General features: G+C 36.0%; 61 protein-coding genes. 16 read left to right on the top strand and 45 right to left on the bottom strand.

The genetic code is table 11. From position 1 onward, the window contains the following. The first annotated feature begins 40 nt into the window (after positions 1–40). Complete coding sequence (locus FS802_RS24775) at positions 41–1,573, top strand: BA3702 family sensor histidine kinase (protein ID WP_098708115.1); 1,533 nt, start codon at positions 41–43, stop codon at positions 1,571–1,573. Positions 1,574–1,620: 47 nt separating this feature from the next. Here the strand turns inward: FS802_RS24775 and FS802_RS24770 are convergent, their stop codons facing one another. From FS802_RS24770 to hutP, 10 genes are all read right to left on the bottom strand, one after another. Next, complete coding sequence (locus FS802_RS24770) at positions 1,621–2,232, bottom strand: alpha/beta hydrolase (RefSeq protein ID WP_000975462.1); 612 nt, start codon at positions 2,230–2,232, stop codon at positions 1,621–1,623. A gap of 24 nt (positions 2,233–2,256) precedes the next feature. Next, the gene (locus FS802_RS24765; protein WP_000412720.1) at positions 2,257–3,195 is read right to left on the bottom strand and encodes a ring-cleaving dioxygenase; all 939 of its coding nucleotides are present in this window, start codon (positions 3,193–3,195) and stop codon (positions 2,257–2,259) included. Between the two features lie 382 nt (positions 3,196–3,577). Next, positions 3,578–5,146, bottom strand: a complete 1,569-nt coding sequence (locus FS802_RS24760; RefSeq protein WP_144525542.1) for an FMN-binding glutamate synthase family protein — start codon at positions 5,144–5,146, stop codon at positions 3,578–3,580. A gap of 67 nt (positions 5,147–5,213) precedes the next feature. Continuing rightward, complete coding sequence (locus tag FS802_RS24755) at positions 5,214–6,341, bottom strand: alkene reductase (protein WP_098708148.1); 1,128 nt, start codon at positions 6,339–6,341, stop codon at positions 5,214–5,216. A gap of 918 nt (positions 6,342–7,259) precedes the next feature. Next, the gene (locus FS802_RS24750) at positions 7,260–7,721 is read right to left on the bottom strand and encodes a CarD family transcriptional regulator (RefSeq protein ID WP_170771247.1); all 462 of its coding nucleotides are present in this window, start codon (positions 7,719–7,721) and stop codon (positions 7,260–7,262) included. 281 nt (positions 7,722–8,002) lie between these two features. Further along, entirely contained in the window at positions 8,003–8,974 is a 972-nt protein-coding gene (gene hutG / locus FS802_RS24745) for a formimidoylglutamase (protein ID WP_098654614.1), read from the bottom strand. Further along, on the bottom strand, positions 8,953–10,224 hold the full coding sequence (gene hutI, locus FS802_RS24740) for an imidazolonepropionase (protein ID WP_000887534.1): 1,272 nt from the start codon (positions 10,222–10,224) through the stop codon (positions 8,953–8,955). Before hutI ends, hutG begins: the two co-directional genes overlap by 22 nt. Positions 10,225–10,236: 12 nt before the next feature. Next, entirely contained in the window at positions 10,237–11,895 is a 1,659-nt protein-coding gene (gene hutU, locus FS802_RS24735; protein WP_000416701.1) for a urocanate hydratase, read from the bottom strand. Between the two features lie 23 nt (positions 11,896–11,918). Continuing rightward, positions 11,919–13,436, bottom strand: a complete 1,518-nt coding sequence (gene hutH / locus FS802_RS24730) for a histidine ammonia-lyase (protein WP_000631836.1) — start codon at positions 13,434–13,436, stop codon at positions 11,919–11,921. A 103-nt stretch (positions 13,437–13,539) separates the two neighbouring features. After that, entirely contained in the window at positions 13,540–13,980 is a 441-nt protein-coding gene (gene hutP, locus FS802_RS24725; protein WP_000926520.1) for a histidine utilization transcription antiterminator HutP, read from the bottom strand. Positions 13,981–14,174: 194 nt separating this feature from the next. On the opposite strand from hutP, the gene FS802_RS24720 reads away from it, so the two are divergent. Beyond that, a complete protein-coding gene (locus FS802_RS24720) occupies positions 14,175–15,119 on the top strand; it encodes a class I SAM-dependent methyltransferase (protein WP_142336899.1) in 945 nt (314 codons plus the stop codon). Positions 15,120–15,132: 13 nt separating this feature from the next. On the opposite strand, the gene FS802_RS24715 is transcribed toward FS802_RS24720, so the two are convergent. Together FS802_RS24715 and FS802_RS24710 are read right to left on the bottom strand one after the other, a co-directional pair. After that, a complete protein-coding gene (locus FS802_RS24715; protein WP_088122896.1) occupies positions 15,133–15,705 on the bottom strand; it encodes a DJ-1/PfpI family protein in 573 nt (190 codons plus the stop codon). After that, positions 15,702–16,289 carry an AAA family ATPase gene (locus FS802_RS24710; RefSeq protein ID WP_098654612.1) on the bottom strand — a complete coding sequence of 196 codons (588 nt, stop codon included), beginning with the start codon at positions 16,287–16,289 and terminating at the stop codon, positions 15,702–15,704. Before FS802_RS24710 ends, FS802_RS24715 begins: the two co-directional genes overlap by 4 nt. Before the next feature lie 244 nt (positions 16,290–16,533). Between FS802_RS24710 and FS802_RS24700 the strand changes: the two genes are divergently transcribed. Continuing rightward, entirely contained in the window at positions 16,534–16,830 is a 297-nt protein-coding gene (locus tag FS802_RS24700) for a hypothetical protein (protein WP_000262403.1), read from the top strand. A gap of 103 nt (positions 16,831–16,933) precedes the next feature. After that, a complete protein-coding gene (locus tag FS802_RS24695) occupies positions 16,934–17,365 on the top strand; it encodes a DUF2621 domain-containing protein (protein ID WP_000889390.1) in 432 nt (143 codons plus the stop codon). A gap of 71 nt (positions 17,366–17,436) precedes the next feature. On the opposite strand, the gene FS802_RS24690 is transcribed toward FS802_RS24695, so the two are convergent. The 3 genes from FS802_RS24690 to FS802_RS32100 all read right to left on the bottom strand — a co-directional run bounded on the left by FS802_RS24690 (position 17,437) and on the right by FS802_RS32100 (position 18,901). Further along, positions 17,437–17,943, bottom strand: coding sequence for a CcdC family protein (locus FS802_RS24690; RefSeq protein ID WP_001028637.1), 507 nt, complete (start codon positions 17,941–17,943; stop codon positions 17,437–17,439). A gap of 90 nt (positions 17,944–18,033) precedes the next feature. Further along, positions 18,034–18,741 (bottom strand): cytochrome c-type biogenesis protein CcdA, encoded by a 708-nt coding sequence (gene ccdA / locus FS802_RS24685; protein ID WP_001152684.1) that lies wholly within the window; start codon positions 18,739–18,741, stop codon positions 18,034–18,036. 16 nt (positions 18,742–18,757) lie between these two features. Continuing rightward, on the bottom strand, positions 18,758–18,901 hold the full coding sequence (locus FS802_RS32100) for a peptidase T (RefSeq protein ID WP_087944407.1): 144 nt from the start codon (positions 18,899–18,901) through the stop codon (positions 18,758–18,760). A 325-nt stretch (positions 18,902–19,226) separates the two neighbouring features. Between FS802_RS32100 and FS802_RS24675 the strand changes: the two genes are divergently transcribed. Continuing rightward, positions 19,227–20,135 carry an EamA family transporter gene (locus tag FS802_RS24675; RefSeq protein ID WP_000947017.1) on the top strand — a complete coding sequence of 303 codons (909 nt, stop codon included), beginning with the start codon at positions 19,227–19,229 and terminating at the stop codon, positions 20,133–20,135. A gap of 88 nt (positions 20,136–20,223) precedes the next feature. Continuing rightward, on the top strand, positions 20,224–21,369 hold the full coding sequence (locus FS802_RS24670) for a M20 peptidase aminoacylase family protein (RefSeq protein WP_098654611.1): 1,146 nt from the start codon (positions 20,224–20,226) through the stop codon (positions 21,367–21,369). 37 nt (positions 21,370–21,406) lie between these two features. Here the strand turns inward: FS802_RS24670 and FS802_RS24665 are convergent, their stop codons facing one another. The 3 genes from FS802_RS24665 to FS802_RS24655 form a co-directional block, all read right to left on the bottom strand. After that, the gene (locus tag FS802_RS24665; protein WP_098720295.1) at positions 21,407–22,351 is read right to left on the bottom strand and encodes an ABC transporter permease; all 945 of its coding nucleotides are present in this window, start codon (positions 22,349–22,351) and stop codon (positions 21,407–21,409) included. After that, positions 22,344–23,255, bottom strand: a complete 912-nt coding sequence (locus FS802_RS24660; protein WP_000180644.1) for an ABC transporter ATP-binding protein — start codon at positions 23,253–23,255, stop codon at positions 22,344–22,346. Before FS802_RS24660 ends, FS802_RS24665 begins: the two co-directional genes overlap by 8 nt. A gap of 108 nt (positions 23,256–23,363) precedes the next feature. Beyond that, entirely contained in the window at positions 23,364–23,921 is a 558-nt protein-coding gene (locus FS802_RS24655) for an FtsX-like permease family protein (protein ID WP_000050588.1), read from the bottom strand. A 174-nt stretch (positions 23,922–24,095) separates the two neighbouring features. Between FS802_RS24655 and FS802_RS24650 the strand changes: the two genes are divergently transcribed. Then, complete coding sequence (locus tag FS802_RS24650) at positions 24,096–24,695, top strand: hypothetical protein (protein WP_001220595.1); 600 nt, start codon at positions 24,096–24,098, stop codon at positions 24,693–24,695. Between the two features lie 63 nt (positions 24,696–24,758). Here the strand turns inward: FS802_RS24650 and alsR are convergent, their stop codons facing one another. Beyond that, a complete protein-coding gene (gene alsR, locus FS802_RS24645; RefSeq protein WP_000423222.1) occupies positions 24,759–25,664 on the bottom strand; it encodes an acetoin biosynthesis transcriptional regulator AlsR in 906 nt (301 codons plus the stop codon). Between the two features lie 152 nt (positions 25,665–25,816). On the opposite strand from alsR, the gene FS802_RS24640 reads away from it, so the two are divergent. Together FS802_RS24640 and FS802_RS24635 are read left to right on the top strand one after the other, a co-directional pair. Beyond that, a complete protein-coding gene (locus FS802_RS24640; protein WP_098654609.1) occupies positions 25,817–26,182 on the top strand; it encodes a CidA/LrgA family holin-like protein in 366 nt (121 codons plus the stop codon). Then, positions 26,179–26,856 carry an LrgB family protein gene (locus FS802_RS24635; RefSeq protein WP_000578956.1) on the top strand — a complete coding sequence of 226 codons (678 nt, stop codon included), beginning with the start codon at positions 26,179–26,181 and terminating at the stop codon, positions 26,854–26,856. Before FS802_RS24640 ends, FS802_RS24635 begins: the two co-directional genes overlap by 4 nt. A 12-nt stretch (positions 26,857–26,868) precedes the next feature. On the opposite strand, the gene FS802_RS24630 is transcribed toward FS802_RS24635, so the two are convergent. After that, positions 26,869–27,282, bottom strand: coding sequence for an NUDIX hydrolase (locus tag FS802_RS24630; protein ID WP_000442961.1), 414 nt, complete (start codon positions 27,280–27,282; stop codon positions 26,869–26,871). A gap of 141 nt (positions 27,283–27,423) precedes the next feature. Between FS802_RS24630 and FS802_RS24625 the strand changes: the two genes are divergently transcribed. Beyond that, positions 27,424–27,630, top strand: a complete 207-nt coding sequence (locus FS802_RS24625; protein WP_000624204.1) for a DUF3903 domain-containing protein — start codon at positions 27,424–27,426, stop codon at positions 27,628–27,630. Between the two features lie 309 nt (positions 27,631–27,939). Here FS802_RS24625 and FS802_RS24620 read toward each other — a convergent pair whose 3' ends face one another. From FS802_RS24620 to FS802_RS24550, 15 genes are all read right to left on the bottom strand, one after another. Further along, positions 27,940–28,695: a sulfite exporter TauE/SafE family protein gene (locus FS802_RS24620; protein WP_098654608.1), complete on the bottom strand. Its 756-nt coding sequence runs from the start codon at positions 28,693–28,695 to the stop codon at positions 27,940–27,942. Positions 28,696–28,793: 98 nt separating this feature from the next. Continuing rightward, complete coding sequence (locus FS802_RS24615) at positions 28,794–28,940, bottom strand: BC1881 family protein (protein ID WP_000644411.1); 147 nt, start codon at positions 28,938–28,940, stop codon at positions 28,794–28,796. A gap of 206 nt (positions 28,941–29,146) precedes the next feature. Next, positions 29,147–29,713: a hypothetical protein gene (locus FS802_RS24610; protein ID WP_078183007.1), complete on the bottom strand. Its 567-nt coding sequence runs from the start codon at positions 29,711–29,713 to the stop codon at positions 29,147–29,149. 6 nt (positions 29,714–29,719) lie between these two features. After that, positions 29,720–30,739, bottom strand: a complete 1,020-nt coding sequence (locus FS802_RS24605; RefSeq protein WP_098654607.1) for a nuclease-related domain-containing protein — start codon at positions 30,737–30,739, stop codon at positions 29,720–29,722. Positions 30,740–30,948: 209 nt separating this feature from the next. Next, a complete protein-coding gene (locus tag FS802_RS24600; protein WP_098708146.1) occupies positions 30,949–31,998 on the bottom strand; it encodes a GH25 family lysozyme in 1,050 nt (349 codons plus the stop codon). 132 nt (positions 31,999–32,130) lie between these two features. Continuing rightward, entirely contained in the window at positions 32,131–33,894 is a 1,764-nt protein-coding gene (locus tag FS802_RS24595; RefSeq protein WP_144525540.1) for an ABC transporter ATP-binding protein, read from the bottom strand. After that, entirely contained in the window at positions 33,894–35,645 is a 1,752-nt protein-coding gene (locus tag FS802_RS24590; protein WP_000862361.1) for an ABC transporter ATP-binding protein, read from the bottom strand. Before FS802_RS24590 ends, FS802_RS24595 begins: the two co-directional genes overlap by 1 nt. Positions 35,646–35,770: 125 nt before the next feature. Beyond that, positions 35,771–35,992, bottom strand: coding sequence for a YneF family protein (locus FS802_RS24585; protein ID WP_001123316.1), 222 nt, complete (start codon positions 35,990–35,992; stop codon positions 35,771–35,773). Positions 35,993–36,070: 78 nt separating this feature from the next. Next, on the bottom strand, positions 36,071–36,511 hold the full coding sequence (gene sirA / locus FS802_RS24580) for a sporulation inhibitor of replication protein SirA (RefSeq protein ID WP_000860651.1): 441 nt from the start codon (positions 36,509–36,511) through the stop codon (positions 36,071–36,073). A gap of 156 nt (positions 36,512–36,667) precedes the next feature. Beyond that, positions 36,668–38,668, bottom strand: coding sequence for a transketolase (gene tkt / locus FS802_RS24575; RefSeq protein WP_144525538.1), 2,001 nt, complete (start codon positions 38,666–38,668; stop codon positions 36,668–36,670). A gap of 223 nt (positions 38,669–38,891) precedes the next feature. Continuing rightward, positions 38,892–39,374, bottom strand: coding sequence for a coproporphyrinogen III oxidase (locus tag FS802_RS24570; protein ID WP_098720835.1), 483 nt, complete (start codon positions 39,372–39,374; stop codon positions 38,892–38,894). A gap of 74 nt (positions 39,375–39,448) precedes the next feature. Then, the gene (gene phnE / locus FS802_RS24565; RefSeq protein WP_144525536.1) at positions 39,449–40,252 is read right to left on the bottom strand and encodes a phosphonate ABC transporter, permease protein PhnE; all 804 of its coding nucleotides are present in this window, start codon (positions 40,250–40,252) and stop codon (positions 39,449–39,451) included. Further along, entirely contained in the window at positions 40,252–41,046 is a 795-nt protein-coding gene (gene phnE / locus FS802_RS24560) for a phosphonate ABC transporter, permease protein PhnE (protein WP_144525534.1), read from the bottom strand. The genes phnE (FS802_RS24565) and phnE (FS802_RS24560) overlap by 1 nt, the downstream gene beginning before the upstream one ends. Continuing rightward, positions 41,043–41,816: a phosphonate ABC transporter ATP-binding protein gene (gene phnC / locus FS802_RS24555; RefSeq protein WP_070169034.1), complete on the bottom strand. Its 774-nt coding sequence runs from the start codon at positions 41,814–41,816 to the stop codon at positions 41,043–41,045. The genes phnE (FS802_RS24560) and phnC overlap by 4 nt, the downstream gene beginning before the upstream one ends. Before the next feature lie 84 nt (positions 41,817–41,900). Beyond that, positions 41,901–42,839: a phosphate/phosphite/phosphonate ABC transporter substrate-binding protein gene (locus FS802_RS24550; protein WP_076539480.1), complete on the bottom strand. Its 939-nt coding sequence runs from the start codon at positions 42,837–42,839 to the stop codon at positions 41,901–41,903. 184 nt (positions 42,840–43,023) lie between these two features. Here FS802_RS24550 and FS802_RS24545 point away from each other — a divergent pair, with 184 nt between their 5' ends. Beyond that, complete coding sequence (locus FS802_RS24545; protein WP_098720834.1) at positions 43,024–44,607, top strand: bifunctional metallophosphatase/5'-nucleotidase; 1,584 nt, start codon at positions 43,024–43,026, stop codon at positions 44,605–44,607. A gap of 39 nt (positions 44,608–44,646) precedes the next feature. On the opposite strand, the gene FS802_RS24540 is transcribed toward FS802_RS24545, so the two are convergent. Together FS802_RS24540 and FS802_RS24535 are read right to left on the bottom strand one after the other, a co-directional pair. Further along, positions 44,647–44,886, bottom strand: a complete 240-nt coding sequence (locus FS802_RS24540) for a DUF896 domain-containing protein (protein ID WP_001190582.1) — start codon at positions 44,884–44,886, stop codon at positions 44,647–44,649. A gap of 45 nt (positions 44,887–44,931) precedes the next feature. Continuing rightward, entirely contained in the window at positions 44,932–45,588 is a 657-nt protein-coding gene (locus FS802_RS24535) for a YneB family resolvase-like protein (RefSeq protein ID WP_046956545.1), read from the bottom strand. A gap of 141 nt (positions 45,589–45,729) precedes the next feature. Here FS802_RS24535 and lexA point away from each other — a divergent pair, with 141 nt between their 5' ends. Then, entirely contained in the window at positions 45,730–46,350 is a 621-nt protein-coding gene (gene lexA / locus FS802_RS24530; RefSeq protein WP_000413737.1) for a transcriptional repressor LexA, read from the top strand. Between the two features lie 88 nt (positions 46,351–46,438). Here lexA and FS802_RS24525 read toward each other — a convergent pair whose 3' ends face one another. The 7 genes from FS802_RS24525 to hflX all read right to left on the bottom strand — a co-directional run bounded on the left by FS802_RS24525 (position 46,439) and on the right by hflX (position 52,896). Beyond that, positions 46,439–47,245 carry a DUF4097 family beta strand repeat-containing protein gene (locus FS802_RS24525; RefSeq protein WP_000976124.1) on the bottom strand — a complete coding sequence of 269 codons (807 nt, stop codon included), beginning with the start codon at positions 47,243–47,245 and terminating at the stop codon, positions 46,439–46,441. Continuing rightward, positions 47,246–47,788 (bottom strand): DUF1700 domain-containing protein, encoded by a 543-nt coding sequence (locus tag FS802_RS24520; RefSeq protein WP_000032403.1) that lies wholly within the window; start codon positions 47,786–47,788, stop codon positions 47,246–47,248. Beyond that, complete coding sequence (locus FS802_RS24515) at positions 47,781–48,104, bottom strand: PadR family transcriptional regulator (protein ID WP_001102620.1); 324 nt, start codon at positions 48,102–48,104, stop codon at positions 47,781–47,783. Before FS802_RS24515 ends, FS802_RS24520 begins: the two co-directional genes overlap by 8 nt. A gap of 304 nt (positions 48,105–48,408) precedes the next feature. Then, a complete protein-coding gene (gene glnA, locus FS802_RS24510) occupies positions 48,409–49,743 on the bottom strand; it encodes a type I glutamate--ammonia ligase (RefSeq protein WP_098720833.1) in 1,335 nt (444 codons plus the stop codon). A 48-nt stretch (positions 49,744–49,791) separates the two neighbouring features. After that, positions 49,792–50,181, bottom strand: a complete 390-nt coding sequence (gene glnR, locus FS802_RS24505) for a transcriptional repressor GlnR (protein ID WP_000656785.1) — start codon at positions 50,179–50,181, stop codon at positions 49,792–49,794. A 176-nt stretch (positions 50,182–50,357) separates the two neighbouring features. Next, positions 50,358–51,629, bottom strand: coding sequence for a methionine gamma-lyase family protein (locus FS802_RS24500; RefSeq protein ID WP_000460307.1), 1,272 nt, complete (start codon positions 51,627–51,629; stop codon positions 50,358–50,360). Further along, positions 51,622–52,896 carry a GTPase HflX gene (gene hflX / locus FS802_RS24495; protein WP_142336948.1) on the bottom strand — a complete coding sequence of 425 codons (1,275 nt, stop codon included), beginning with the start codon at positions 52,894–52,896 and terminating at the stop codon, positions 51,622–51,624. Before hflX ends, FS802_RS24500 begins: the two co-directional genes overlap by 8 nt. 92 nt (positions 52,897–52,988) lie before the next feature. Here hflX and FS802_RS24490 point away from each other — a divergent pair, with 92 nt between their 5' ends. Next, a complete protein-coding gene (locus FS802_RS24490) occupies positions 52,989–53,612 on the top strand; it encodes a trimeric intracellular cation channel family protein (RefSeq protein ID WP_000312270.1) in 624 nt (207 codons plus the stop codon). A gap of 99 nt (positions 53,613–53,711) precedes the next feature. Further along, positions 53,712–53,849 carry a hypothetical protein gene (locus FS802_RS31260; protein ID WP_000181494.1) on the top strand — a complete coding sequence of 46 codons (138 nt, stop codon included), beginning with the start codon at positions 53,712–53,714 and terminating at the stop codon, positions 53,847–53,849. Between the two features lie 30 nt (positions 53,850–53,879). Here FS802_RS31260 and spoVK read toward each other — a convergent pair whose 3' ends face one another. Continuing rightward, positions 53,880–54,836, bottom strand: a complete 957-nt coding sequence (gene spoVK / locus FS802_RS24485; RefSeq protein WP_000438183.1) for a stage V sporulation protein K — start codon at positions 54,834–54,836, stop codon at positions 53,880–53,882. 113 nt (positions 54,837–54,949) lie between these two features. On the opposite strand from spoVK, the gene FS802_RS24480 reads away from it, so the two are divergent. Further along, the gene (locus tag FS802_RS24480; protein ID WP_000450155.1) at positions 54,950–55,915 is read left to right on the top strand and encodes a tyrosine-type recombinase/integrase; all 966 of its coding nucleotides are present in this window, start codon (positions 54,950–54,952) and stop codon (positions 55,913–55,915) included. Positions 55,916–56,028: 113 nt separating this feature from the next. Further along, the coding region (locus FS802_RS24475; RefSeq protein WP_144525532.1) for a collagen-like repeat preface domain-containing protein at positions 56,029–57,671 on the top strand (1,643 nt) is incomplete at its 3' end.

The raw sequence follows: 57,671 nt of genomic DNA, 5'->3' as shown, positions 1-57,671 counted from the left end.
GACAAATCTTTTTAGATGCTATTTGTACGGAGGAACTATTATGAGTCGTAAAAAATATTCATCAACTCAAAGAAAACGTCATCCGAACATTTCTAGACGTTTGCGAAACCATATACAAGATCGTTCATTAACAGAAATGTACGCATCTCTGTTCGAACACAATCCTGATAGTATTATTTCATTAAATTTAGAGGGAGTTATACTACATATAAATCCTTCTGCCGAAAGAATATTAGGTTACAATTCTTTAGAATTAGAACAGAAAAATATTACCTCTATTTTAGAAGCTCATATTTCTGAGCAAGTATTACAAAATATAAAGAATACTGAAGCAGATAATCAACAAGAGTATATCTTATCTATTTATCATAAAAGTGGATTCTTATTAGACGTCGTGACAAAACTAGTTCCTATTTTTGTCCAAAATCGTCTAACTGGCGTATATACTATTATGAAGCCTCTTGAAAAATCAGAAAGAATTGAGAATATGCTAAAAGAAAGTGAGAAGAGGTTACGTACATTAGTGAACTCCATGCCTGCGTTTGTTATATTTAAAGATCATGAGGGGCGCTGGCTTGAGGCAAATGACTACGCACTTTCTTGTTTCAATTTCCATCATGTACCTTACCATGGGAAAAAAGATAGTGAACTCATTCAATATAACGAAGCGTACCGAGAGGCTTTTTTACATTGTGAAGAAGTCGACGAACTAGCATGGCAACAAAGACAAATTCTTCATGGCGAGGAATTTATTATTCATAGAGATGATTTCGATCTAATCTTAAGTATATCGAAAGTTCCACTTTATCATCCTGACGGCTCCCGTAAAGGTCTTATCGTAATGGGAAGAGATGTTACCGAGCTAAAAGAAACGGAAAAGTTATTACGAAAATCAGAAAAGCTCGCAGTAGTCGGACAACTGACAGCTGGAATTGCCCATGAAATTCGAAATCCACTCACTTCTCTAAAAGGTTTTCTAACATTGCTACTCCCTGAAATAAATGAGGAGCAGAAATGGTATATCGATGTTATGTTAAGTGAGATTTCACAAATGGAATCTATCACGAGTCAATTTATGGCGATGTCTAAACCACAAGTATTATCTATCCAAACTTGTAACATACAAGCTTTAATTGAAGAGGTAGTTACATTTATTTTACCAACAGCTATTATGCATAGTGTTCATATCATTATGGATCATTTTGATTACAAACATGATATTCAATGTGATGGTAATCAATTAAAACAAGTTTTTATAAATATATTAAAAAATGCGATAGAAGCAATGCCAAATGGCGGAAATATTTACATCCAAACAAAACCATTAGATGATACCTTTATTTTAATAAGGATTATCGATGAAGGTTGTGGTATCCCAGAAGATCGTATCTCTCGTCTAGGCGAACCATTTTATAGTTTAAAAGAAAAGGGAACAGGACTAGGATTAATGATGTGTTACAAAATAATTGAAGAACATCATGGTAAATTACACATTTCAAGCGAGTTAGATAAAGGTACGATCGTTGATATTCAACTTCCGCTTTCTTCATCTCATCTTGCAATTCAGTCGTAAAAAAAGAAGCATCTGCTAATTGTTAGCAGATGCTTCTTTTTTTACTTTTATAATACTGTATTGACATACCATTCTTTTGCTTTTTCTACTTCACCCATCGTTAATTGATGTCCTCTATTTTCCCAATGCATTGTAACAGTAGCGTTTGCATTCTCTAATAGTACCTTCAATTCCTCTGACTCCGCTGATGAACAAATCGGGTCATTTGTCCCAGCAGCGATAAATACGGATTTCCCTGCTAAATTAGGCAATTGTGTTCCTCTTCTAGGTACCATTGGGTGATGAAGGACAGCACCTTTTAATGCATTTTCGTAATGGAATAATAAGCTTGCAGCAATGTTTGCTCCATTTGAATAACCGATAGCTACAATATTATTTCTATCAAATTCATATGTTTTTGCAGCTTCATCTAAAAACTCATTTAATTCCTTCGTGCGGAAAATCAAATCCTCTTCATCAAAAATGCCTTCTGCTAATCGGCGGAAAAAACGTGGCATGCCTTGTTCTAGTACATTTCCCCTAACACTTAATACAGATGCTTCTGGATCAATTATTTCTGCAAGTGGTAATAAATCTAATTCATTACCTCCTGTACCATGAAGTAATAACAACACTGGTTTTGACGTATCTTTTCCTTTTTGAAAAACATGTTTCATCATAATCCTTTTCCCCTTTCAATCACTTTAATCTAAATTTCTCACTTCAAATGGTAAAAGTGTTTGTTCAATTTGTTTTCTATGTGGTTCATATTGCTCTGGTAACTTTAATTCCTCACCCATCGTCTCTAACGATTCGTCATGAGCGAAACCAGGAGGGTCTGTTGCAATTTCAAATAAAATTTCCCCGTGTTCTCTAAAATAAATTGCGTTAAAATAATTGCGATCTTGTACAGGAGTTACGTGGTATCCAAAACGAGACACATGTTCTTTCCAGTCGAGTTGATCATCATCGTTAGTCGCTCTCCAAGCAATATGGTGGACTGTACCAACACCCATTTGGCCACGCCCGATTGTCGATAGCCTCAAGTCGATAATATTCCCAATATCAGCAGAAGAACGGAATCGAACGAATTCACCTTCTTCTCCAATTTTCTCAAGACCCATAACATGCTCTAACAATTCAGCTGTTTTTTGAGGTTGTGCAGATAAAAGAACAGCACCGCCAAATCCTTTAATTGCTACTTCTGGCGTAACTTCTCCAAAAGTCCAATTATTTAATTCGCCTTCTTCTCTTTCTACTAATTCTATATGCAAACCATGTGGATCATCAAATTCTAAATACTGCTCTCCAAATCGAGTCATTTTTGTATACGAAATATCGAATTTTTCTAATCTATTTTCCCAAAACTCCATTGCGCCCTTTGGTACGACATAAGACGTAATGCCTACTTGACCGTCACCAATAATTCCTTCCCGAGCACCTGCCCATGGGAAAAACGTAATAATTGTTCCAGGCTTTCCTCCTTCGTTACCAAAATAAAGATGGTACGTGCCTGGATCATCAAAATTCACTGTTTGTTTCACTAAACGTAAACCTAACACACCAGCATAAAAATCTACATTTTCTTGTGGGTGTCCTACGATTGCTGTAATGTGATGAATTCCCATTGTTTTCTTTTCCATTTTCTCCGCCCCTTTTTATTTCATTTTAAAAACTTTTATACATTAAAATTCATTATTCATTTTGTCCATGCTGCAAAGTAAAATCCATCGTTATGATTTTATCTTCAATTCGAGATATAAGTTGTGAAATTACGCATTATCTTCTATATCACTAAATTTATCTCGAATTCGAGATAAATTCCAAAAAATATTTACTCCATCTGAAATCTTTATTCGGAAATAAATTATCTTGAATTCAATATTTATTATAAGTTACTTACTTTTAGTTGTCAATAAGCACTTATTTTCATTTTAAATCAAAAGAGAGTAAATGCTAGTTAGCATTTACTCTCTTCGCTAATTATTTCGTATGACTTTTAATCTACTAAACGTAGCTTATCTTCTATTTACTACTAGGAAACAATTCTGAAAGAGGAACTACCCGCCCCACCTCATCTTTAAACACAATATGCTCTCTCGTTAAATGACGCGGGCTCTTTACTCCCGCTGCTGCCGCAAGTGAGAACAAACTATATCTCATACTAACAACATAATTCATTACTCGCCATTTCTTCTCATACGGATCTAGCGCTTTTTGATAGTGCGGATTCGTCGTGGCAACTCCAGATGGACATTGTCCGGAATTACATTGAAGTGCCATTATACAGCCACTTGCCATCATAAATCCGCGTGCTGAATTTACAGCATCTGCACCAATAGCTAAAGCAATTGCCACTTTATCTGGTGTAATTAATTTCCCTGAGGCAAACACTTTGAATTTGTCCCGAACACCGTAATGATTCGCTGTATCAATACATGTCAGTAATGCTGGAATAAGCGGTATTCCCATACTATCTGCCATTGATTTATACGTAGCACCTGATCCACCTTCTGAACCATCAATTGTAATGAAATCTGGATAAATATTTAACTCTTTCATCGTTTTGAATAAATCGTCCAACGGTTCCTGCTGTCCAATTACAATCTTCATCCCAACTGGTTTACCGCCGTTTTCTTGCAAACGTTGAATAAAATAAAGTGTATCTACTGCATTCTTTAAAAATGGAAATCGATTCGGTGAATTAATCGTTTCTCCTTCTCGCACATTCCGAACAGAAGCAATTTTCTCATTTACTTTTTGTCCTTCTAGATGGCCACCACGTATTTTCGCACCTTGCCCAAATTTCAATTCGAATGCTTTAATATTACTTTCTTTTGCTTTCTCCATAAATTTCTCCATTGAAAAATTACCATCCTCATCACGATATCCAAATAACCCTGGACCAATTTGCGCAACGATATTCGCACCTGTATGTAAATGTTCTGGAATAACGCCACCTTCGCCAGTATTAATCCACGATCCGCCAGCCATCTTCGCACCAAACCCGCTCGCTAAAATATAATTTTCGCCAATCGCACCGTAAGAAGTCGCAGATGCCCCAAACATGCCATGTAGCTTCCACGGATATTTGCGGTTTTCACCGACGATAATTGCATCGTCTTCTTCATATAACCAAAGATTCGTTGTATCCGCTGTCAATTTTTCTCTTCGTGAAAATAACCCTTCTTTATGAATCACATACTTTTTCCCTTCACGTTCTTGCGTTACATTCACACTTAATTCATCTGTTAATTTCGGAAATAATGTATTAGCGATATAATATCCAGATGCATCAAAATCTCGTTTTGATCCAAAACCGAGTATTTCTGAACGGTATTTTGCTAGAAACATTACACTTTGAAAATCATAACGTGAAAAGGGCTTTCCATCCGTATCATGATCAAACCAATATTGCCTAAATTCCGGTCCTATCTTTTCAAGTAAATAACGCATCCTTCCTAAGTATGGATGTAACTTTAATATAGAATGATGCGTCCGTTTTTTAATAAAAAATGTAATAATAAAAAAAATGATTAATAGTAACATCAATAAGAGCAATATACTAATAATAACGAGTAGCGTTTCACTCATCCCGCTTCCTCCTATGAAAATCCATAATAAAAGGAGAACACCTGATGTGTTCTCCTTTTATCTTTATTCAAATTAATGTAGCAAGATGCTCTTTCGCATCATATTCAACTAAACTTTCAGCATTTTTAATTCGATGAACAAAATCTGGATTAGCTATTAAAGGTCTTCCGAATGCCACTACATCAATTGTTCCTTCTTGCAATGCTTCTTCAGCCTCTTTCGGATTTAAATTCCCTACTCCTACAATCGTACCCTCCCAATATTTTCTTACTAATTGATGAAAATTCTTTCCGTCAGCAATAACTGCCGTATAATTCATCGTTGAAGGGTGAATCATCGTTAATCCAACTTCGTTGAACATATTTACAAACATTTCAATTGCAAGTTCAGGGTTTTCCCACATATAAGTTGGATTATCACCTTTGAAAGCAGAGAAACGAAGAAGTGTTTTATCAGCCCCAACAGCTTCTATTACAGCCTCCGTTACTTCTTTCATAAACGTTAGCCTTTGCTTTAAATCTCCGCCGTATTTATCAGTACGCTTATTTGCGAACTCATAAGTAAATTGATCGATTAAATATCCGTGTGCCCCATGAATTTCTACTCCATCAAATCCAGCTTCGATCGCGTTTTTCGCAGCTTGTGAGTATTGACCAATCACCTCTTGTATTTCTTCTAACGTCATTGCTTCTGGCGTGTCGAACGGTTTACGAAAACGCGGAACATTTCCCTCTGCAGCGATAGCAGACGGTGCTTGTGGCATTTGCCCACCAATTATCTCGTGATGACTCATACGGCCAACATGCCATATTTGAGCAATAATCGTTCCGCCTTCTTTATGTACTGCCTCTGTAACAGGCTTCCACGAATCGATTTGTTCTTGCGTATAAATTCCTGGCACTCCCGGATTCCCTTTTGCTCTTGGGCTAATGACGATTCCCTCTGTAATAATTAATCCAACTTCATCAGCTGCACGCTTTCTATAGTACTCGACTACATCAGTACCAACGACTCCCGTTTCATGATTCGCGAAACATCTCGTCATCGGTGCCATTGCTATGCGATTACGAAGAGACCAAGATCCAATTTGAATCGAGTCAAATAACTTCGTTTCTTCAATATTTTCAAAAGATCCCCAAGCGTTTATATTTGTTCCTTCATAAATACTTGCTGCTTTATTATTTGAACTTGTCATTTTTCTTCCCCCTAAAAAATTCTTACTATAATCGCATCATACTTACTTTTAGATAGTAACGTCAATTTATACGCTCTTATGTAGAAATATTCGCATAATAAAACTAACTGTTTTTTAACTTTAAGGGTTCTGGTATTCAAGACTCTTACTGTCTATTTTTATATTCAGTAAGTGGATGAGAAAAATACTTGTTAAGTGGATGTTTTCTTTTCTTCTAGTTTTATTACTATAGAATATATTGGTAATTGTTTTTCAAACTATTTACTAAAAAAAACGATTTCCACTGTACTATATTCAAACTTACAGTTACGAGGTTTCAATCATTCATTTGTTTTTTATTATACAAACAAAAATTTTAGGAACGAATAAAAGACTCCTACATAGTTGAAAGTATTTTTTCTATTTATCCGTTCCTAATCCCCATGAAAAAAGGAGCTGTCATATAGTCGATAATTCGACTATATGACACTCCTTTTTAGTTGACCGTATATGGCTAACAATTCATTTATCTCTTTAATATAAAGAATATAAACAATTATTATCTCTTCACATATAAAAAATTCCTTAGCAGTAGAAGTGAGAGTGGTTCAGTATTCTTCTAAAAATAATAACTTATAAACCTAAAACAATGAAAGCCCTACCTCTCTTTCATCCTTACGGCTCCTCGTCCGTGCCAGTGTGAATCAGGATTGCAAAAATCAAGTAACTATTCTATCGAAGTGTTTAATTAAACTTCGAATATTCGTAAAGAATTTAAAAAATAAAAATGGATTTGATTGTAGTAATAACAAAAGAGGTTAATGCTCTAAAAGTGGTTTGAAAGAATTGAATGTCTTTGAAATGATTAATTCTCTATAATTATGTTCCCAAAAAATTCAAAACCTTTTTTGGGATCTAATACATTATTTGTAATGAATCTTAACAAAAGCTTTTTATTTGACTTTCCGTGATACCTTCAATTAATCCCAGTTCACTAATCAAAAATTCGTGTGCGTTATCTAACATTTTCTTTTCGCTTGCATTAAGTGCTTTTTCTTTCTGCATACGTAATAAATCACGTACAACTTCAGCACCTTCTTGTATTTTACCCGTCTTTATTTTATCAGTGTTCAATTTATACCTTTGTTTCCACGTAAGTAATCTATCAGATTCTCCATGTTGAAAAATATCCAATATGTGTGCTATTGCCGTTATATCCGTGACTGGTCGTATATTTGAGCTCAATATTCTCCCTGCCGGAATCATTACTTCCATATTACTACCCGACATTTTTATAACATAATATTGTTGTTTTTCTCCTGTGATTTCCTTCTCTTCTATGGCTTTAATTATACCTGCTCCCTGCATTGGATAAACAATGTTATCGCCAATTTGAAACAAATAATCCACCTCCATATATGGTAACCTTCTCAATCTTAACACACAATCATTTTTTTAGCAAAATTTTTATTTTATCATAAAATTATTTTTAATGTCAATCCTTTCGAACTAAGAAAATAATTTCGTAAAATATCATTAAAAACCCGCAATCTTATTAACTTTTCCACACATATATACATTCTAATTTCACCTTCTCTTTTTACATAAAAACACATTACTACATATAAGTAGTAATGTGTTTTTCATACTGAATCGTTAAACATTCCCTATTAATTTCACGCCTATATACTAACCTGCTTACGGACTGTCTCTCTCGCTAAAAGAAAACTCATAATCACTTGCGCAGCTACTCGACTCGTCATATCTCTGAAATCAAGGGTTGGATCAATTTCTACTATATCCATCCCTTGAACGAGCGGTTCTTTACCAAGAAATTCAATCGCATCAAGTAAAGTCGTACTATCCATACCGCCAGGACCAATTGCTGGACAACCTGGTGCAAATGCTTGATCTAGTACATCCATATCAAGAGAAATGTAAATAGAAGTCACGCCTTGCTTTCTTAATACTTCAATACTTTCTGTGATAATATCTTTGATTTGTCGCTCTCGTACATCTTTCATTGTATACACTGTCACGCCATGTTCTTTTGCATATTCATGGTACGCTCGTGCATTTGAAAAATTACGAATTCCGATTTGAACGAGTTGTTTTCCTTTAATGACATCATTTTCTAGCAAACTACGGAACGGTGTACCATTTGATGGGCCACCATCATCTAAATTACGTAAATCATGATGGGCATCAAATTGAATAACACCGACCTTCCCTTTACTATTTGCAAACCCTGTTATACTTGGAAAACTAATCGAATGGTCACCACCAAGAACGATTGGTATCATGTTCGGATTTACTTTCGTTACATGACCAACTGTTTTCGCAATGCGCTTATGACTTTCTTTTATATCAGTCACATGCATCGTAATATCGCCGCAATCATATAAGACACTTTCTTTCATATCATGTTCTTCTGTAATTGCGTACGTGCTATATGCATCTAACATTGCACGAATTGTTTTTGGCGCAAAACTTGCTCCTGAATGACTAATAGATGGTTTAGAAAGGGGTGCTCCAATTAAGGCAGCACCGAATATTTCCAAGCCTTCCTCCCAATCTTTAATCATCTCACTCCATTTCGTCACTTCACGATCGATAAACTTTGCATTTTTCTTTAAATAGTGGCCGTGCTCCACGATTGTTCACCTCTTGTATATGCGATATTACCATTCTTCCATACTGTATTTACATGACTCACGCCGTAATGATACGGTACGTAAGCATAATTGTAAGCATCCCATAAAACTAAATCTGCCTTACGACCAACTCTAATCTTTCCAGCTACATCACCTCGATTAATTGCGTAAGAAGAATTAACTGTTACGGCATTCCAAACTTCTTCTGGTGTCATTTTCAGCTTGAGCATTGCAATGCTCATAATAAGCTGAATGTTCTCAGTTGGACAACTACCTGGGTTAAAGTCTGTAGCCAAAGCAACTGCAACACCTTCATCGATCATTTTACGTCCACGAGCAAAGCTTTCTTTATTTAAATAGAAAGTTGTTCCTGGTAATAAAGTAGCTACTGTATTAGAGTTTGCAAGCATTTCAATTCCTTTATCAGAAGCGCCCACTAAATGGTCCGCTGATGCTGCACCAATTTCAGCCGCTGCTTCTGCACCACCAAGAGGGTCAATTTCATCTGCATGAATTTTCACATCAAAGCCAAGCTCTTTCGCTTTTAATAAAAACTCTTTTGATTCTTCGACAGAGAACACACCTGTTTCGCAGAAAATATCAACGAATTCAGCTAATTGCTTCTCTTTCATTTCTGGTAGTAGGTCTAACATCCATTGTAAAAATTCTTTCGATCTACCTTTATACTCTTTCGGAACTGCATGAGCACCTAAAAATGTGGAAACTAAATCGATTGGATGCTCTTTTTGTAATTGTGCAGTTGCCTCTAATTGTTTCCATTCCGTCTCATCATCTAATCCATAACCACTCTTCGCTTCTACAGTTGTAACTCCGAAAGATAACATACGGTCTAAATGGAATTTCGCTTTTTGAACAAGTTCTTCTCTCGACGCCTGTTTCGTTGCATTTACAGTTGAAAGAATACCTCCGCCTTGTTCTAAAATTTCTAAGTACGGAACTCCTTGTAATTTTAGTGCGATTTCATTTTCACGAGATCCACCAAATACAAGGTGAGTATGCGGATCAACAAGACCAGGAGAAACCATTTTCCCTCCGCAATCAATAACTTCTTTCGCTTGTAATCCTTTCGCTTCTTCCGCTGTTCCAACGAAAGTAATTACGCCATTTTCAATTCCAACCGCACCGTTTTCGATAACAGGAAGCGTGTTCATCGCTTCCCGTCTTAACAAGCCATCTTCTTGATCCATTGTTAGTAATTGACCGATATTTATTAGTAAAGTGTCCAGCATGTTTTCTCCTCCTTATTTCATCATCGGAATGTTAACGCCTTTTTCTTTCGCAGTTTCCACAGCTAAGTCATATCCTGCATCAACGTGACGAACAACACCCATACCAGGATCAGAAGTTAATACGCGCTCAATACGTTTTGCTGCTGCTTCTGTTCCATCTGCAACGATAACCATTCCAGCATGAAGTGAATAACCCATACCAACGCCACCACCGTGGTGAACAGACACCCAGCTCGCACCGTTTACACTGTTAATTAATGCATTTAAAATTGGCCAATCGGCTACTGCATCACTACCGTCTTTCATCGCTTCTGTTTCACGGTTTGGAGATGCTACTGATCCGCAATCTAAATGATCACGACCGATAACGATTGGTGCTGATAATTCACCATTTGCCACCATTTCATTAATAATGCGACCAAATTTCGCGCGCTCACCGTAACCTAACCAACAAATACGAGATGGAAGACCTTGGAACTCAACTTGCTGACGAGCCATACGAATCCAGTTACATAAATGCTCATTATCCGCAAACTCACGTAATATTACTTCGTCTGTTTTATAAATATCTTCTGGATCACCAGAAAGTGCTACCCAGCGGAATGGTCCTTTACCTTCGCAGAATAATGGACGGATAAATGCTGGAACGAATCCTGGGAAATCGAATGCATTTTTCAAACCTTCATCGAAAGCAACTTGGCGAATGTTATTTCCGTAATCAAATGTAATTGCGCCTTTTTCTTGCATAGCAAGCATTGCTTCTACATGTTTTGTCATACTTTCTTTTGATAATTGTACGTAACGTTCTGGATCTTCTTCACGAAGTTTCGCTGCTTCTTCTAATGTGTAACCTACTGGAATATAACCGTTTAATGGATCATGAGCAGATGTTTGATCCGTAACTAAATCTGGCGTAATATTGCGCTTCACTAGTTCTGGTAAAATCTCTGCCGCATTTCCTAATAAACCAATTGAAATTGGTTCTTTCTTCTCTTTATACTCGTTCGCAACCGTTAATGCTTCTTCTAATGATTCTGTATACATATCACAGTATCTCTTTTCAATACGACGATCGATGCTGCGCTTATCAACATCAATAGCAATGACAACACCGCCGTTCATCGTTACAGCAAGAGGTTGTGCACCACCCATACCTCCTAAGCCAGCAGTAAGTGTTAATGTACCTTTTAATGAACCATCGAAATGTTGACGTGCCGCTTCGCCAAACGTTTCATATGTTCCTTGTAAAATACCTTGTGTTCCAATGTAAATCCAGCTACCTGCTGTCATTTGTCCGTACATCATAAGACCTTTTTTCTCTAGTTCACGGAAGTGATCCCAGTTCGCCCATTTTGGTACTAAGTTTGAGTTCGCTAAAAGTACGCGAGGTGCATCTTCATGCGATTTAAAGATTGCAACTGGTTTTCCTGATTGAACAAGTAATGTTTCATCGCTTTCTAACGTTTTTAATGAATCTACAATCGCATGGTAGCTTTCCCAGTTACGAGCTGCACGGCCAATTCCGCCATATACAACTAATTCTTCTGGTTTTTCAGCAACTTCAGGATCTAAATTGTTCATTAACATACGAAGTGCAGCTTCTTGAACCCACCCTTTCGTTTGTAATTCAGTACCTCTTGGCGCGCGAATTGTTTGTTTAACTTTTTCCATTTCAATCTCTCCCTTTTCTCATTTTATAGTGCTGCGTTTACATCTAATCTTTCTTTTATCGAATAATTCGTTTTTAACCAGTGCGTAATATTTTCAATATCCGTTGAGAATATGCGATCATTTGTAATAGAAGGTACTTGTTGACGGCCTTGATGGTAGAAGCTCTTCGTCACTGTACTCATGTTTTCAATACCGCGATATTCTGCTGCTTGCATCGCACAAATCATCTCAATTGAAAGAACACGTCTTACATTTTGAATAATTTGATGTGCATGGCGTGAAGCGATTGTTCCCATACTTACGTGATCTTCTTGGTTAGCTGATGACGGGATTGAATCAACACTCGCTGGATGTGCTAACGTTTTATTTTCAGAAACAAGTGACGCTGCAGCGTATTGCATAATCATTGCACCAGACTGAAGTCCTGGTTCTGGACTTAAAAATGGAGGTAAATCATTTAATTGCGGATTTACTAAACGCTCGATACGACGCTCTGAAATATTTGCAAGTTCCGCCATTCCTACTTTTAAGAAGTCCATCGCAAACGCAATCGGTTGACCATGGAAATTACCACCCGAAATTACTTTTTCCCCACCATCAAAGATTAGTGGATTGTCCGTTGCTGCATTCATTTCAATTTCTAATTTTTCTTTCACATAATTTAAAACTTGCCAAGAAGCACCGTGTACTTGCGGGATACAACGAAGTGAATATGCATCCTGTACTCGTAGTTCTCCTTGTTTTGTTGTTAATTTACTATCATGAAGGATGTTACGAATTCTGCTCGCTACTTCCACTTGCTCTTTATAACCACGCGCTTTATGAACATTTTCATCAAATGCATCAATAATGCCTTGTAATCCTTCAATTGTCATCGAAGCAATGAATTCAGCTTGATACGCCATTGCTTCTGCTTCTATATAAGAAAGAACTCCTTGCGCTGTCATCGCCTGCGTACCATTAATTAATGCAAGCCCTTCTTTCGCTTCAAGTTCAATCGGTTCAAGCCCTTCTTCTGTAAGAGCAACCATCGCATGAACGCGTTTCCCCTTATAGAACACTTCACCTTCGCCTAATAATACAAGCGCAAGATGAGATAAAGGTGCTAAATCGCCACTCGCACCAAGTGACCCTTGTTGCGGAACGACTGGGTGAATTTTACGATTTACAAACTCAAGAAGCATATTTACAACAAGTGGTCTAACACCAGATACTCCTTTAAGCATCGTGTTCGCTCGTAAAATTAACATACCGCGTGATACCTCTTCAGGGAATGGATCACCTATACCGCATGCATGTGACTGAATTAAATTGTGTTGAAGTGCCTTTACATCATCTTTTTGAATAAGCACATCACTGAACTTTCCAAATCCAGTTGTAATACCGTAAACGACTTTTCCGTCCTCTACAATTTTCTCAACAACTTCGCGGCACTCCGCCACCTTTTGCATACTATTTGGACAAGCTGTTACACCTTCCCCTTCAAGTAACAACCTCTTCATTTCTTCAATTGTCAATGTGTGTCCTGTTAACGTAATCATTCTTTTTCCTCCTTAAAAAGGCAAAAGGGGACCTTATCTTTTTAAGACAGACTTCTGTCCTAAAAAAGTAAGGCCCCCTTCTAACTAATAGACTATGGGCAAATCATATGTGATTAATTCCTAAACCAATCGCCTCATGCTCAGATCCTTTTACAGGTGCACCAATCGTTCCATATAATGCAACAGCAACCCATTCGCCTTCTTTTTTTCCGTCGTATGGTCTACCGCGCACAATCGCAAAGCGAAGTCCTACTGTACGAAGAACGTCTGCTAACTGAATTTGACCTCTCGTCACTCCGTACAAAGCTTCCATAATTGCATGATAAAGTGCATGTGTTTCTCTGTAAACATCTGTTTCAATAACTTGGGTGCTCTTAGCCGCTGTTTCCATTGCTGCTACAACTTTTTGCGAATTCATCGAACCCACTTTCCCCGTACAATACTTCCAACCTTTTGGAATAGATAATACAGGGCTTTCATTCTCATCCGCAAGTGCCAACAACATGGCCATACGACCAATTCGATGTGTTCCTTGAAGAAGCATGTGACTCTCTCATTTCTTTTAATTATTTGAATATTTCTTAATTTAAGAATATATGAAAACAGTTAAATCGTCAATAGTTTAAACTCACATTCGAACAATTTTTTCATCCCCTCCATTTGTGTACACAAATTATTTACACGAATTTTTCAGGCGTGCTATAGTCTCACTAACAGATGCAAAGGGGCGATATTTCAATGACGAAGCGAAAAGATATTCATTTTCGAATTGAAGAAAAATTACTTGAAAGGTTTGAATCTGCACTCCATTACGAAGGTTTAAAGAAAACCGACGTATTAACACACGCGATTCAGCAATTTTGCACGAAGGTGGAATGTGAAAAAATGAATGATGTAAAACGCCAATATAACGTAAGCAACCATTTACCACGTATCGATACGCATAAACATTACGAAGAAAAACAAGTAAATTTAGATGAACTCGTCATGGAACATTTACAACTTCAAGGAGAAGAAAAAATATTAGAGGTTGGGTGTGCTAATGGAAATTTTCTTTCCCTTTTACAAACTAACGGTCATAAAGGCCAACTAACCGGTTTTGATCAATCAAAAACGATGCTTTCTGAAGCTGCAATAAAGAATAGCATAATTGAATGGAAACTAGGTGATGCTGGTAAACTTCCTTTTGAAGCTAATTGCTATGACTGGGTCATCGCAAGACATATGTTATATCACATGAAAGATGTCGAAAAAACAGTTCAAGGATTCCATAAAGTAATTCGTCCCGGAGGCTCACTTTTAGCTACAACAAATTCTGACGTTACATTACCTCGTATAGTTGAAATGTGTAACCGCATGTTAGACGCATTTGATTTACCGAAAACAACATCATCAGTCACTCCATTTTGTTTAGAAAATGGTAAAGAGATATTACAGTCTTTTTTTCCAACTGTTGAAGAAACAGTTATTCATAATGCTCTCGTTTTTCATCATGCTACTCCGATTGCAAGCTATATTTCTAGCATGTTTCCATCGCTAAATATACCTGATAGTACATATCTTCACGCCGAAATGAAGGAATGGCTAAAAAAAGAAGTAGAAAATGAATTGTCACTTCATAACGGTATATGGCGCGACCCGAAAACGTTAGCCATTTATCGATGTCAAAAAGAAAAAAGCTAGCAAATGCTAGCTTTTATACATTCTCATGTAAAAGTTTGTCCATCATCATATTGCCCTTTCCGCCATAAAAATTTATATTATGTTCGTTAGCTACTCCAAAATAAGAAGCAACTGCTATTCCGAATGGTACGAAAGCATGTCCTTGTGCAGTAATAATATTTGAGTGTTGTACAACTTCTTTATATACAAAATTTTCTACTGGAAAACAATCTAACTTTTGATAATCTATAGTCGCTGTATAAGAAATCCCTTTAAATAAACCTGCTCTTGCTAACGCATACGGTCCAGCACAAATCGCAGCTACTAATTTTTCTTTTTCAGAAAATTGGCGAATGACTGAAAAGAGAATATCTGCGTCTTTCATATGTACTTCGTCTCCCCCTGGAATGATAATCCCCTCATATTCATCTACACGCACTTCACTTAATTCTATATGCGGTTGTACTTGCAAGCCTGTTTCACTTATAATCAACCCTTTTGTTAAGCCCGCAGTAATGATTTCATATTTCTTTTTCAGCAATGCTGTTGCTACTGTAATTTCAAACTCCGCAAATGTTGGGTATACGAATAATAATATTTTTTTCATAGTCCTTTCTCCTTTAACCAGCCCATAAAATATGCTTCTAACTCATCCACTGTTAATGTATTCGTGTCCACATAAGTTACAGGAAATTGTTTATACCATTCTTTTTCAGTTTCTACTAATTTAAATTGTTCTTCGAATGTACTTCGATTTCTTGCCCCGTCATTATTTTTTCTATCATATAAATTTTCTTTCGAAACATCTAAATAAAAAATTGCATCCGAACAGCATTCTCTTAATTTATACAATTCATCTTTTAATTCTGTTTCTATATCCCACTCTTTCCCTATCACTTTCGGATAAAAGAGTGTATAAAATTCAATATCTTCTGGTCCGCGATCAAAAATCACGACTGAATCTTTCACATTTTGAAACTCCTTTATTTTTGCTTCCATAAACATTTTTTGATTTATTATAAATCCTTCTTTTGAATTCATATCCAAATTTAATTGTTTTCGCTTTTCTACAATTGGATGTGGATTTTCATATATAACTGAAAGCCCACATCTCTCTAACCTTTTAGCCAATGTTGTTTTTCCGCCTGCCATCGGTCCTTGAAGCGAAATTACATATGCCATTCCTCTCATTCCCTTGCATTTTAGTATATCTATAATATACAGAATTTTAAAAACCATCAACAGAATATATATCATCTTGTTTCTTATTCTTATCTAACTTATAATAAAAATAGAGATTATGACGGACGCATCAATAATGTAAGCTTGGAAATCCAAGCTTACATTATTTTTTGCTTTCCCTTTTCTAATAAAAAGAGTATACTAGTTTAGAACGTATGTTCTTAATGATTACATACAGTAAGGAGATAGAACAATGGTATACGATACAAAAGCAATTTCTTGGAATGAGTCTTTAAAACAACTTCAACGCCGCTATACAAACAAACAAGTTGATCGAAAAGAATTTGAAGATATTGAACTGATGGAATTCTTCCGCGATAACGACTACATTTCTTTACCTACACATATAAGCGGCCTATCAACAGCACGTTTTACTTCTTACTCTATTTTCACAACTGAAGATAAAGATCGTAAAGTTGGCACATTAATCATTGAATATGTAGAAGATGATAATAATAATTTATGTGTTGAACAACTATACTTTGTTTAAATGATAACGCTTGGTCAAAATGACCAAGCGTTCTTGCTTTCTATGAATCTCACTGTTTATAATATGAATAAAAGAAAACCGCAATCATTAAGGGGGGATAAGCTTGCTCGAAGGATGGTTCAGTTGGTTCATAGTGCTATGGACTGTTATTTTATTAGGACTTATGTCTATCGGTGGATACTTTATGTTCAGAAAATTCCTAAAAAGATTACCTAAAGAAGATGGTATGTCCATTTTAGATTGGGAAGAGCACTATATTAATAAAACTAGACATTTATGGGATGAAGAACAAAAACAATTGTTAGAAGAGCTCGTAAGTCCTGTTCCAGAACTATTTCGCGATGTTGCTAAATCAAAAATTGCTGGCAAAATCGGAGAACTGGCATTACAAGAAAAAGCCTCTCAAATTACACAAGATTTAATTATTAAAGGATATATTATTGCTACACCGAAGCGTGATCATAAATTTTTAGTAAAAAAACTACAAGAAAAAGAGATTGATTATTCTAACTATAAATCTTTACTCGCAAAGTAACTTCACATTATTTTCAATAAAAAGGACAGCGCCTTTGACGCTGTCCTTTTTATTTTATACATATAACGTTTTCAAGTTAGCTTCATATCTTTTTCATTATAAAAACCATCTTCTTTTTCCATTTCCTTCTGTAATTTCGTAAAGGAACGGTACATAGCAATTCTCCATGACACAATCATCGCGAACGCCAGTAAGAAGAACATACCACTAAGTTGTCCTAAATCAAGAGACTGACTTAAGTATGTTTTAAATACAATTCGCACGACAAGTAATCCAATTAATATAAAAACAAAGGCTTTTGAACGCTTCAAATAAATCTCTTGTCCTCTAATTTCAAATTTAGATGTTTTAATAAGGAAAATAGAGAAAAATAAACCGACGCCAATTGCTTCTAACATTTCTGCTGGAGTTAATCGAAATTCAGGAAAAACAAACATCAACGCTCCCGTGCTCATAAAAAATGGGGGAAGTATAATTTTTTTCAATGTTGCAGGTTTCTTAGCTGCTTTTAAACGAATAAACATCGCACCGACAGCCATACAAACAGCAACGATACTTGATAAAACAACTATGTTCATATTTTCTCATCCTTTTTTGTGGCTATATGCAAAATATACTTTCATTATATGCTTTTCCGTTAGTATTTCCAACATTTTCACAGAATAATACTAAAAACCGGTAAAACCACCAAATAAACTTGAGAAATATACGATAATTTTCGTCATCCAGTTGAAATATAGGAAGATACCCATGACAATCATAACGTATCCTCCAATTTTCATGAATTTCATACTATTTCTTTTAATCCAAGACATTTTCGTAATAAAGAATGATAGCACGAAAAATGGGATAGCAAACCCAAGTATGTATGCTATCATATAAATCATTGCTGATTCTGGATTTGTTGCTGCTAATCCAATGACAGACACTAAAATAGGTCCAGTACAAGGCGTCCACCCTGCAGCAAAGGCCAATCCAATTAGAACGGATCCAAAATAGCCACTCGGACGATTTTTAAACGTAAATTTACGGTCTTGCATTAAAAACTTCGGCTTAAACACACCGACAATAATAAGACCGAACACGATGATAAATATACCACCTAACTGTCTAATTAAATCTTTATAATTTGTAAAGATGCCTCCAATAAAACTTGTACCAAACCCAATTGCAATAAATATAATTGAAAATCCAAGTAAGAAAAACGCTGTATGTATCATACTTCTTTTACGAAGCATTGCATTTTCTTCTTTCAACTCAGAAACCGACATACCTGTTATGTACGATAAAAATGCCGGATAAAGCGGTAAGCAACATGGGGAAATAAATGATAAAAATCCAGCGCCAAACGCTAAAAAAATACTAATATCTTGCATGATTCCACTCCTCTCCTTACATATTGTAGCAAAAACACATAAAAATACTATGAACAATTCGTGAACTCACTTTAACAACGTGATAATAAGAAAAACTACCCTTACAAACAGTTTCTAATAAAACGTTTTCATTTCCTTCTATTATATAGAACAATCTCAATTAGACTACGAAACTTCTCTAATTGTTATTAACATAACAAAGGTAACATAGTTTCTCAAATGATTAGCACACTATAATGGACTACCCTTCTATCTCCCTAAAAAATATTTTTTTCAAGTGCTGCCTTTATACAATACGAAGCTGATTTTACAATACTTTTATTATTACTAATTTCAAGATTATGCATAAATATCATACTTTTATTATTATTCTATAAAATGTCACACTTTTCTTTTATTTGACCCTTTATTTTTAATTTTGTATACTTCCCTCTAGTTATATATGTCCGTTAGGAACAATTTCATATAGATGGGAGGAATTTTTCATGCTTCGTTATTCTCTTTTAGTTTTATTAGGAGCGTGTAGTTATGGGATTTTAGCTATTTTCGTTAAACTTGCCTATGCAGACGGATTTTCACTTGGAGAGGTAATTGGCAGCCAATATTTGTTCGGTTGGATTATTTTGCTTGCTATTACTCTTCTATTTTCTAGACATCGTGTTCCATTAAAACAAGCGTTAATTTTATTCGTTGCAGGTACATCTGCAAGTTTTACTGGAATTTTTTATTATGCTTCATTAAAAACTGTACCAGCATCTATTGCAATTATACTTTTATTCCAATTCGTTTGGGTCGGAATTATTATTGAAGCAGTCGTAACAAAAACATTACCTTCAAGAGAAAAGGTTATTTCCGTTATTTTCTTACTTGCAGGTACATTTTTATCAAGTGGTTTACTAGAGAAATCAGCAGGTGATTTCGATATGACTGGAATCATACTAGGTTTATTATCTGCTGTTACATTCGCAACATACATTTTCGTGAGCGGAAAAGTTGCTGTTGAAGTACCTTCATTACCGCGCGGTGTTCTCTTAATGACTGGCGCTTTAACTTTAGTAATGATCGTATTCCCGCCAACATTTATTTTTAGCGGTGCAATTTCTGAAGGACTTTGGAAATACGGTTTAGGATTAGGAACATTTAGTATCGTTATTCCTTCTATCGCCTTTACAATCGGTATTCCAAAGATCGGTTCTGGCTTAGCGACTATTCTTGGTGCAGCAGAACTACCAGTTACAACAATTATGTCTGTATTCGTTTTAAAAGAAGCGGTGCTATCTTCACAATGGATCGGTGTATCACTTATTTTAATCGGTATTGCAATCCCGCAAATTGCCTATGCAATGCGTGGACGTTATCGTAAACATCATACACACAAAAAATTGGCAGCATAAAACGAGAGAGGATTTTCATTTGAGAATCCTCTCTTTTCTTATTGTATACTTAATGTAAATACTTTATTTAAGAAAGAAGGCATTATACGTGGCAGCAAATCTAGAGCAATTAACTGAGATGCTAATTTCTATTCGTCGAAATTTGCATGAGCATCCAGAATTATCATACGAAGAATTTGAAACGACGAAGACTATAAAAAATTGGTTAGAAGAGAAAAACATTACGATTATAAATTCTAATTTAGAAACAGGCGTTATTGCTGAAATTTCAGGGAATAATAGCGGACCAATTATAGCAATCCGTGCTGATATTGATGCCCTTCCTATTCAAGAAGAAACAAATTTACCGTACGCTTCAAAAATTCCCGGTAAAATGCATGCTTGTGGGCATGATTTTCATACAGCTGCTATTATAGGTGCCGCTTATTTATTAAAAGAAAAAGAATCTTCTCTTAGCGGAACTGTACGCTTTATATTCCAACCAGCTGAAGAAAGTAGCAATGGTGCTTGCAAAGTAATTGAAGCCGGGCATTTACATGGCGTGCAAGCTATTTTCGGTATGCATAATAAACCTGATTTACCAGTAGGTACAATCGGTATTAAAGATGGTCCACTGATGGCCGGGGTCGATCGATTTGAAATTGAAATTCACGGAGTTGGTACACATGCAGCTGTACCAGATGCTGGTGTAGACCCTATTGTCGCGTCCTCTCAAATCGTGATGGCACTCCAAACAATTGTAAGCCGAAATATAAGCTCTTCACATAATGCCGTCGTCAGTGTCACAAACATCCATTCAGGAAATACGTGGAACGTAATTCCTGAAAAAGCAACGCTGGAAGGAACTGTACGTACATTCCAAACTGAAACACGTGAAAAGATTCCAGCTCTCATGAAACGTATTATTCAAGGGGTTTCTGATGCATTAGGTGTAAAAACAGAATTTCGTTTTTATGCAGGTCCTCCTGCTGTTCAGAACGATACATCTTTAACAAACTTATCCTCTCAAGTTGCTGAAGAAATGAATTTAAATATCATCTCTCCTACCCCGTCGATGGCCGGAGAAGATTTTTCTTTTTATCAACAAGAAATACCTGGTTCATTCGTTTTTATGGGAACGAGTGGTACACATGAATGGCATCATCCAGCTTTTACAGTAGATGAGCAAGCATTACCTATAAGTGCAGAATACTTCGCTTTGTTAGCTGAAAAAGCACTTAAACAATTTGCATAAAAAAGAGCCGTTAAGAAATACTTAACGGCTCCTTTTTTTAAGTTAAATCGCGTTTTAAAAATACTGTATAGGAAATGCTTAAAAATACAAATAAATATAGTAATAACATACATGAAGCAAATGGGAATGTTACTCCATCAATAAAACTTCCATTCTTTGAAATACTGTATAAATCTGTGTTTGCTGGCAATAAATATTTCGCCCAATCATATCTAGTTGCTGCTAATAATGCAATATTTCCTGATAAAGCAAGAAATAGTGAAATACCAATCGCGCCTCCACTAGATCTTGTTAATACAGAAATCATAAATGCAAACGCTGCGTACACAATGGTCGGCAACCACGATAAAATATAATACTTACTAGCTTCCACAAAAATATTTTGTTTTATAATATTTCCATCTTGGAAAATAAGCTCGCTCCATGCAGGCTGTTGGAATTTATAAATAACAAGTCCACTTAAAGTGGAGAAAATCATATTAAATATAAACAATAACGCTGCAAATATCACAATTGCTAAAAATTTAGCTGTCAAAATTTTAAATCGACTCGCTGGTCGTATCGTTAAAAATTTATATGTTCCCCAGCTATATTCATTCGCAAAAATTGTACTTGCATACACGAGGATAAATGGGAGCAATATTGGAAATACGATAAAACCTGTATCTCTCATGAAAGAAAGCGGAGAACTGCTTGCCGGTGCTGTATCTGTATCTAAATGCTTCATCTTAAGCTGATATTCCTTTACAAGCTCGTCCCCAGATCGTTCCGCTAAAATAGCTTCTTTTTTCATGCCTAGCTTTTTCTCAATTTCTACAGTTCGTTCTGTATAATCGGCTTTCCATCCTTTTGTTTCCGGTTCTAAATACTTTACCGTAACCCATCCTAATCCAATTATTAATACTGCAATAACTGCAAAGGGAATAATCGTTCGCTTTCGCTTAAATATTTTATACAGTTCGTTATACACTAAATTAAACAATATCTTTTCCCCCTGTTAATTCTAAAAATTGCTCTTCTAACGTTTTTCTTTCTTCATATACACGATACACTTGAATATTTTTCTCAAGCAATGTACGAATAACATTTGGGATTTCTTCATCTTTTACAGTAATAAGTAGATCATTACCTTTTATTAAAACATCTTGGTCTAACATTTCTGCTGCTTTATTCGCATCATCTACACGTATACGGATTGTCTCCATCTCTTCGCTTTGATTATGCTGAATATTTTGCGTCGCCACATATTCTCCGTGCTGAATAATGATAACTCTGTCACACATTAATTCAACTTCTGAAAGTAAGTGACTAGATACAAGTACCGCTTTTCCTTGTTCATGTGCAATTTTCTTTATGTACATTCTCATTTCATGTATTCCACTAGGGTCTAATCCATTCGTTGGTTCATCTAATATCAATACATCTGGATCGTGAATAAGCGCTTGAGCAATTCCTAAACGTTGTCTCATGCCGAGTGAATATGCTTTTACTTTACGGTCAATTACTTGTCCCATTCCTAACAATTTCACTACTTCATCGATACGTTCTTCTGTCACATTGCCATTCATCCGTCCAAAATATGTTAAATTTTCATAGCCGCTCAAAAATGGATAAAATTCCGGTGTCTCAATTACTGCTCCAATTTTCGAAGCCGTACTTTCAAATTGCTGTTTTACAGATTGGCCGTCAATCCAAACTTCTCCCTCTGTCATACGAATCATGCCGACCATCATTCTCATTAAAGTCGTTTTTCCAGCACCATTTGGTCCGAGCAAACCAACTACTTCACCCTTTTTAACTTCGAAACTAATATTTTCTACAAGTGTCTTGGAACCGATTCGCTTCGTTAACCGCTCAACCTTTACAATTGATTGTTCATTTGTCATACTATACAACCTTTCCTTCCCATTCTTTGTCAGGTCTTTACACTGTAACATGATTATTTTTATGTGTAAAATAGGAAAAGGCATGATTTCTCATGCCTTTCCCTTGAATTAAAATGAATTTTCATCTTGTAAACTTTGAACAAATCGAAAACATTGCATCATCGATAATAGGACGATAACGATCATAATTATACTAACAACTACTATTGCATATATTGTAATCGGTGCACTATTTATCCCTTGTATTCCTGCTATTTTCATAAAGATAATCGTAAATAATTTCAAAAATAACATCCCATTCACTAATCCAAAAACAAACGCTGCTCCATAAATAAATAATTGCTCCTGACATAATAAACATAGTACGTCATTTCTCTTCCTATTCTCTGCTACATAAGATTTAATTTCCTCTTTCCTCACTTGCAGAAGAGAAAACGTTATTTTATATGTAGTAAAAATACAAATAAAAATGAATACAATAAACAGCATGTAAAAGCTCATTTGAAATAAAAGTGTAGTCTCTAATTTCCCAATAGCTCCTTCATTAAATTGGAGCGATATCATAAAAAATAAAATCATAGTACTCATAGCAACCCACATGAATTGCTTCATCCTTTTGGCAGCAAATGTTCTTATATTTTTTCTCACTAACTGACATAAAGACATATATTCTTCCCCTACCTTACTTCATACCATACTCATTCTATACTACTAGTGTATAAAAATATGACATTTTAAACATCGCACTACAATCTGAATTTTTTCTAAGTCTTTAGTCCTAGAAAACAAAATGGTAAAAAAATCATATTCATAATATAATTGTAAAAAGGAGGGGGTTGCATGCGCATAAAATTGCTATTAATCTTTTCTTTATTATTTCTCACAAGTTGTAGCCCACTTAAAAACAATGCAGATGCCATTGTTGAGCCATATAAATTAACAAAAGAACAAACTTCTATTTTACAAATGACTCCTTTTCAAGAAGGAGACAGCATGTTTTATAACGTTACCCTAAAAAATGAAAAAGATGAAATACATGCTACAATTGATTATTATCAAAATGGTAAAAAAACAAACATAATTGCGAATATAGCTACCTCCCATTTTCAAAAAAAGAAAGTAAAGCTTTCTTTTTTACCACCTCAATCCCAACTCGATAAAGATGTACAAGTGCAAAAACATTGGTATGTTAATATTGAAGGTAGTTCCATGCTCGCTCCTGAAGAAGCACCTCCAATCGTAAATAGCTCTACCTCTACTACTCTTCAATCTGCAATAAACTTAACATACAATCAAAAGACGACTTTAGCGGCTATAATAAAAACGAATAAAGAAACCGTAAGAATTCCAATGCTTGAGGAAAAAACTGCTATTGACCAACTATTACAAGAAAACGAACATGTTTATCTCTTTAGTATAGAACTAAAAAAAGAACACTAAAGCGGAAATGCAATTATATTGCATTTCCGCTTTAGTGTTTAATGAGGTGTACTTTTTAACAAATTAATTAATCTCATCCTCAACTTCTATTCTTTTCTTCTCTCTTGCAATTTTCAAAAACTCTAAAAGTTCTGGATTAGTATTCATTTTTTTGTACGCTACTGACATTTCTGCAACAAAATTCGAATCACATAACTCTTTATATACGACTTCGGTTTTATACAATTTATTCGCCGATACAGGTATTACCGTAATTCCGATTCCTGCCGCTACAAGTCCCATAACTGTTTGATATTCCGTTGCTTCTTGTACAATGTGTGGACTAAATCCTACGTCGCGGCAAAGTGATAAAATTGTATCGTATAACGCTGGCCATACCGGTCTCGTAATAAATACGAACGGTTCGTCTCTTAAATCTTCAATATGTATTTCTTCCTTTTCAGCAAGTGGATGTGCCTTCGGTAAACATAACGTACAAGAAAGCTTTTGAATTGGTTCTAACTCTAGTAATTGCGTTGGAATTGGCGGACGCAAAAAGCCAATATCAATACGGTTATCATGAAGTGCATGCACCTGATCCGGTGTTGACAGTTCATGTAATGCAACAGACACTCTCGGAAATTTCTTTCTATACTCCCTTACGATAGATGGTAAAATATCATATATCGCCGCACCTACAAAACCAATTGAAAGTGAGCCCACTTCTCCCCTTTGGGCACTTTGTGCAACTTCTACTGCTTTATCAATTTGTTCGAACGCTTTTTTTACTTCTTTTAAAAACATTTCTCCAGCTTCTGTTAATTCAACTTTTCTCTTCGTTCTTGAAAATAACATAACTCCCATTTCTTTTTCTAATTGCTGAATTTGTTGACTAAGCGGTGGTTGTGTCATTTGTAAACGAGCAGCTGCTCGTCCAAAGTGTAACTCCTCTGCCACTACAACAAAATATTGCAAATGCCGTAATTCCATTTTGGACACCCTTTTCACTTTCAATTAATACATCTAATATATTAATAACATATAATTTATATATTAGACAAATTTTTCGAATGAACGTATAGTAGAAATTGTTAATTCTTTTTTACAATTTTTATGTAAAAAAAGAAAGAGGTGGGTACTGTATGAAATGGTGGAAATTAAGCGGACAAATTTTATTATTATTTTGTTTCGCTTGGACAGGTGAATGGATTGCAAAACAGGCACACCTCCCAGTTCCAGGAAGTATAATCGGTATTTTTTTATTGTTAATTTCATTAAAATTTAACCTAGTGAAAAAAGAATGGATACAGGACGGAGCAGACTTTTTATTAAAAGAACTTATTTTATTTTTCATTCCTTCTGCAGTCGCTGTCATACGCTACAAAGATACACTATCACAATATGGAATCGATCTCATTTTAATTATTATGATTAGTACACTTTGTGTCACTCTCGCTACAGGACTCCTAACAGAATTGCTAATAAAGCGGAAAGGATCCACACAATGATCGGCTTTCTTTGTTTACTATTAACACTATTCACATATTGGATATCGAAGAAAATGTATCAACGCTGGAATTGGAGCTTACTTTCTCCTCTTCTCGTCTGCCCTATTATTTTAATTGCTTTATTACTCGGACTAGACACACCTTATGAAACATATGAAACAGGTGGTCAATGGTTAACAGAATTATTAAAGCCTGCAACAGTCGCTTTTGCATGGCCAATCTATAAATACTTTGATTTACTCAAGAAACATGGAATAGCTATCTTACTTAATGTCATTGTCGGCTCGTTTTTATCAGTTATTACTTCAGCACTACTAGCAAATTATTTTCAAATTGATTCATCGTTAGAACATAGTTTAGCACCTCATATTGTAACGACACCAATTGCAATGGCCATTTCAGAAATGATCGGTGGTATGTCACAATTAACAGCTGTATTTGTTGTTTTAACTGCGTTAACAGGAGCATTGCTCGGACCTTCTCTCATACGTATATGCCGTATTAAAACAGCGCTCGCAAAAGGCATTATGTTAGGCACGAGCGCAAATGGAACCGGTACATCAAAAGCATTCGAAATCGGCCCTGTAGAAGGAACCATTGCAAGTTTATCTATGCTTTTAACAGCAGGAGCTAGTTTAGTTATCGTTCCGCTTTTCTTATCATGGATACATTAAAAAAGCGAGTGTTTAAACACTTGCTTTTTTTATTATATATTTATTTAAAATCTCATAATCCTCCGGGAAAGATAGCGTTAATTCCTTCACTTCATCTATCCTTTTCCAAGTAATTTCATGTATTAACTCATCAGGATCTTGGATTTTCATACTACCGCCTATTTTTTTAACGACATAATAATGAACGTATACAGGAACCCCGTATGTAATACCCTCTTTTTCGTATATTTTATTTACAACTTCCACATTGTAACCTGTTTCTTCCCAAACTTCTCGAATACAACATTCTTCTAGTGTCTCTCCCTTTTCAAGCCCTCCACTTGGAACAGACCACCTTTTTTCTTCACCCTTTTGCCCTTGCAACACCATTAAAACTTCATTTTTTTCATTTATACATACTGCTGCACAACCTATCCATCTTTCCATATACATCCCTCCCCTACTACTATTCGTCTTCTTCTTTATTTTCCCCTTGAAAAAAGAGGAAAAAAGGAAAACGATGACGAAAACTTACATCAACTTCATAGACAATCCCTTCTTAGAAATTAAAAATGGAAGGATGAAAATATGATTTCTAAATATGTTGTGGAATGTGTCTTTTGTGAAGAAAATCGAAAACCACGCCAAGCTATCGTAACAGTTCCCGCCACTACTCAGCTACTAGCCATTGAAAAAGTGCGTGCGGAATGTAAACGTCGTTTCGGAAAAGCTTTATTATTGCAAACAGAAATTAAAGAAGAAATAACTATTGAACAAAAAGAAAGCCGACCATAAATTGGTCAGCTTTCTTATCCGATCATATTTTCACATGAAGATTAGGGGCATCCTCTTTAAGGATCGGGATTTTCCCATTATGTACGTTCCATAATGGTCATCGAACAATATATTTCTATGCAATTAATTATTGAATAGAATAGGGCAAAACTTGTTCGCATTTTTAGAAAAGGGATAGGGATATAATTCAAGTATTACTTCAAATACTCGAACTTTACACTCATTATATTAAAGCAAATCCTTTTATATGGGAAATATGAATTACTTACATAATTCATTCGTAAAACATATTAGTTTGCTATATTATTTTTATTCCATCAATAACATACATCCAGCTACAACTGGTGTCATAATCATTGAAAACTTCAAAAGCATACGTGGTGCATAATTTGTAAACTTCGCTCCGATATACGCTCCTAACATCGTCCCAATTAATACTTGCAATAACAATATATAATCTAGATACCCTTCTGAACTATATCCTATCCCACCTCCAATCGCAATCGGCAATATAACAAGCATTGTTGTTCCTACAGATTGCTGGATTGTTAAACCTAATAGAACCATTAATCCAAGTTGAATAAATGGTGCAGAACCAATCCCGAATGAACCAGCCATCATTCCAGTGACTAATCCAAGACATATACATTTCATTATATTTTCTTTCGAAAAATCTTTAATTTCTGCTAAAAGTAGTTCTTCCCTATTTTGAAACTTAATTAATTTAACAAACATAAAAATTGCAGATAAAAATAACATCCCAGCTGTAAACCAATGAAGAAGATGCGGTGGTATAAGTGAACCAAGCTTTGCACCAATATAAGAACCAAGTGCTCCACATCCACCAACAATCCCGCCTATAGTAACCACAACATTTCCTTCACGATAATGACTTATAACCCCAGATAATGTCGTAAATGCCATAGCAGTTAAAGACGTTGCAAGCGCAACATGAATAGGAACGCGGAATACTAAAGTGAGTATTGCGATAATAAAACCAGCTCCCCCTGCTCCAACAAATCCTAATAAAACTCCCATTACTAACATCGTTATAATAATTGCCACAGACTTTCCCTCCAGTAAAGCAATTATCCATTATATTCTTCCTTGTATACAAATAAAAAGCATCCTAGATGGATGCTTTTTATTTCAATAATATGTACTTAATCTTGATTAATCAAAATAACTGCAGGACCAGCGACTACTACTCCAGCTACTTCTATCTTTTCAAATTCCTTTACTGTAATAGATATAACTCCTTCTCTTTCCATTAATTCTTTACTCAGGACATCAGTCGGGATTGCTTTCACCGTCTTACCTCCTTTTCATTTATACAATATGATACAGTGAAACTTTAATTAGGCTGCCCGTTTATGTACGATAAAAATAACCCAATGCATCTATATATATGCATCACCTCCGCTTTCATTCCTTATTCCCTTCAAAACCCTTCTCTCCCTTCCGTAACGTATTGAAAAATAAAAAAGAAGCTATAACATATAGCTTCTAAATTTATTTAATCTCTCTGCACCTTATATTTCAAAACTCTACCATCTTTGTCAAATTGTAAAACAAGATGTTCACTATCTATAGGGATAAAGCCACGTTCAGTTCCAAGATAGTACGAAGTGATAACCCCGTTTTCTCCATTTCTCGTTTCAGTAGGCGTTCCTAATAATTGTGTAATTTCTTCATTTGATTTTCCTGTTAATTTATATTTTTGTATTAGATCATCTACCATATGTACCCGTTTATCTTCAGCATGTAACCATCGATCTTGATTAAACTTTGAAGTGTATGTATTCATACTTAATTGTGCAGTACATACTATTAACGGAATAAGTGCTACTATTAACACTCCCGACATTTGCTTCTTTTCTTCATTACGATTTTTAGCAACATATAAGATCGACTTTTGAATCATAACTAATAAAACAAATGGCACGACTATTACAAAAACGCTCGTTACACTTAATGACGTATGAGCCATACCAATAATAAACATAAAAGCAAGATACATTAGTATATACAAACAAATATAAACATACAAAATACCCCTTAATATAGTACTCAGAAAGCCCACCTCTTTTTAATTCATTATATAATTTATTCGATTAATGGTTTCTCGAAGTTTTTCTAACTCTTGCTCAGTATATATTATTTTCCCTGTTAAGATCTCATTTCTGAAGAACGTTACAATTTGCTCTCTATCTTTTAATCTCGGCGTTTTTTCTTCAGAAAGATCTAGCACTTCTTTCCCGCTCTCATTATAAAAATATACAATCGGTTTTACATTTTCCTTTACAATATCTACTTGTACTTCTTTCAAACAATTGTATAGAATATGCGATAGTTTCTTCGCTCTATATACTGGATTCCCTTCATTTTTCACTTGTATCGTTAATGAATCTTCACCTGTAATGTATGCAAACGTCTCTTCTTTCTCTTCCTCTTGTTGATACTTGCCAATTTCATCAATCATAAATGAATATATACTAGCATTGTCTTTCGTTAAGCCATGAATTAATTTCCCTGTCCATTCTTTCGTCTCAAGTACATACATACCCGTTTTACTTAAAACAAGATGATGAATTCGAAAATCATTTCCACCGTGCTGATTTCTAATAAAAACATTCGGCATAATATGAAATTCATTATCTTTTATTATGCCTTGATCTACGAAGCCTCGCTTCATATAATGTAATGTTTCGTGTGTATTCACTTCAGCTCCATTTTTCGTATACTCTCGCAAATTTGCAATTAATTGTTGAAACATATGTATTTCGTTACTATGCTTTTCTTGCACTTCACTGCGTTCTTTACTATGTTGCACAGCTAATTGATTTTTCAACATACGCATATTTTCAAGTTCTCTAGCTGCACTTATTTGTAAATCATTGTATTTCTTCTGTTCCATATTTTTTAATGTATTTTGTTGTTCTTTATGCTCTGTAACTGTAGCTGCAATTTCATTTTCATACGTTTCAATTGCTTGTTTCTTTTCAAATTCTACTTGCTGACTCTCTGATTCTAGCTGCTTATTTTTATAGAACAGCACGAATGCTACAGCTAATAATAATAAAATCACACCTATTAGCACATAATCCATATTTTTACTCCTTTATTTCATTTTCATTTATTTTTATAAACATCCATTATATTATACTATGCTTTCAATATACACTTTGTAAAAATTACATATTTTTAATGAAGAGAGACTTTAATAAGCGATTTTCCCCATTCCCCACTGATTGTTTCAGGTTGCCTGCAAATAGCAGAATAAAAGGCATCTCAGGCGAGATACCTTTTACGTGCATTTTATTGTACACCATACTGAATATAACTTGAATCATAGTATATCCAGCCATTTCCACCTAAACCGAGCCAGCCATCTTGCTTACACCATACTCTATAAGCCTCACCGCGATGTAACTGTCTTATAACATTTCCATTTAATGATGGAGCATCCCGCAGATTCACATTATCACCAGTAATAGTCGCCACATAATGTTTATACTGAATGTAACTTGGATCATAGTATATCCATTCGTTTCCACCTAAAGCAAGCCAACCATCTTGTTCACTCAAAACTTCATACGATTCTCCTCTATTTAGCTGGCGAATTACACTAGATTGTAAAGATGGTCCACTCCGTAAATTTACATTATCGCCTTTAATTACAGCAACGCCGTAGACTGCAGTAGCAGTACTAGGTGGAGAAACATTTCCACCACCATTGGTTCCATTTCCTTGCAAAGCTTCTAATGAAACCGCTGCTGATACGTCACAATTTCCTACTACACCTGAAATTCGACCAGAATCTGTGTATTGCCATGCTGTCCACTCTGTCCATCCACCAGCATCAGCAGGCGGCGTACTAGAGTATTTAGAAATCCAAAGTGGAATATCACTTAATCCGTTAATTCCAAACTCATTAATATACCAAACTCCTGTATATAACATGACATCTTTTCCAGTAGCCTGTTTCACATAATTTATGAAACTTCTTGCCCAATTAGATATAGCAGTACCAGTTAAATTACTATTACTCGGATTTATCGGTGATTCTAAATCTAAAACTGGCATTAAGTCTGTCTGATTGCTTTGTAATATGTTCACAAAATGTTTCGCTTCTGAAATTGCATCATTTAGTTCTGGATGTGCAAAATGGTATGCACCGATTAATACATTCGCATTTCGCGCTGCTTGTACATTTTGAACCAAAGTAGGATCAAGATTATTCACACCTTCTGTCGCTTTTGCATACGCCGCTGAAATACCCGATCCCTTCACTGCATTCCAATCAATGTTCCCTTCCCAATGAGACACATCGATAAACGTAATATTTGAACTAGATCTATCTTGCATATAAAAGCTCCTATCAATTTTTTTCATTTCGTATACATACAATATGTACAACTTTAATAAAGGGTCACGACGTTTATACTATAGACATTGAGAGCAAACATATTTTATAAACAAAGTAAAAAGGCCTTGTAATTACAAGGCCTTTTGTAAGATCCCTTTATTTTGTAGTAAATACATATTATAATACAACCCTTGCTCACTCAGTAATTCTTGATGTGTTCCTCTTTCTACTATTTCTCCATCATGCATAACAAAAATTTGATCTGCATCTTGAATTGTAGATAATCTGTGTGCAATTGCTATAGTCGTTCTCCCTTTTCGCATTTGCTGTAATGCTGTTTGGATCGCATCTTCTGTTTCTGTATCAATATTAGCTGTTGCTTCATCTAATACTAATACTTTCGGATTCGTTGCTATCGTTCTAGCAAAAGCAATTAATTGGCGTTGACCACTAGAAAATGCAGCTCCTCTTTCTACTACTTCTGTTTCATACTGCTCTGGTAATTTTTCAATAAACGTATTCGCTTGCACAAACTGTGCCGCTTCTTTTACTTCTTCATCCGTAATTTCTTCATTGTACATACGAATATTTTGTTTTACATTTCCCGCAAATAAAAATGCATCTTGCAATACGAGTCCTATTTTCTTTCTAATTTCTCGTTCTTCAAATTTCTCTAAATCTACACCATCTATTACAATATTTCCAGACTTAATATTATAAAATCGCATTAACAAATTCATAATAGTACTTTTTCCGCTACCAGTGTGCCCAACGAAAGCAACCGTTTGCCCTTGTTTCACGTGAAAAGATACATTTTTTAAAACATCACGTTTTCCATCATACGAAAAAGTAACATTTTTAAATTCAATTTCTCCATTAACAACTTGAGGATTTCCATCCCCTTTTTGAACTGGAGCTAAATCTTGCTCATCCATTAAATGAAATACACGTGATGATGAAACAAGTGCCTGTTGGAAGAATGATAATTTCATCATCATCTCATTTACAGGCTGGAAGAAACGATGTATATAATTAACAAACGCATATAAGACACCTACTTCAACAGGACTCTTCAAAGCATCAATTCCAAATAAACCAAGTACTAACGCAATAGCCACAATATGAACTAAATCAGTTGCTGGACGTAAAAGTAACGCGTCTAACTTTAACGTCCGCCGCCCTGCACTATAATGTTTATTATTCACTTCTTCAAACTCTTTTCTCATACGCTTTTCTTGTCTGAACACTTGAACAATATTCATTCCTTGAATGGACTCATTTAACTTTGCATTTAACACGCTTAATTGATTACGTACTTCTAAATAAAAGGCTGCACTTTTCCGGCGATATAGCACCATAATTGCAAACATTATCGGAATTAATATGAGAGAAAATAGGGCTAGTTTTACATTTAATAAAAACATTGCTACTAAAATACCTATTAAAAAGACTACATTTTTGACAAATGTGGATAATACACTGACATAAAAATCTTTAATTGCTTCCGTATCATTCGTTATGCGCGATACAAGCGTACCAATCGGCGTACGATCAAAGAAACTTAATGATAACTTTTGAACATGATCATATACTTCAACACGCATATCTTGAACAATTTTAAAAGCGATATTTTGAAAATACAATAAGTCTAAATAAGTAAATAATACTTTTAATAAGTGAGCAATAAGATACACTACAAATAGAGTAACAAGTGCTGATTGATCAAAGTTACGTGGTACTAAATGTTCATCAAGAAATTGTTTAATTAAAAAAGGACCCATCATTTCAGTTACAGTTGCACCAACTAAAAAGATAAATGCTAAAGATAGCAACCTTTTATATGGCTTCATATAAGAAAGTAATCTACTTAAATCACTCCGCTTCTTCCCGGTCATCATACGCCTCCTTTCTCGACTAATGCTTCTAACTGCTGGCTCTCGTACATTTCTTTATACCAACCGTTTTCTTTCATTAATTGTTCATGTGTACCTCGTTGCACAATTCTGCCTTCATCCACAACAAGTATAAGATTGGCATGTTGAATTGCACTTAAACGATGAGCAGTAATAATCGTTGTTTTTCCTTCTCTTTCCCTCTTTAATGCATTTAAAATCGTTTCTTCTGTTTTTGCATCTACCGCTGATAAACAATCATCTAAAATTAAAATTTCCGCATTCGTTAATAAAGCACGTGCAATAGAGATTCTCTGTTTTTGGCCTCCAGATAACGAAACGCCTCTTTCTCCTACTACCGTTTCATATCCTTCTGAAAATTGGAGGATGTCATTATGAATACAAGCAATCTCTGCAGCGCGGGTTATTTCATTATATGTAGCATCCGCCTTTCCGAAGGCAATATTCTCCCCAATACTCGCTGAAAATAAAAAATGATCTTGCGGCACGTATGAAATGGCAGAACGGACACCGTAAAGTGTTACATCGCGAATATCCCGCTCCCCAACTTTTAATTCACCACTAAAATGATCATACTCACGGATTAAACATTTTAATAAAGTCGTTTTCCCTGCTCCTGTACGTCCGACAACGCCTAGTGTTTCACCCTTCTTCAAATCAAAGTGAACATCTATTAGCTGTAACAGTTCATTTTTCTTATATGAAAATGAATCGACCGCAAATGTAACATCACCGCTTGCTACTTTATGTACAGCATCTTCTCTATTTACTACATCTGATTTTTGCGAGAGAATTTTTTCTACACGGTCATACGAAGCACGCCCACGTTCCATAATGTTGAACAACCATCCAAAGGCTAACATTGGCCAAACGAGGGTACCTAAATACGTTGTAAATGTAACGAGATCACCTACAGTTAATTCACCCCTCACAACTAATACTGACCCGTAACACACTGCAATTAAAAAAGAAAATCCAACGATAAGAGAGATTGTTGGATCAAACAACGAATCAATACGTGCGACTAACATATTTTTATGTACAACATCTTCTGATTTTTTTCGAAATGCTTGTAAATCTTCTTTCTCTTGTCCAAGTGATCGAATTACCTTCATCCCACTCATACTCTCTTGCACTTTATCATTGATTTCTGAAAACGATTGCTGCGCTTTATGAAACCTTTTATGTAATAACGTTCCATAATAATTTGTCGAAATCGCTACAATCGGCATTGGAATTAAGCTTAACAATGTTAACTTCCAACTAATTGTAAAACCCATCGCTACGAGTACACATCCCCCAACCGCTAATGAGTCAACAAGTGTTAAAACGCCCGATCCAGCAGTTTGTTGAATCGCCTGAATATCATTAGTCGCATGCGCCATCAAATCACCCGTACGACGTGATTGATAGAAAGATGGGCTCATCTTTGTAAAATGTTCATATAAATTCTTTCGTAATTGACGGGCTAGTTTTAACGAAGATCCAAAAATCATAATACGCCATAAATAACGTAATATATACATAGTAATCCCTACAACTACTAACAGAATAACCCACTTCAACAATTTTTCAGATGTTAATGTTCCATTATTAATTTCATCTACTACAATACCTAGTACTTTCGGAGCTACAAGTTCAAGAAGCGCGACACCAAATAACATAATAATTCCGATTATGTACGCTCGTTTTTCTTGTTTAAAAAACCACGCTAAATTAATAAATACCTTCATTTTTATCCTCCTCTCTTAAAATGAACGATGTTTTTAGTTTACCAAAAATACTGAATTTTTAAAAGTTTTAAACACTTCGAAAAATCCAATAGGAAAGGGCACTCTTATCGAGTGCCCTTTAGCGCTTATTTTGTTTGTTGCTTGCTCATCGCGCTCATCATTTGATTGATTTTCTTTTGGGAAGGTTTTTGTCCCATTTGCATCATCATCATTTTTAACATTTGTTCATTAATTGGTGGATTTTTTTCTAAGTAGTTCATCATGTATTTGCGGGCAATGAAAAATCCTAACGCCACGCCTGCTACTAGTGCTACTACGCCCACTAGAATACCTAACCAAATTGGCATATATTTTCCTCCTTCATGTTGTCTACCTTACAGTGTACTAAAACCTTTTCAATAAGACAAGATACAATTCGACATTTTTTACACATATGTTCGTACTTGTTTTAGAGGATTCAGCCATCCATACTTTGTATTTTCATAATCCATAGCTAAAAATGTTAATTCACACTTTCTTAACACCTCAAAGAAAGTCGTTTCCATAGAGACATTTCCAGAGGTATTCATGCGAATATAGTGTGGTTTCACCATTATTTCGCCGTATTCCGCTCCTGTATAAAGTGTATGTGTATGGTGTGTTCGATCATATTTACCAAGAACCCGCAAAGCTTGTTCTAATTTATGATGAATTTTCATTACTTGTAATGGCCTCGTTATATACATCATTTGTTTATATAACACTTTTTTCTCCGAAAGGGAAACAGATTCTGAAAATCGAGAAAATAAATCAAAAAACAAATATTCACGACCAAAGTAAGCTTTCGCAATATCCTCTTGAATTAAATACAATTCATACGTTTTCATCTTTTGCCTCCCAATCTGGACAACCTTTTCCCTTCATTATATAGAAGAAATTTTGCAATGATTGTCTGACTGCGGAGAGATAAAAAACTTTTTCTGTCGAAAAAACTCATTTACATAGAAAAACCTCTCCATGCTGGAGAGATTTTTCTAAAATCATTAAAGCATTTCTTTTAATTTACGAACAACGTTCTCTACAGTAAATCCATACTCTTCCATAATCTTCTCACCAGGAGCAGAAGCACCGAATGTATCGATACCTAACACATCTCCGTCAAGACCTACGTAACGGTGCCATCCGAATGTAGCACCCATTTCGATTGCGAAACGTTTTGTTACTGCTTTTGGTAATACAGATTCTTTGTACTCAGCAGTTTGAGCTTCAAAGCGATCCATAGATGGCATGCTGACAACAGCTGCGTCAACGCCGTCTACTGCTAGAACTTTTTGTGCTTCAATAGCTAGACTTACTTCAGATCCAGTTGCAAGTAAGATTACATCAGCCGTTTCTTTCTTGCTTGCAGAAACTACATATGCACCTTTTGCTACTTTTTCATACGTATCGTCTTTTGCACCTTCTAATGTTGGAAGGTCTTGACGAGTTAATACTAAAGCAGTTGGTTTGTTTGTAGATTCTAGAGCTAGTCTCCAAGCTGCAACAGATTCGTTACCATCAGCTGGACGAATAACAGATACATTTGGCATTGCACGAAGCGCTGCTAATTGCTCGACTGGTTCATGTGTTGGACCGTCTTCACCAACAGCGATACTGTCGTGTGTGAATACATACGTTACTGGCAATTGCATTAATGCTGCAAGACGAATTGCTGGACGTAAGTAATCAGAGAATACGAAGAACGTACCACCGTAAGTTTTTAAACCGCCATGTAGTGCAATACCGTTCATTGCTGCACCCATTGCAAACTCACGTACACCGTACCAAATGTTTTTACCGCTGTAATCATCTCTTGTAAAGTCTTTTTCGTTATTCATGTATGTTTTGTTAGAACCAGCAAGGTCAGCAGATCCACCGAAGAATGATGGTACAGACTCTGCAATTGCATTAATTACAGCACCTGAAGAATTACGAGTTGCTGCTTTTGATCCTAATTCATAAGTTGGTAAGTTTTGCTCCCAACCTTCTGGAAGAAGACCATTCATTGCCGCTTGCAATTCATTTGCTAATTCTGGGTATGCTTGTGCATATTCACCTAGCATCGTGTTCCACGCTGCTTGCGCAGTTTCACCAACATCTTGTACTGTTTTACGGAAGTTGTCATATACTTCTTCTGCTACATGGAAGTCTTGCTCAGCAGTCCAAGCATATGCTTCTTTCGTTAATTTTGTTTCGTCTACACCAAGTGGAGAACCATGTGAAGCTGATTTTCCTGATTTGTTTGGAGAACCGAAACCAATTGTCGTTCTTACTTCAATTAGCGTTGGGCGTTTTTCGTCAGCTTTCGCTTCTTCGATTGCTTTCGCGATAGCTTCAATATCGTTTCCATCCTCAACACGGATTACTTGCCATCCGTATGCTTTGTAACGATCTTCTACACTTTCAGAGAATGAACGATTTAAATCGCCATCTAATGAAATATCGTTTGAATCATAAAGCACAACTAGACGACCTAATTGTAAATGAGCAGCTAATGAAGATGCTTCAGCAGAAACGCCTTCCATTAAATCTCCATCACCACAAATAGCGTATGTATGATGATCTACTACATTATACGCATCACGGTTATATTTAGCCGCTAAATGTCTTTCAGCCATTGCCATACCTACAGCAGTTGCAATACCTTGTCCAAGTGGACCAGTAGTTGCGTCTACACCTGCTGTATGACCGTACTCAGGATGTCCTGGAGTTTTGCTTCCCCATTGACGGAAGTTCTTTAAGTCATCCATTGTTACATCATAACCAGATAGGTGAAGTAGGCTGTATAATAACATTGAACCATGACCTGCAGATAATACGAAACGATCACGGTTAAACCACGTTGGGTTATTTGGATTGTGTTTCATAAATTGAGTCCATAATGTATAAGCCATTGGTGCTGCACCCATTGGCATTCCTGGGTGACCAGAGTTTGCTTTTTCAATCGCATCGATGGATAATGTGCGAATCGTGTTGATAGAAAGTTGTTCGATTGAATGTGACATGCTATTCTTCCCTTCGCTTATATTAGTAAACGTTTTATACATTTATATGATAGCTTCCCACGCAAGATTATACAACATGTATCGACAAATATGTTGATATTTTTTTGGTTTTTCATAAAAAAATCAATGATTTCGGGAATGTATGGGCATTCAATATGACATACTTTTTCATTATTTTTATTTTAAAAAGAAAGGGAATTATCTGTATATTTATTCATCATTTTCAAATTCCATAATGCAAAATATATCCTTCCCCATTTTTCACTCTGCAAAGCAAACGAATAAAAGAATTTAAATTTTGGCATAATTTATCTCGATCAAATACGTATCTTTCATATTGTCCATCAGTATTATTATCATTTTCCCATTGAAACTGCCCTGTCAGTTCGATTGTTTCTGGCGCTAGAGAAAACATGTTAACTAGCGAACAAAATAACTGTTCTGCTATCACTGCCCCTTGCTGTTCTATTTTCGTAATACCATAATAGTGAATTCCAAATCCTTCTGCTCTTTTCGCTGGATAATAGGTCGGAATCCAATGGGTAAAATCTAATAGATATACGATTAGCTCATCACTTAATACAACACACTCATCTATCGTTGCCTCTTCTTTATATAGAAAACAAAGTTCAATCCAATCTATACCTATAAAATCCAACCCTTTTTTTTCATTCGAAACAAATACAAATTCGTGCTGTAAAGCCAAATTATCCCCCCTATTGCTCACATTTATTATTCTTATTATATAAAAAAGCACCTTTTATAGGTGCTTAAAATAAATTATACAATTTTCTTCCGTATCGAACTTGAAATAAAATCAATGATAATTACCATTAAAATAATACCCAATAAAATAATACCCACACGAGACCAATTGCGTGAACTCAGTGCAAAAATTAGAGGCGTACCAATCCCACCTGCTCCAATAACACCTAAAATAGCAGCGGATCGTACATTAATTTCGAACCTGTATAACGTATACGATAGAAAATCCGGTAATACTTGTGGCAATACTGCATACCAAAGTATTTGAAAGCGATTCGCACCTGTAGCTATTAACGCTTCCGTCGGTCCTTTATCTATATTTTCAATTCCTTCTGAATATAATTTCCCTAACATTCCGATAGAGTGTAATCCTAAAGCTAGAACTCCGGCAAAGGAGCCTGGTCCAACAGCTTTTATAAATAAAAGAGCCATAACTAATTCAGGAAATGTACGAACAAAACTAAGTACAAATTTCCCAGTTCCTGACGTTAATTTTCCACTGCTCATATTCGTTGCCGCCCAAAAAGCGAATGGAACAGATAAAAAGGCAGAAATAAATGTACCTAATATCGCAATTGCCAACGTATCAATTAAGCCATGTAATAAATCTTCACCATCTGGCAAAGATACATACGACCAATCTGGATTCAATACACCTGTCATAATTGCTTTTGTAATTTCTCCTGCCGTATCCTTTATTCCCTCTAGCGGGACTCCTGAAAAAGCCCATACATAAACAAATGCAAGTGCTATAACAATAAACCAGCGATACACACTCGGTTTCTTCGGTTTTGGTACAATTATCGTCGTTTTACTCATTATAATTTCTCCCGCAACAATGTACTTACATAATCAATTAACAATACAACAACAAGAGTATAAATAATAATAGATGCAGTTTGTTGATATTGTAAAAATCCAAGTGTACGGTCATAGTACAACCCAATACCACCCGCTCCTACTAAACCTAAAACAGCTGCTGCACGTACGTTCACCTCAAATGTATAAAGAACATAGGAGACAAAATGTGCTTTCACTTGCGGAATTACCCCATACACAATCCATTGCACTTTATTTGCTCCTACTGCTGTCATCGCCTCTAATGGACCTGGATCAATCGATTCCATTGACTCATACAACAATTTCGCCACAAGCCCAATTGAGAAAAAAGTAAGAGCTAAAATACCTGGAAGTGGTCCTATTCCAAAAATAGCTACGAAAATTGCCGCTAATAATAAATCTGGTATCGTTCGGATAAAATTTAAAACCAATCGAGCTGGACCGTACAAAAATGTACTAGTAAACACATTACTTGCCGCAAATAGTGCCAGTGGAATAGCTAAAATCGCTCCTAAAGTCGTCCCAATAATCGCCATACGTATTGTATCTAACATCGCTGTTGTAATAACTTGAAAATAACTCCAATCAGGCGGCAGCATCTCTTTTAACAAATCAATCATATTAGGAAAACCAACTACTAGCTTTGAAAATGATGCGTCGACCTGTACACTACTTCCCCACAACAGTAAAATGACTAGAATAGCCGTTAACATATGTTTCAACTTACTCGGCGGCTTCGGTATCGATTTCGAATATATCGTCGCGTCATTCATTTAACTGCCACCTCTAATAATTCACTTTTCTGCGCTACGTCTCCATAAATTTCAGCAAATTTTTCATCCGTTGCCTCTTCTACTGAACCATCAAAAACAATTTCGCCTGCATGTAATCCAATAATGCGTGTCGCATATTGCCTAGCTAAATCAATAGAATGTAAGTTTACAATTGTTGTAATCCCAAAATCTTCATTAATTTTTTTCAAATCATCTAATACTTGCTTTGTTGTTAGCGGATCTAACGACGCAACAGGTTCATCTGCCAATATGATTTTTGCTTCTTGCGCCAACGCTCTAGCAATCGATACACGTTGCTGTTGTCCTCCTGATAATTCATCAGCTCGCGCATATGCTTTTTCTAAAATATTCACCCTTTTTAACGATTGAAAGGCAAGCTCCAAATCTTCTTTTGGAAATAGACCTAACGTTGTACGAAAAGTCGAATGGTATCCAACACGCCCAGCTAATACATTCTTCAAAACCGTTGATCGTTTTACAAGGTTAAAACTTTGAAAAATCATACCAATATCCCGGCGCATGCGTCGTAATTCTTTTCCTTTCGCAGCAGTAATAGACTCACCTTCAATCAAGATTTCTCCTTCTGTAATCTCATGAAGGCGATTTACCGATCTAAGAAGTGTAGACTTTCCAGCCCCCGACAGCCCTACCATTACAACAAACTCACCTTTTTGAATGTTCAAGTTTATATTATTCAATCCTTTTGTACCATTCGAATACATTTTGGAAACATTTCGAAATTCTATCACACATCTTACCTACCTTCTATGTATTCAAAATGGCAAACTAACTGGAAACATACACCTTCCAGTTAGCTGCCATTTCCATATGTATTATTGCGTTTTTACTTTCTTTCCATATTCACGAACGATATCAAATTTACTATCATCAGATTTAACATATCCTTCATGTGAATATACTTCTTTAATGATTTTGTGACCTTCCTCATTCTTTCCTATTTCAATGAAAGCGTCCTGTAATTTCTTACTCCACTCTGCATCTAAATCAGAACGTACCGAAATCGTATCGTTTGGAATTTTTTCCGTAAATTTCACTATTTTCGTTTGATCGAATATATTCGGATAATCTTTTTTCACAATATTACGAGCATCTTGGAATACAACAGCTGCATCTACATCACCATTTAAAAGCGCAATAAGCGACTGATCGTGACCTTTTAATGTAACAGGTTTCACATCTTTTAACGGATCAACGCCCTCTTTTAATAGTACAGCCGCAGGCCACACATATCCCGCTGATGACGTTACATCTTGATAACCAATTTTTTTACCTTTTAAATCTTTTACACTATTAATATTTGAATCTTTCTTAACTACAAACTCAGATTTATAAAAGTCTACTAAATCCTTTGTAGGAGCTCCCGTTTCATCATCTACTCCAAAACGTTGTGCTTGTAAAATTACGTTTGCAGCCTTTTTCTCATGCGCTAGCACATACGCTGTTGGGGGTAAAAATCCTACATCTACTTGCTTAGATGCCATCGCTTCTACAATTGTATTGTAATTCGTTGAAATACTAACTTTTACTGGAATATTTAACTTATCACTTAATAGCTTTTCCAATGGTTTTGCCTTCGCCTCTAACGTATCTGCATTTTGAGAAGGAACAAATTGAACATTTAAGGTCTTCGGTACATAACCTTTTTTCGTATCTTCAGTTTTACTTGCACTTGATTCTTTCGTTCCACAACCACTTAATAATCCCGCCGCTAGTACAACTGTCGTACTCATTGCAAAAACTTTTTTCAACATATTAATGCCTCCATTTTTGTTGTTATAAAATCGCCTTCCGTAAACATGAAGAAATATATCACACATTTTCACGTATAATTGCTTATTTACAGAATCTTTACACATTCTATACATTCTCATTAAAATTCTCTTCATATATTTGATATGCTTAATTAGTAGATAACAATGGAAAAGGTGAATGATATTGAATCCAAATCAAATTGTAACTTTAAACATTTTATTAACAAGTGATATACATGGCACTGTTTATCCAATTCACTACCAAGATAACTCTCAAGCTGAAATTGGTTTAGCCAAAATTTCTACTCTTATAAAAAAAGAACGTTCCCAAAATAGAAACGTTCTTTTAATTGATAACGGTGACTTCATACAAGGAACACCCTTTACTTATCATTACGCTACATATGAAGAAGATAAGAAAAATCCAATGTCTTTATTAGCGAACTATTTACGTTATGATGCTGCAGTTATTGGGAATCATGAATTTAATTATGGAATGGACATATTAAATAATGCTATTTCTACTGCAAACTTTCCCTATCTATCAGCAAATATTTTAGATAAATACAGAAAAGAACCTTATTTCGGGAAACCATATATAATAAAACATATTGAATCAAATATAAAAATTGCTATTTTAGGGATGACAACGCATTACATTCCCAATTGGGAACAACCCCATCACATTCAAAATTTACAATTTGAAGATGCATTAGAAACAACAAAAAGATGGGTTTCTTACATTCGCGAACACGAGAAACCCGATTTATTAGTCGTAGCCTACCATGGGGGATTTGAACGCGATTTACAAACTGGGTTACCGACTGAAGTTTTAACAGGTGAAAACCAAGGATATGCAATGTGCCATGAAATTGAAGGCATAGACATTTTACTAACAGGCCACCAACACCGGGAAATCGCTCACACCGTAATGAATGGTGTAACAATTTTACAGACTGGATGTAATGGGCAATCAGTTGGAAAAATAACCGTAACCTTCGAAAGAATGGAACAGAAGTGGCTTAAAAAAGAAAGTTATTCAGAGTTGTTGACGGTGCAAGGAATTGAGGCAGATTCAGATGTTCTTTCCTTAGCATCTGATTATGAAGAGAATACACAAAATTGGCTCGATCAACCTATTGGAATAATCTATGGGGACATGCAAATTTCAGATGCTATGCAAACTCGTTTGCAAGATCATCCTTTTATTGAATTCATAAATAAAATACAAATGGATATAGCTAATGTTTCCATTTCTTGTACAAGCTTATTCCATAATACATCTCCAGGTTTCCCTAATCGCGTAACAATGCGTGACATCGTTTCTAATTATATTTATCCAAATACATTAAAAGTAATTAGAATAACTGGAGCGGATATAAAAGATGCCCTTGAACTCTCTGCTTCTTATTTCATATTAAAAGCAGATGGAACTATCATCGTAAACCCTGCCTACATAGAACCAAAGCCGCAACACTATAATTACGATATGTGGGAAGGAATTTCGTACGTATTAAACATTTCCAAACCAATTGGCGAGAGAGCAGAATCCTTACAGTATAAAGGCGCTCCACTTCATATGAACGAAGAATATGACGTCGTTATGAATAATTATCGCGCAAGCGGCGGAGGGAACTTCTTTATGTTTCAAAATAAGCCCGTAATAAAAGACATACCAACAGATATGTCTGAACTTATCGCTAACTATATATTGAAGCACAAAAAGATAGAAGCAACAGTCAATAACAACTGGAAAGTTATTAAATAACGGATATAATAAATAAAAAAGATGGGCTTCGCCCATCTTTTAGTTTAATTTTGCATTATCTTGCTTTTTTAAAGCTTTTAATTTCGCCGGTGTAACATCAGTACCTTCTTCGTTAACAACTTTAATTCCTTTAAGTTCGTTTAACATATTTTGACGAAATCCTTTTAAATATTGTTCACGTAGCGATTGGCGCTCACGTTGTTCTTCTTCAGTTAAACCTTCAGCTTTTGCTTTTTTCGCTAAGAAGTTAATGCGTTCAATGAGTTCGTGACTTTGCATCTCGAATCCCCCTTTTACTCAAAACTGATTATTATCATACAATAGTTAGTCCTCTTTATCAAGCAATTGCTTTGTATATTCTACATATCTTCGATGTACAGTTGCTTTTGAAACATCATGACCAAAACCACGAAGTGTTGCTGCAATTTCTTCAAAAGTTAATTCATTCCGGCGTAAACGTACAATTTCCTCAATTGGCACTTCTTTTTTCTCACGTCCTATACTTAAATGACGATTTTTCAAATTATTCTCTGGACGAAATCCTTTCTCTACCGCTCTTTGCATGCCACGTTTAATTTTTAAATTGTGGATCTTTCTTTGATACTCTTCAACAATCCCAATTATATCTAGCACCATCGAATCAGAGTCAGAGAGTTCTAATTCTCCATTATGCGTATGCGTATATACTTTTATTCCCTCTTTATGTAAACAGTGCATTAATGCAATCTTTGCATTCCCTCTACCAAGGCGCGTTTCATCTTGTATGAGAAGTACATCAACTTGTTCATCGCGAATTGTATCTAGCACTTCTAATATGCCATCACGTTCAATTGTATAACCACTAGCCTGCTCCTCAATCACCTTTACAACATTCATTTGATAGCGCTCAGCTAAATGCAATAATTCATCTTTTTGACGCAATAATGATGTTTCCTGTTCTTCTTTTGTTGTGCTCACACGTGCATAAATAATTGCATTCATTTTGAACCCTTCTTTCTCACTATATTTTCCTTATAGTGTATCATAAATTCGTCTTTCGTTCGAACTTATGTTTGTAGAATGTTTTTTCGCATGTTATACTTATTAATAAGAAAAATGAAAGAAAACGAGGTGTTAGAAAACATGGAAAAGTTAACGAAACGCCAGCAAGACATTCTCGACTTTATTAAGCTAAAAGTACAAGAAAAAGGATATCCACCTTCCGTACGTGAAATCGGTCAAGCAGTCGGCCTCGCTTCTAGTTCTACAGTGCACGGACATTTATCACGACTAGAAGAAAAAGGATATATTCGACGCGATCCAACAAAACCACGAGCAATTGAAATTTTAGGTGACAACCGAATGGATACAGAAACACAATCTGTTATTCAAGTTCCAATTGTCGGAAAAGTTACTGCTGGATTACCGATTACAGCAGTGGAAAGTGTAGAAGATCACTTCCCACTTCCAGCTAGCATTGTTGCTGGAGCAGACCAAGTATTTATGTTACGTATTTCCGGAGATAGTATGATTGAAGCTGGTATTTTCGATGGGGATTTAGTTGTTGTTCGCCAACAGCAGTCTGCATACAACGGTGAAATTGTAGTCGCTTTAACAGAAGATAACGAAGCAACTGTTAAACGTTTCTATAAAGAAAAAGACCATTTCCGTCTACAACCGGAAAACTCTTCATTAGAACCTATCATTTTAAAACAAGTGTCAGTTATTGGAAAAGTAATTGGCGTATATCGTGATTTACATTAAGAATAATAAAAGAAGATAATTACCTTATCTATATACGGTAATTATCTTCTTTTTTTGTATTTTGATAGATTTTCATACATTTTATTTCTTATGAACGAGTTTCAATCGTCACATCGCCAGCAGCTGTTTTACCGCTAATCTTTTTACTACCATTGCCAATTGTTATATTTTTATTTTCTTCATTAAAAATCATCACGTCGCCAGCAGCGCTTTGCCCAGTTATAACTGCATCTTGTGGTTTTTCTAATAAAGTAATATCTACATCCCCAGCAGTTGAACTTGCCTCTACATCATACTTCGGATCATGATCCACAACATATACATCCCCGCTAGCCGTTTTCGCTGTTACTTTCCCTATTACCTTTTTTAAATTCACCTCACCAGCTTTTGTAGAACCCTCCACACTCTTAGCTGTGACATGTTTCAAATCTACTTCTCCAGCGAGTGTCCCAACACTTACACGATCACTTTTCACATCACTTACTTCTATTTGTCCAGTTGATGAATTTATTTTTATCTCTTGGTAAGAACGTTCTGGTACAAATATAGTCAATGTAGACGTTTGAAACTTGAAATTGTAAAAGGAAAAATCAAATGAAGCACCTTTTTCTCTTTCCCCAATAATTTTTAATGTATCACCATCTTCGGCAATACGAATCTCTTGTTTACGTGCATCTCCTGTGTGCTTTACATAAAAAGAAGAGTCGGGAGATTTTTGGACAACAATATCCCCAGCGTCTAACTTAACTTGTATATTTTTTAATGTTTCGTTTTTAATAACGTCTTCTTTGTTTCCTTTTTCTGCAGTTTGCACTGCTTTTTCATATGTTTGTGAAATCCCTATTACTCCAATAATGATACAAGCGATAGCTACTAACAATATTTTCTTCATCATCTACTCCCCTTTTATCATTTTGAAGTTCCATATTACATAACGTACGCATAACTTTTTAAACCACTTCGTACTATAATAAGCGATAATACATAACAACAAACCTACTCCAACAAACGTTATACTAACGAATACATCCAACCATATAAAAGTACCCATAAATACTTTTGCAATAACAAAAAATGGTGTCACTACACTAGCAATCCCACCGACCCAAAAAGAAAATATAAAAGCGATAATTGCAACTAACGGGCCTAACACAATAATGAAATTAAACAAACTAAGTCCAATCGCAGCCATGACAGCCCTTGTTATATTCGAAGTAGATGGGTCCTTTTTCATTTCATCAAAGCGATACAAAGCAAGTAAGTCTTTCGCAATTACTTTCGGAGAACCAAGGCCTTTTATTATTTCCGATTCAGTTTTCCCCTCTTCTTTCCCAAACTGAAAATGCTCTTCATAATCAAATAAAATATCTTTCCCCTCTTCTTCCGGTAACTTTCTAAGATGACTTGATAATTCTTTAAGGAACTGTTCTTTACTCATCCCATTCCACCCCTTCAATAATTTCTTGTACGCCTTTTGCAAAATCACGCCACTCCGTTACTAACAAATTCAGTTGCGTCTCCCCTTGCTCCGTTAGTTGATAATATTTACGAGGTGGCCCCTCTGTAGATTCTTTTAAATACGTTTGAAAATATCCTTCTTTCGTTAAACGACGTAATAAAGGATACACTGACCCTTCCGATATTAAAAATTTATTTGAGATTTGCTGAACAAGTTCATAGCCGTAACAATCTTTACGTTTCACAAGTGCTAAAACACAAAGTTCTAACACGCCTTTTTTAAACTGAACGTTCAAGGTCAATCCCCCTTTCTCATTTCAGTACTATTCAATACACGGTACCTATTATATCCATAATATAACACTTAGTATTATTCATTGCAAGGTACTATATTTTTCAATACTTAATTTTCGAATTAAATACATCCACACCATATTTCAACTTCCACATTTTCATTCATAGCTAGCACGCATTTTAAATAATCCACATGACTTTTTTCGGGCATTTTGCGGGCACCCATCTAATTCATTTCACAAGCCTTTATATTTGCCCACAAATAAAAAAAGCCCTGATACCGTAGTATCAAGGCTTTTTTCTCTCTTAGTATAGAGACATATATTGATCGCGTTCCCATTGGTGAACTTGCGTGCGGAAGATGTCCCACTCAATCTCTTTCGCTTCGATGAAGTGCTCAAGTAAATGCTCTCCTAGTGCACCGCATACTACTTCATTAGATTGTAATGTAACTAATGCTTGCGCTAATGTTGCTGGTAAGTCAACGATGCCAGCTTCTTCGCGCTCTTCTTTCGTCATTACATAGATGTTACGGTCTACTGCAGCTGGTGGAGTTAATCTGTTTTTAATTCCATCAAGACCTGCTGCTAATAATGTAGCCATTACTAAATATGGGTTTGCAGCTGGGTCAACACTACGTACTTCTACGCGTGTACTAATACCACGAGATGCAGGGATACGTACTAATGGGCTACGGTTTTGTGCAGACCATGCTACGTAACAAGGAGCTTCGTATCCAGGTACTAAACGCTTGTAAGAGTTTACAGTTGGATTTGCTACCGCTGTAAATGCTGGTGCGTGTTTTAAAATACCTGCGATGAAGTGACGAGCATCATCACTTAATTGTAATTCACCGTTTTGATCGAAGAATACGTTCTCACCATTTTTGAATAGTGATAAGTTACAGTGCATACCTGAACCGTTCACACCGTATAATGGTTTTGGCATAAATGTTGCGTGTAAACCGTGTTTACGAGCAATTGTTTTTACAACAAGTTTGAATGTTTGAATGTCATCACATGAGCGAATTGCATTTGCATATTTAAAGTCAATTTCGTGTTGCCCTGGAGCAACCTCATGGTGAGACGCTTCAATTTCAAAGCCCATTTCTTCAAGTTCAAGAACGATATCACGACGACAGTTTTCCCCTAGATCCATCGGCGCAAGGTCGAAGTACCCACCGTTATCGTTTAATTCTAATGTTGGATTTCCTTTTTCATCTACTTTAAATAGGAAGAATTCCGGCTCTGGTCCAAGATTGAAATCTGAGAATCCTAATGCTTCCATTTCTTTTAATACACGCTTTAAGTTGTTACGTGGATCACCATCAAATGGAGTGCCATCTGCATTGTAAATATCACAGATTAATCGAGCTACTTTCCCTTTTTCAGCTGTCCAAGGGAAAATTACCCAAGTATCCAAATCCGGATATAAATACATATCCGATTCTTCAATACGTACGAAACCTTCAATAGAAGATCCATCAAACATCATTTTGTTATCAAGAGCTTTTGTTAATTGGCTCACTGGAATTTCTACGTTTTTAATTACTCCTAAAAGGTCCGTAAATTGTAAGCGGATATACTTTACATTCTCTTCTTTCGCCAAACGGAAAATATCTTCTCTTGTGTACCTAGCCATTATAAATTCCTCCTTAGTCCCTCTAAACACCTTCAGAATCAGTTATCTTTAGTGAAAAAACCTTGAAATGTCACCTTGTCGCAATGAAGTCCGATTAAATCTACCTGTATGTTGTAGTTCATCTCGAAGTATTTTGCGAAGCTCAGTTTTTGAAATTTCTTTCGTTTCTTCTTTTACTTTCACTGTTTCTGTTTGATTTACTTTCATTAGTAACACTTGTTTAATACCAGCCATATTCAAGCCTTGATCTAATAAATCTTTAATCTCTAACAACTTATCTACATCGTTAAATGAAAATAATCTACGATTCCCCTTTGTACGGGTTGGAGAAACAAGATTATGCTCTTCATAGTAGCGAATTTGACGTGCAGATAATTGTGTTAAATCCATAACAATACCAATAGGAAACAGCGGGGCAGAACGTCTATCTTCTTTCATTGTTTCAGTTCCTCCTTCGCCTTAACTGCTTCTCATTTTATACCATGTTATGTTTAGTGTCAATAGATGTTAGCTTTTCTTACATGATTTTTTTTATAAATTTTTTCATTCTTTTTTCTAATGAAATTAATCATTACTTTCATTAGAAAAAAGCTGTCGAAATCGACAGCTTCCCCTTAAGAAATTGTTAATAATTCTTTTTCAATTAACGCATCAATTGCAGAACAAATCGCAATCTTCACATGTGAATAAGTTAACCCACCTTGCACGTAAGCAACATAAGGCGGACGAATTGGACCATCAGCTGACAATTCAATACTTGCACCTTGAATAAACGTTCCCGCAGCCATAATTACATCATCTTCATAACCCGGCATATAGTTGGCATATGGAGTGAAGTGAGAATTAATTGGAGATGCATATTGAATCGCTTGGCAGAATGCAATCATACGATCTTTATCATCAAATTGAACAGACTGAATTAAATCTGTTCTTGGTGCATTCCATGCTGGTGATGTATTCATTCCTAACTTCTCTAAAAATGCAGCTGTAAAAATCGCACCTTTTAGTGCTTGTCCCGCTACATGCGGCGCTAAGAAGAAACCTTGATACATTTCTTGCAGACTGTATAAAGATGCCCCTGCTTCCGCACCGATTCCCGGAGATGTTAAACGATATGCACACGCTTCAACATACTGTTCTTTACCAACAATGTAACCACCAGTTTTAACAATTCCACCACCAGGATTTTTAATAAGCGAACCTGCCATTAAATCTGCACCAACATGACATGGCTCTTGCTCTTCAATAAACTCACCATAACAGTTATCTACAAACACAACAACATCAGGTTTAATTTCTTTAACGAATGCTATCATCTCTTTAATTTGAGAAATAGTAAACGATGGACGAGTAGCATAACCTTTTGAGCGCTGAATCCCAATCATCTTCGTATTACTATGAATTGCAGTCGCAACAGCTCCAAAATCAACAAGCCCCTCTTCAGTAAGCGGAACTGCATTATAACCAATATTATATTCTTTAAATGAACCTACACCTTTTCCGCGTACACCAACGATTTCTTCTAACGTATCATACGGTTTGCCAGTGATGTACAATAACTCATCTCCCGGACGTAAAACACCGAATAACGCTGTAGAAATAGCATGAGTACCTGAAATAATTTGCGGACGAACAAGACCAGCTTCCGCTCCAAATACATCCGCATACACTTTTTCTAACGTATCACGGCCAATATCATCATAACCGTAACCTGTCGTCGGAATAAAATGCGAATCACTAATTTTATGTTTACGGAAACTTTCTAACACTCGAAACTGATTGCTTTCAATTACTTCATCCGCGCGTTTATGTACTTCTGTAATCTGGCTCTCTACTTCTTTTACGATTGGAGCAATTTTTTCTCCATTTTTCAAACGATCAAACATTTTTATTTTCTCCTTCTTCCACTAAAAATCTCTTTAATTGCACATTAAGCGATGAATGAGCAAAAATATACCCCACGCAATCATATACAAATTTATCTTCCAGAAACTCCATCTTTGTTAATAGCGTCTCCGTCTTTAATAGCGTTAACAACTTACCTTCACTCGGTGGAATTTCCACTTGATAACGATTCATTTCTTCCTTCATTTTCGTTTCTATCGCTTCTTTTATATGCAATAAATCACTTTGTTCAAAGGCACTAGTCATTAAGAAGTCACTTTTCGGAAACGGAATAAAGTTTTGATGTAATTCATCTTTTTTATTATATAACGTAATAATAGGAATATGATTAATTTCAAGTTCTGACAATAATTGTTTTACTGTTTTCTCATGCCCTACATAATTAGGATCCGCTGAATCAACTACATGTAAAATAACATCCGCTTCACCAGCTTCTTCTAATGTCGAACGAAAAGCAGCAATTAATGACGTAGGTAAATCTTGTATAAAGCCCACCGTATCAGTCAGTAATACTGTATAACCTGAAGGTAACGGCATCTTCCTTGTCGTCGGGTCTAGCGTTGCAAACAACAAGTTTTCTTCAAACGTATCTACTTCCGTCAATCTATTAAACAGTGTAGATTTTCCCGCATTCGTATACCCTATTAATGAAACTTGAAATACTTTATTATCTTTTCTTCTCTCACGATATCTTTTTCGATGCTCCACAACAACTGCAAGTTGTTTCTTTATTTCATCAACGCGTGATCGAATATGACGACGATCCGTCTCAAGTTTCGTCTCACCCGGCCCTCTCGTTCCAATACCACCACCAAGACGTGATAAAGACAATCCTTGCCCCATAAGACGTGGCATTGTATATTGCAACTGAGCTAATTCTACTTGAAGCTTACCTTCCCTCGACTTCGCACGTTGCGCAAAAATATCTAATATTAGTTGCGTTCGATCAATTACCCTCGCATCTAATACCGAGGATAAATTCCGAATTTGACTCGGCGTTAATTCGTTATTAAATACGATAACATCCGGTTCTAATTCTTCCGTTAACATTGTAAGCTCTTCTAATTTACCTTTACCTATATAAGTCGCCGGATGAAACTTCGGTCGTTTTTGCGTTGTAGACACTAACAATTCTGCTCGTGCAGTCTTCGCTAGCGATGCAAGCTCTTTCATGGAATGCATAAACTTTTCATCATCATCTTGTGGCAATTGACAGCCTACTAATATGACTTTTTCTTTTTCTTCCATCAAATATGTTCACTCATCCTTTTCGAAATTTAAACCTTCTAATATAATAGCAGAGGAAGCACATTTCATCTAGTTAGCGGGGGAGAAAATTCATGGCATGGGAGATTTTTAGCATCATAGGCACAATCGCTTTCGCACTAAGCGGAGCCATTGTTGCAATGGAAGAGGATTATGATATTTTCGGGGTGTATATTTTAGGAATGGCAACCGCATTTGGGGGAGGTGCCCTTCGTAATTTATTAATCGGTTATCCGATTGTCGCGTTTTGGCAACAAGACATGTTATTCCAAATCGCACTACTATCAATGACGATTATTTTTCTTTTTCCTAATAAATTAATTAGACATTGGAAAAAGTGGGAAAATATCACTGATGCTATCGGCTTATCAGCATTCGCCGTACAAGGAGCATTATATGCTCAAAAATTAAATTTACCAATTAGCGCTACAATCGTAGCAGCTGTTTTAACTGGTATTGGCGGTGGTATCATCCGCGATCTTTTAGCCCGCAGAAAACCTCTCGTCCTTCGAGCTGAAGTATATGCCTTTTGGACGATTCTAGCAGGTTTCTTAATCGGCGCTCAAATTATTGTTAGCGATTGGGCTCTATATACCTTATTCATTTTAATTGTTTGCTTCCGCATGGTTTCTATTCATTACAAATGGCATTTACCGCATAGACGTATCGATACAAAAGAACGTTCAATGCATAAATAGCAATCTAACCTCTTTACATATCGTAAAGAGGTTTTTCTTTTCTAATGAGTTTTTCTTTACATAATGTTTATACTAATCCTCAAAGCGAGGTGAATACAAATGACAAACCATGTTAATAAAGGCGCTCAAAAAAGCTCAGTAGGTCAAATTGGACACGATCCTAATTCTGCACACGAAAAAAGCGCTAAAATGGAACACTTCCATAAATCTTATCAAGGAAAAGCAAAAAAAGAGTAAAAGCACTTATACAAAAAACAGACGCACAGTTTACGTACTGTGCGTCTCCTCTTCAAGCATCAAATCACAACTTGATATCCCAATTAAATCATATTTATCATACGTATCCTCTTGCAACAACCGCATAGCCTGTGTACGAATCGATTTTTCAACAATATTCCGTACATATCGTCCATTACTAAACGATGTAATTTGCGACGAGTACTTTACAGCATGTAAATGATCTCTAAATTTCCATTCAGCCTCTTTCGATAACTGGTATTCACGCTCTTCATACATCCTCTTCCCAATTTCCAACAGTTGATTTACTGAGTAATCAGAAAATTCAATTATAAATGGAAAACGTGATTGTAGTCCTGGATTTAATGAAAGAAAATGATTCATCTCTCTTGAATATCCAGCTAAAATCAATACAAAACCGTGTTGTTTATCTTCCATATGTTTTACAAGCGTATCAATTGCTTCTTTCCCAAAATCTTTTTCTCCCCCTCGAGCCAATGAATACGCCTCATCTATAAACAAAATACCTCCCATTGCTTTTTTTATTAAATCTCTTGTTTTTTGAGCTGTATGTCCGATGTACTCTCCTACAAGATCTGCACGTTCAGCTTCAACTAAGTGCCCTTTTGATAAAATATTCATCTCAAACAACAATTTCCCTATCATTCTAGCAACAGTTGTCTTCCCTGTACCTGGATTCCCTTTAAACAACATATGGAGTACTTGCTTCTCAGATTTCAACCCTATTTCTTGTCTTTTTTTATTCACATAAATCCAAGCATATATTTCTTTTATTATCTTTTTTATATCATCCATCCCAACAAGCTTCCCCATCTCTTCTTCAATTCTTTGCAGCATCTCATGTTTCGTAGTAGTTTCATTTGAAATTACTGTTTTATTTTCTGCGGCTGGTAAAGAAATTTTCTTTCGATGATTTAACACAATGTTAATTTGATTATTATTTTTCTTTCGCATCGATTGTTCCATACAATCACCTCATTTTATCCACTCACCAAATATTATTATTCCTGTCTCCCTTGCAAATGACTATTTTCAGAAAAGTTTGCTATAATATAAGAAATAATGAAGGTGGTGGGACTATGGAGACATCGGAATTCCATGATACAATACAAGCCTTTTCTATTTTTTTATTGAATAAAGGCCGAAAAGCTTCAACCATTAAACGTTATGTTTATGACATTGAAGATTTCGGACATTGGTTAGAAAAAAACAAAAAGCTCCCTTCCAGTAATATATGGGCTACACTTTGTACAAAAGACTACGAAGATTACTTTTCCGACCTAAAAAAGAATCGACATTACTCAGAGAAAACGATGCACCGTGTATTTATTGTATTAAATAGAATGCATCATTTTCTAAATATCCCTAACCCATTAAAGAACATGGAAATTTCTATTCAACCAGACCGCACACTTCGTAACGAAGATTTCATTTCATCTGATGAAGAAAAAAGATTAAAACATATAATCACTTCATTAGAAGGACTTTCAGAAAAACAACGTCCTGTGCGCCCTTTATTAATGGATCGTAATGTTGCTATTTTAAACTTATTAATCGACTATGGATTATCCTTACAGGAACTTACAGCGTTAACTATGCATCACGTTCACTTTGAAACTAACACATTTTCTATCCCAGCAACCGCAGGGGTAGAAAGAACAATTACATTAACTAACGAAGACAAAAAACAACTATATACTTATTACAAAAGCATCCCTGAACCCGTTCGTCCAAAATACCATAGTCATGACCCATTATTTATCGCATTTGATTTTAATCGCGGAACATACAGATGGGTATACGAAAATGATGCACCGAAGGGATTAACAGAAATCGCTATCCAAAAAATGATTCGCCTTGAAGTATCTAGAGCTAATTTACGCAAAGGAATCTCAGGACAACACTTTCGTAACACCTATATTTTAAACTTAATAAAAAAAGAAACTCCGGAGTCAGAAATTATAAAACTAGCTGGATTCAAATCAAAAGTTTCACTAAAACGATATTATCAATACGCAGAAAATAGAAAAAACGCCTTATCATAAGGCGTTTTTTCTATTTTTTCTTTAAACAAACGATTTTACTATGACCATTTAACTAATTTTTGCATCTACTATGATGAGTTTCATTCACATTCTCATTAGAAAGGAGAGATTTAATGTCTCGTTATGACGACAGTCAAAACAAATTCTCCAAACCATGCTTTCCAAGTAGCGCTGGACGAATCCCAAATACCCCATCGATCCCAATTACTAAAGCACAACTTAGAACATTTCGCGCAATCATTATCGATTTAACAAAAATAATCCCAAAACTTTTTGCAAATCCATCTCCCAAAAATATTGAAGATCTAATTGATACATTGAACCTACTAAGTAAATTTATTTGTTCACTAGAAGCTACTTCCTCCCTGAAAGCGCAAGGATTAGCTATTATTAAAAACTTAATAACTATATTAAAAAATCCAACTTTCGTAGCAAGTGCTGTATTTGTTGAACTCCAAATTTTAATTAATTATTTACTTTACATCACAAAGTTATTCCGAATCGATCATTGTACACTCCAAGAACTCCTTAAATTAATTGCAGAGTTACAAACTACTCTAGTTAATTCAGCTTCGTTCGGCAGAGGTCCTACCGGGCCTACTGGACCTCGAGGTAACACAGGCGCTACCGGTGCTACTGGGCCTCAAGGTAACACGGGCTCTACTGGTGCCACTGGACCTCAGGGTAACACTGGCGCTACCGGTGCTACTGGGCCTCAAGGTAACACGGGCTCTACTGGTGCCACTGGACCTCAAGGTAACACGGGCTCTACTGGTGCCACTGGACCTCAGGGTGTTCAAGGGAACACTGGCGCTACTGGTGCTACTGGACCTCAAGGTAATACAGGTGCTACTGGTGCCACTGGACCTCAAGGTAATACAGGTGCTACTGGTGCCACTGGACCTCAGGGCGTTCAAGGGAACACTGGCGCTACTGGACCTCAGGGTGTTCAAGGGAACACTGGCGCTACTGGTGCTACCGGACCTCAAGGTAATACAGGTGCTACTGGTGCCACTGGACCTCAGGGCGTTCAAGGGAACACTGGCGCTACTGGTGCTACCGGACCTCAAGGTAATACAGGTGCTACTGGTGCCACTGGACCTCAGGGCGTTCAAGGGAACACTGGCGCTACTGGACCTCAAGGTAATACAGGTGCTACTGGCGCTACTGGATCTCAGGGCGTTCAAGGGAACACTGGCGCTACCGGACCTCAAGGTAATACAGGTGCTACTGGCGCTACTGGACCTCAGGGCGTTCAAGGGAACACGGGTGCTACTGGTGCCACTGGACCTCAAGGTAATACAGGTGCTACTGGTGCCACTGGACCTCAGGGTGTTCAAGGGAACACGGGTGCTACCGGACCTCAAGGTAATACAGGTGCTACTGGTGCCACTGGACCTCAGGGTGTTCAAGGGAACACGGGTGCTACCGGACCTCAAGGTAATACAGGTGCTACTGGTGCCACTGGACCTCAGGGCGTTCAAGGGAACACTGGCGCTACCGGACCTCAAGGTAACACAGGTGCTACTGGTGCCACTGGACCTCAGGGCGTTCAAGGGAACACTGGCGCTACCGGACCTCAAGGTAATACAGGTGCTACTGGCGCTACTGGACCTCAGGGTGTTCAAGGGAACACTGGCGCTACTGGTGCTACTGGACCTCAGGGCGTTCAAGGGAACACTGGCGCTACTGGACCTCAGGGTGTTCAAGGGAACACTGGCGCTACTGGTGCTACTGGACCTCAGGGCGTTCAAGG

Origin of the sequence: Bacillus sp. DE0042, from assembly GCF_007680225.1 — a bacterium.
GTDB classification, from domain to species: Bacteria; Bacillota; Bacilli; order Bacillales; family Bacillaceae_G; genus Bacillus_A; species Bacillus_A wiedmannii.
Note: the sequence above shows the minus strand (reverse complement) of the source record. Positions and strands in the feature narration are given on the sequence as shown.

Bases quoted from the DNA above. Each gene is read 5' to 3' on its own strand.
- FS802_RS24775 (WP_098708115.1), top strand. From the start codon at position 41: ATGAGTCGTAAAAAATATTCATCAACTCAAAGAAAACGTCATCCGAAC.
- FS802_RS24770 (WP_000975462.1), bottom strand. From the start codon at position 2,232: ATGATGAAACATGTTTTTCAAAAAGGAAAAGATACGTCAAAACCAGTG.
- FS802_RS24765 (WP_000412720.1), bottom strand. From the start codon at position 3,195: ATGGAAAAGAAAACAATGGGAATTCATCACATTACAGCAATCGTAGGA.
- FS802_RS24760 (WP_144525542.1), bottom strand. From the start codon at position 5,146: ATGAGTGAAACGCTACTCGTTATTATTAGTATATTGCTCTTATTGATG.
- FS802_RS24755 (WP_098708148.1), bottom strand. From the start codon at position 6,341: ATGACAAGTTCAAATAATAAAGCAGCAAGTATTTATGAAGGAACAAAT.
- hutI (WP_000887534.1), bottom strand. From the start codon at position 10,224: ATGCTGGACACTTTACTAATAAATATCGGTCAATTACTAACAATGGAT.
- hutU (WP_000416701.1), bottom strand. From the start codon at position 11,895: ATGGAAAAAGTTAAACAAACAATTCGCGCGCCAAGAGGTACTGAATTA.
- hutH (WP_000631836.1), bottom strand. From the start codon at position 13,436: ATGATTACGTTAACAGGACACACATTGACAATTGAAGAAATGAAGAGG.
- hutP (WP_000926520.1), bottom strand. From the start codon at position 13,980: ATGCTTCTTCAAGGAACACATCGAATTGGTCGTATGGCCATGTTGTTG.
- FS802_RS24720 (WP_142336899.1), top strand. From the start codon at position 14,175: ATGACGAAGCGAAAAGATATTCATTTTCGAATTGAAGAAAAATTACTT.
- FS802_RS24715 (WP_088122896.1), bottom strand. From the start codon at position 15,705: ATGAAAAAAATATTATTATTCGTATACCCAACATTTGCGGAGTTTGAA.
- FS802_RS24710 (WP_098654612.1), bottom strand. From the start codon at position 16,289: ATGAGAGGAATGGCATATGTAATTTCGCTTCAAGGACCGATGGCAGGC.
- FS802_RS24700 (WP_000262403.1), top strand. From the start codon at position 16,534: ATGGTATACGATACAAAAGCAATTTCTTGGAATGAGTCTTTAAAACAA.
- FS802_RS24690 (WP_001028637.1), bottom strand. From the start codon at position 17,943: ATGAACATAGTTGTTTTATCAAGTATCGTTGCTGTTTGTATGGCTGTC.
- ccdA (WP_001152684.1), bottom strand. From the start codon at position 18,741: ATGCAAGATATTAGTATTTTTTTAGCGTTTGGCGCTGGATTTTTATCA.
- FS802_RS24675 (WP_000947017.1), top strand. From the start codon at position 19,227: ATGCTTCGTTATTCTCTTTTAGTTTTATTAGGAGCGTGTAGTTATGGG.
- FS802_RS24660 (WP_000180644.1), bottom strand. From the start codon at position 23,255: ATGACAAATGAACAATCAATTGTAAAGGTTGAGCGGTTAACGAAGCGA.
- FS802_RS24655 (WP_000050588.1), bottom strand. From the start codon at position 23,921: ATGTCTTTATGTCAGTTAGTGAGAAAAAATATAAGAACATTTGCTGCC.
- FS802_RS24650 (WP_001220595.1), top strand. From the start codon at position 24,096: ATGCGCATAAAATTGCTATTAATCTTTTCTTTATTATTTCTCACAAGT.
- alsR (WP_000423222.1), bottom strand. From the start codon at position 25,664: ATGGAATTACGGCATTTGCAATATTTTGTTGTAGTGGCAGAGGAGTTA.
- FS802_RS24640 (WP_098654609.1), top strand. From the start codon at position 25,817: ATGAAATGGTGGAAATTAAGCGGACAAATTTTATTATTATTTTGTTTC.
- FS802_RS24635 (WP_000578956.1), top strand. From the start codon at position 26,179: ATGATCGGCTTTCTTTGTTTACTATTAACACTATTCACATATTGGATA.
- FS802_RS24630 (WP_000442961.1), bottom strand. From the start codon at position 27,282: ATGGAAAGATGGATAGGTTGTGCAGCAGTATGTATAAATGAAAAAAAT.
- FS802_RS24625 (WP_000624204.1), top strand. From the start codon at position 27,424: ATGATTTCTAAATATGTTGTGGAATGTGTCTTTTGTGAAGAAAATCGA.
- FS802_RS24605 (WP_098654607.1), bottom strand. From the start codon at position 30,739: ATGGATTATGTGCTAATAGGTGTGATTTTATTATTATTAGCTGTAGCA.
- FS802_RS24600 (WP_098708146.1), bottom strand. From the start codon at position 31,998: ATGCAAGATAGATCTAGTTCAAATATTACGTTTATCGATGTGTCTCAT.
- FS802_RS24595 (WP_144525540.1), bottom strand. From the start codon at position 33,894: ATGACCGGGAAGAAGCGGAGTGATTTAAGTAGATTACTTTCTTATATG.
- FS802_RS24590 (WP_000862361.1), bottom strand. From the start codon at position 35,645: ATGAAGGTATTTATTAATTTAGCGTGGTTTTTTAAACAAGAAAAACGA.
- FS802_RS24585 (WP_001123316.1), bottom strand. From the start codon at position 35,992: ATGCCAATTTGGTTAGGTATTCTAGTGGGCGTAGTAGCACTAGTAGCA.
- sirA (WP_000860651.1), bottom strand. From the start codon at position 36,511: ATGAAAACGTATGAATTGTATTTAATTCAAGAGGATATTGCGAAAGCT.
- tkt (WP_144525538.1), bottom strand. From the start codon at position 38,668: ATGTCACATTCAATCGAACAACTTTCTATCAACACGATTCGCACATTA.
- phnE (WP_144525536.1), bottom strand. From the start codon at position 40,252: ATGAGTAAAACGACGATAATTGTACCAAAACCGAAGAAACCGAGTGTG.
- phnE (WP_144525534.1), bottom strand. From the start codon at position 41,046: ATGAATGACGCGACGATATATTCGAAATCGATACCGAAGCCGCCGAGT.
- FS802_RS24550 (WP_076539480.1), bottom strand. From the start codon at position 42,839: ATGTTGAAAAAAGTTTTTGCAATGAGTACGACAGTTGTACTAGCGGCG.
- FS802_RS24540 (WP_001190582.1), bottom strand. From the start codon at position 44,886: ATGCAAAGTCACGAACTCATTGAACGCATTAACTTCTTAGCGAAAAAA.
- FS802_RS24535 (WP_046956545.1), bottom strand. From the start codon at position 45,588: ATGAATGCAATTATTTATGCACGTGTGAGCACAACAAAAGAAGAACAG.
- lexA (WP_000413737.1), top strand. From the start codon at position 45,730: ATGGAAAAGTTAACGAAACGCCAGCAAGACATTCTCGACTTTATTAAG.
- FS802_RS24525 (WP_000976124.1), bottom strand. From the start codon at position 47,245: ATGATGAAGAAAATATTGTTAGTAGCTATCGCTTGTATCATTATTGGA.
- FS802_RS24520 (WP_000032403.1), bottom strand. From the start codon at position 47,788: ATGAGTAAAGAACAGTTCCTTAAAGAATTATCAAGTCATCTTAGAAAG.
- glnA (WP_098720833.1), bottom strand. From the start codon at position 49,743: ATGGCTAGGTACACAAGAGAAGATATTTTCCGTTTGGCGAAAGAAGAG.
- glnR (WP_000656785.1), bottom strand. From the start codon at position 50,181: ATGAAAGAAGATAGACGTTCTGCCCCGCTGTTTCCTATTGGTATTGTT.
- FS802_RS24500 (WP_000460307.1), bottom strand. From the start codon at position 51,629: ATGTTTGATCGTTTGAAAAATGGAGAAAAAATTGCTCCAATCGTAAAA.
- hflX (WP_142336948.1), bottom strand. From the start codon at position 52,896: ATGGAAGAAAAAGAAAAAGTCATATTAGTAGGCTGTCAATTGCCACAA.
- FS802_RS24490 (WP_000312270.1), top strand. From the start codon at position 52,989: ATGGCATGGGAGATTTTTAGCATCATAGGCACAATCGCTTTCGCACTA.
- FS802_RS31260 (WP_000181494.1), top strand. From the start codon at position 53,712: ATGACAAACCATGTTAATAAAGGCGCTCAAAAAAGCTCAGTAGGTCAA.
- spoVK (WP_000438183.1), bottom strand. From the start codon at position 54,836: ATGGAACAATCGATGCGAAAGAAAAATAATAATCAAATTAACATTGTG.
- FS802_RS24480 (WP_000450155.1), top strand. From the start codon at position 54,950: ATGGAGACATCGGAATTCCATGATACAATACAAGCCTTTTCTATTTTT.